Source organism: Rhodococcus sp. NPDC056506, assembly GCF_042794945.1.
GTDB lineage: Bacteria > Actinomycetota > Actinomycetes > Mycobacteriales > Mycobacteriaceae > Rhodococcus_F.
Map to the genome: position 1 here is coordinate 1 of NZ_JBHTSW010000041.1, position 54,748 is coordinate 54,748.

A 54,748-nucleotide genomic window follows, 5' to 3' on the forward strand; every position below is an offset into this window, starting at 1 on the left:
ATGCGATTCCGGCCCAGCCTTTTTCGTTGCTGCCTAGTGAGCCGCGCTGTCCCAGCTTCGACCAGTTCCCACCGAAACATCCAGCGGTACCGACAACTCGATGGCTGTGGCCATCTTTTCCCTGACCAATGCAGTGACCTCCTCCAACTCGGAGGCAACCACTTCGAGCACCAATTCGTCGTGAACCTGCAACAGCATGCGCGACTTCAATCCGGCGTCGGCGAGAGCCTTCTGCACGTTGATCATCGCGACCTTGATGATGTCGGCCGCCGTGCCCTGGATCGGCGCGTTCAAGGCAGCCCGTTCGGCCACCTCACGACGCTGACGGTTGTCACTGTTGAGATCGGGCAGATACCGACGACGGCCGTAGAGCGTCGAGGTGTAACCGTCCTTGCGCGCTTGCTCGACTACTGCGTGGAGGTAATCCCGCACACCGCCGAAACGAGCGAAGTACGCATCCATCTGCTGCTTCGCTTCTTCGGTCGAAATCTTCAGCTGCGAGGCCAATCCGTAAGCGCTCAGTCCGTAGGCCAGACCGTAGGACATCGCCTTGACCCGGCGACGCAGTTCAGGAGTGACTTCTTCGATCGGAACTCCGAATGCGCGCGAGCCGACAAAGCTGTGCAGATCCTCACCGGTGTTGAATGCCTCGATCAGTCCCTCGTCACCTGACACGTGCGCCATGATGCGCATTTCGATCTGGCTGTAATCGGCAGTGAGCAGAACGTCGAACCCCTGCCCGACCACAAATCCGTCGCGGATCTCGCGCCCCGCATCGTTGCGGACCGGGATGTTCTGCAGGTTGGGATCGGTCGACGACAGACGTCCGGTCGCGGCAACCGTCTGGTTGAACGTCGTGTGGATGCGACCGTCTTCGGCCACGGCCTTGAGAAGACCGTCCACGGTCACCTTCATACGCGTCGCATCACGGTGCGCGAGAAGGTGTTCGAGGAACGGGTGTCCCGTCTTGTCGAACAGACCCTGTAGCGCCTCGGCGTCGGTGGTGTAGCCCGTTTTCGTCTTCTTGGTCTTGGGCATGTCGAGTTCTTCGAACAAGACCACCTGCAGCTGCTTCGGCGAACCCAGGTTGATCTGCTTGTCGATCACCTCGTACGCGGAGTTTGCGGCGTCGGCGACCTGGGACGCGAAACGGCTCTGAAGATCGTGCAGATGCGCGCTGTCGACGGCGATGCCGGTGGCCTCGATCTGCGCGAGCTCGATCGTCAACGGCAGTTCCATGTCGGAGAGGAGCGCCTTGGACTCGATCGACTCCAACTCGGTGTCCAACGCAGCCGCCAGGTCGAGAACGGCCTGAGCGCTGAGCATCGCGGTCTCGGCAGCTTCGGCGTCAAGCTGTTCGGAATCGTCGAGAAGTGAAAGCTGTTCCTGGCCGGATGTTTCGGCACGCAGTTCACGCTTGAGGTAGCGGAGCGACAGATCATCGAGATTGAAGGTGCGCTGACCCGGCCGGACGAGATAGGCGGCCAGAGCGGTGTCGCTGGTCAGTCCGCCGAGCGTCCAACCGCGCCCACGCAGAGCGTGGATCGCCCACTTGGCTTCGTGCAGCGCCTTCGGCTGGGATGCATCCGCAAGCCAATCACCGAGAGCCGCTTCATCTTCCGGCGTTGCCGTCGATGCCGCGATGTATGCGCATTCGCCGTCGGAGGCCGCGATCGCGAGTGCAGTGACGTCACCGGCAAACGGAGTTCTGGTTCCGAGCACCGTCACGCCGTGACGCTCACCGGTTCGCGCGTGAGCGTCGAGCCACGCGGCAACCGCCCCCGGGGCGAGTGCGTCGCCGCTGACCTCGAAGCCCTCTTCGGCTTCGGGTTCGGACGAGGACAAGGTCGCGAACAGTCGATCGCGGAGAACCTTGAACTCGAGATCGTCGAACAACGCATGAATCTTCTCGCGGTCCCACGGAGCCAAAACCAGCTGCTCGGGCGTGTACGGCAACGGAACGTCGCGAACCATTTCGGTCAACTGGCGATTGAGCAGGACGTTTGCAAGGTTCTCGCGTAGTGAGTCGCCAACCTTGCCACGGACCTTGTCCACGTTGTCGACCAGACCCTGCAGGTCGCCGTACTCACGGATCCACTTGGTGGCGGTCTTCTCGCCGACGCCGGGGATACCGGGGAGGTTGTCACTCGGGTCGCCGCGCAGGGCAGCAAAATCCGGATACTGCGACGGGGTGAGGCTGTACTTCTCCTCGACGGCCGTCGGCGTGAATCGGGTGAGCTCCGAGACGCCCTTCTTCGGGTACAGCACAGTGACGTTGTCGGTCACCAACTGCAGCGAGTCGCGGTCGCCGGTCACGACGAGAACTCGGTATCCGAGGGCCTCCGCCTGCGTGGTCAACGTGGCAATCACGTCGTCGGCTTCGAAACCTTCCTCGGCCATGACCGGGATGCCCAGCGCGCCGAGAACGTCCTTGGTGATGTCGATCTGGCCCTTGAATTCGTCCGGAGCCTTCGCACGCTGCGCCTTGTATTCAGGGAACAGGTCGGCGCGAAACGTCTGACGCGACACGTCGAAGGCCGCAGCCAAGTGGGTCGGCTGTTCGTCGCGAAGAAGATTGATCAACATCGACGTGAAGCCGTACACCGCATTGGTGGCCTGCCCACTGTGTGTCTTGAAATTCTCTGCAGGCAGCGCGTAGAAGGCGCGAAACGCCAACGAATGCCCGTCGAGAAGCATCAGAAGAGGGCGATCGTCCGCCTTGCCGGTGGTGCCGGCTGAAGCGGTGGACGTGCTGGACCGAGTTGTGGTTGCGGGGCTCACGGTTCATCAGTCTAGGGATCGCGACCGACATCGACGCCTTCGCCGTTGTTTACGCAGGAACAGGCACAAGAATCGGACAATTGATGCAGCCATCGGCCTTCGATACGGAACCGAAACATCCCGGAAATCTCAGAACACCATCTGAAGCGAACAGAGCCGTTAGAGTCCGGAAATCGCAGCAACGGATCAAGCCCTCCGCTGCGTGGCACCTTTGTCCAGACGCGCTAGTCCCGACCCGCTCGGAGGACGTACGTGGCCCCACCCGTAGTGAAACGGCATACCCTCGCAACACTCAGCCGACTACTGGCCTTTGCGTTACTCACGTTCTTCGCATTACTCAGCCTGGCCGGAACGGCCGGGGCCCAGGAACCGACCAACTCCCCTGCACCGACCAACTCCCCTGCACCGCCGACCTCGTCAGGACCGGCAAAAACGGTTCCCGACAACGCCGTCCCCGTCAGCGGCAATCTCAACAACGGAGGCACCCGGCTCGAGGGCGTCACGGTGCGCGCGCTCGATTCCTCCGGCACCGAGGTCGCCACCGGCGAGTCGGCATCGAACGGTCGTTGGGAGTTGGCCGTGGCCCCGGGCACCTACACATTCGAGATCGTTGCGGACACCCTCCCCGACGGAGTGAGTGTGCAAGCCACTGTCGAACGCGAGGTGGTGGCCGGCCGCGCGAACACCGTGATCTTCTCGTTCGGCGAGGTTCGCACCGCCTCGAATGTCAGCTTCGGCGAGAAGCTCATCCGCACGACTGTCGACGGTCTACGGTTCGGTCTCGTGATCGCGATCGCCGGTGTGGGTCTGAGTTTGATCTACGGCACGACCGGTCTGACGAACTTCGCGCACGGCGAGATGGTCACTCTCGGTGCCGTCGCCGCCTGGGTGATCAACACCTCGTTCGGCATTCCGCTGATTCCCGCCACCGTTCTCGCGATCTTCGTCGGTATCGGGATCGGACTGTTGACCAACGGAATCGTCTGGAAGCCCCTACGTAAACGCAAGACCGGGTTGATCGCACAACTGGTGGTCTCCATCGGTCTCGCGATTTCCCTGCGCTACCTGATCCTCATCTTCTTCTCCGATCGAGCAGAACCCTTCGACGACTACCAGGGCCAGGTCGAGAAGAACTGGGGCCCCATCGCTTTGACCGACGCCAACGCCGTAGTCATGATCGTCAGTCTGGTCGTCCTCGTCGGCGTCGCACTTCTTCTCCAGCGGACTCGCATCGGAAAAGCCATGCGCGCCGTCTCCGACAACCGCGACCTCGCCGCTTCGTCGGGAATCAACGTCGAGCGCGTGATCATGTTCGTCTGGGGCCTCGGCGGCGGATTGGCTGCACTCGGCGGTGTGCTGTTCGGTATCTCCGAGCTCGGCGGACGCGTCCAGTGGGAGATGGGCTTCAAACTGTTGCTGCTGATGTTCGCCGGAATCACCCTCGGTGGTCTGGGAACGGCGTACGGGGCGCTACTCGGCTGCGTCATCGTCGGACTTCTGGTCCAACTCTCGACGCTCATCATCAACCCCGACCTCAAATACATCGGCGGACTTCTCGTCTTGATCGTGATCCTCGTGGTTCGCCCCCAGGGCATCCTCGGATCCAGACAAAGGATCGGGTGACGAACATGGACATCATGGGAGCTTTCCAGGTTTCCTTCGCCCAGTTGATCGGGCCGTCGGCAATCTTCTACGCGCTGCTGGCAATCGGGCTGAACCTGCACTTCGGCTACGCCGGACTGCTCAACTTCGGTCAGATCGGTTTTGCCCTTCTCGGCGGCTACGGCGTCGGAATCATGACCGTGACCTACGACCAGCCGCTCTGGCTCGGCATCCTCGTCGGACTCACCGCGGCCGGTCTTCTCGCGCTCGTGCTCGGTATTCCGACGCTGCGTCTGCGCGCCGACTATCTCGCCATCGTCACCATCGCGGCTTCGGAGATCCTGCGTCTGATCTTCCGCTCGACCGCGTCGGATTCGGTGACCGGTTCCACCAACGGCCTGTTCGGTTTCGCAGATCCGTTCACCGCGCTGAGCCCGTTCGACTCGGCCAAGCAGTACTCGTTTCTCGGCGTGAAGTTCTACGGAGACGATCTCTGGTCCATGGTCGTCGGCTGGACCCTGGTCCTGATCTTGTGCGGATTGGTCTATCTGTTGACGCACAGCCCGTGGGGTCGCGTCCTCAAGGCGGTTCGTGAAGACGAGGATGCGGCGCGATCGTTGGGCAAGAACGTCTTCGTGTACAAGATGCAGGCCCTGGTTCTCGGCGGCGTGATCGGTGGTCTGGCTGGTGTTTTCAACGCCCTCCAGACCAAGTCCATCAACCCGGACTTCTACTCTACCGCGCAGACGTTCTTTGCATTCGGCGCACTGATTCTGGGCGGGGCGGCAACGGTTTTCGGCCCGGTAGTGGGCGCAATGTTGTTCTGGTTCCTCCTCGCGATTCCCGACGCTTTGTTGCGTCAGGCGATCTCCGGCGAAAATCCGCTGCTCTCGCTGACCGAACAACAGGTCGGAGCCACCCGGTACGTCCTGCTCGGATTGATGATCGCTCTTCTGATGGTCTTCAGACCGCAGGGAATACTGGGTAACAAGCGGGAGGTGCAACTCAATGCTTGACGCCGATACCAGAGCACAGATCTTTGCCGACGTTCCTCATCTTCCGGGATCGGCAAAACCCGACCCGGTACTGATCGCGGACAACGTCTCGCGCACGTTCGGCGGCCTCAAAGCCGTCGATGTCGGCCACCTCGAAATTCAACGCGGGTGCATCACGGGTCTGATCGGCCCCAACGGCGCCGGGAAAACCACCCTCTTCAACCTCCTCACCGGTTTCGACCGGCCTGACACCGGTACGTGGTCGATGGACGGTCAATCGCTGGGCCGCATGTATCCCCACCAGGTAGCCAGGAAAGGAGTGGTACGGACGTTCCAGTTGACCAAGGCGCTGTCCAAACTCACGGTGCTGGACAACGTACGTCTGGGCGCCACCGGTCAACGAGGTGAACGCATCTTCGCCTCGCTTGTCCCGTGGATCTGGAAGGGTCAGGAACGCGAGATCACCGAGCGCGCCAACGAACTCCTCGCGCGTTTCAAACTCGACACGAAAGCTGACGACCTCGCCGGTTCCCTCTCCGGCGGACAGCGCAAACTGCTCGAAATGGCTCGCGCACTCATGACCTCGCCCTCGGTGGTGATGCTCGACGAACCCATGGCAGGCGTGAATCCCGCTCTGACGCAAAGCCTGCTCGGTCACATCAAGTCATTGCGCGACGACGGAATGACGGTCGTCTTCGTCGAGCACGACATGGACGTGATCCGAGACATCAGCGACTGGGTGGTGGTCATGGCACAGGGCAGCGTCATCGCCGAGTCCACTCCGGACGAACTCTCGTCCAACACAGCTGTCGTCGACGCGTATCTGGGCAGCCACCACGACCAGGCCCTCGAGTTCGACGACGACGGAAATCCGGTGGGCGAGACGGCCGTTCTGGCAGCCGCCCTGGCAGAAGCCGAGGTCGAAACCCTCGAGGCGGGCGGTGACCTCTCGGAACCCGACATCGACAATCTCCCGGCCGATCTCGCCGCGACGCTGGAATCGAGTCCCGAGGAACCGCGCGGAAGGCACGAGAAGCCATGAGCGAGAACCAAGCACGTTCACTCACGCCCGCAGAGTTCGCCGCGACAGCGCAAGAGCATCAGCGACTGTCGGCAGGTGCACTGCTCCGCGCCGACAGCCTCGTCGCCGGCTACATTCCCGGCGTCAACATCCTGCGTGAGTGCAACTTCTTCCTGAAGGAGGGAGAAATCGTCGGAATCATCGGACCGAACGGCGCAGGCAAGTCGACACTCCTGAAGTCACTGTTCGGTTTGATACCGGTTCGCGAAGGATCGGTCACTCTCCGTGAGGACGACATCACGTCCGCGCCCGCTCACGTCCTCGTGCAGAAGGGAGTCGGGTACGTCCCCCAGACACAGAACGTCTTTCAGACTCTGACTATCGAAGAAAACCTCGAGATGGGAATTTATCTGCGACCCAAGGCATTCGCAGAGCGATTCGCCTTCGTGAGTCAATTGTTCCCACTCCTGAGTGAACGACGAAAGGTGAAGGCCGGCGCACTCTCGGGCGGCGAACGTCAGATGGTCGCGATGGGCCGGGCTTTGATGATGGATCCGTCGGTCCTGCTCCTCGACGAACCGTCCGCGGGCCTGTCCCCGATGTTCCAGGACGAGGTGTTCATCCGTTGCAAGAAGATCAATGCTGCGGGTGTCTCGGTCATCATGGTCGAACAGAACGCGCGCCGCTGCCTTCAGATCTGCGATCGCGGCTACGTACTCGATCAGGGCAAGAACGCGTACACCGATACCGGCGCCAATCTGATGAACGATCCCAAGGTGATCGAGCTGTATCTGGGAACGCTCGCCGGGAGCAAAGAGAAGTAGGCACGACATGAGAATGGGCCAGGGTCTCGCGACCCTGGCCCATTCTCGTCGACTGCTTACTTGCCGACGACTTACTTGCCGACGACTTACTTGCCCACCACCACGAATCCTTCTGTGGTCAGCGTGTTCTCAGGGCCGAACTTGAGCTTTCCGTACGAACCGATGGACGGCTCGCCCGAATCGTTGAAGTCCAACTCACCGGTGATGCCGTCGTAGTCGATGTCGGTACCCGCCTTCACCAACGGCAAGCACTCCACGTAGGACGTGCACTTGGTGCCACCTTCGGTGACGCTGTTGATGTTCGCCGCGATGTCCGTGCCCGCCGTCGACTTCGCCTGCTCGGCAGCAAGTGCCGAGATCACCACCGCGTCGTACGACTCTCCGGCGTAGTTGAAGTCGATCAGAGAGGGGTTGACCGCCTTCAGACGATCTTGGAAGGCAGCTCCGACATCCGTCAGCGGCGTCGTTCCCTGCATCGTGTCTAGCAACGGCTTCGCCACGGATTCTCCGAGCGCATTTCCCATGTTGCCGTCGACGCCGTACATCGCCATTCCGTCCGACGGTCCGATGCCCACCTCGTGCATTCGCGTGATGATCTTCGCCGACTCCTCGAAGCCCACCAATGCAACAGCATCCGGATTGAAGTTCTTGACCTGATCGACTTCGGAGTTGAACGACTGCGCGTTCGGGTCGTAGATGATCTTCTCGATCTGATCTGAGGGGACACCCGAATCGATCAGATTCTTTTCGATGTTGTCGGCCAGACCCGTCCCGTACGGGTCGTTGAGTGCCATGATGGCTACGCGCTGACCACCGTCGTCCGAAATGAGCTGTGCGACGGCCTGAGCCTGCAGTACGTCCGTCGGAGCGGTGCGGAAGTACATGCCCTTGTCTGGATAGCAGACGAACTGGTCCGACGTGTTGGCAGGAGAGAACATCACGACGCCCGCGCTGGCGATCTTGTCGATCACCTTGAGCGAGACCGACGACGACGCGGCGCCGACGATCACCTGAGTGCCTGCCGCCAATTCGCGGTCGACGGTGGAATTGGCGGTGTCCGTCGTGGTGTCACCCGAATCGCCAGGGATCAGTTGGACGGGTTGGCCGAGAACGCCTCCAGCGGCATTGACATCGTTGACGCCGAGCTGGGTGCCTGCAACCATCGGCGGCCCGAGGAACGACAAGCTGCCGGTGTCGGGAAGAAGCGTGCCGATGCGCAGCGCTTCCGTGGACGGGGTGGCGCCGGCCTTGGCCTGCTCCGGGGTGCAATCGGTCGTGACGGATGTCGTCGCGGCGGAAGCGCCGGACGTAGAGCCGCTCGAAGACGAGTCATCCGACTTGTCCGAGCTACAGCCTGCAAGTGCCAGTGATGCCGCGCCGAGAACTGCAGCAGTACGCACAAGTGTTCGTCTAGCCATCCCACGCTCCTAAGATCAGCCGGTGCTCGCGCCACCCGAACTGGCGCTCGCTGTGGGATCAGACGCTAGACCTTGGAACCGTTTCGCGATCCTTCAAGAAAGCCCTGTGACCTGACTGTTATCTGATGGCGCACAGTGTTTACACGGCCGTAGCGCTGCGCGACGTTTCGACCGTCGACGCAGCAGCCGAAAACTCGGACACTTTGCTCAAGCGTCCGGTTCGCCGCCCAGAGTTTCGAGTACGACCTGTGCGACGGCCTTCATCGTGGAGCGCCGGTCCATCGCGGCGCGCTGAATCCACTTGAACGCCTCGGGTTCGGTGAGCGCTTGGCGAACCATCAGAACACTCTTGGCGCGCTCGATGAGCTTGCGCGCTTCCAGTCGGTCGGACAGATCGGCGACCTCACGCTCGAGCGCGGTCACCTCTCGGAAGCGACTGACCGCCAATTCGACGGCAGGCACCAAGTCGCTGATGGAGAACGGCTTGACCAAGTAGGCCATGGCGCCGGCATCGCGTGCGCGCTCGACCAACTCGCGCTGACTGAATGCTGTGAGAATGACAACAGGAGCGATGCGCTTGGCGGCAATCTCCGACGCCGCGTCGATGCCGTCCCTCCTGGGCATCTTCACGTCCATGATGATCAGATCAGGCTTGAGTGACTCGGCCAACTCGACCGCCACCTGTCCGTCACCGGCCTCGCCGACGACGTCGTAGCCCTCTTCGCGGAGCATCTCGACCAGATCCATGCGGATCAACGCCTCGTCTTCAGCGACGACAACACGACGGGGTGCGAGCTGATTGCCTTGCGGCTGCGGCGAATTCATGGCCACCATCCTCCTCCATCGAACCGCCCCGACACGAGACGCGAACGATTAGAGGGTACCGGTGTTTGACATTGAAATCGCATCTTCTAATGTAGTCATCGCAACAAGCCCTCGTATCCCAATTGGCAGAGGAAACGGATTCAAAACCCGTCCAGTGTGAGTTCGAGTCTCACCGAGGGCACCACTGCAGCAGCCGGCCGTACCGCAAGGTTTCGGCATTCGGCTGTACCCCGGATCAACCGCCGCTAGGTTCGATCCATGAACGGTCGCCGGTTGATTGCTCTGCTCGGAACCATGTCTTGTCTCTGCCTGCTCACCGGATGTCAGACAGACGACGAATCCGACACTGCTGGCGGATCTTCCACCCAGGTCGTCTCTTCCACCCAGGTCGTCTCTTCCACCCAGGTCGTCTCTTCCACCCAGGTCGTCCTCGACGCTGCAACACGGACCGGCACCCTTCAGGTCGGCTCTCGCCCGATCGAGGCCGCGTCCACCGAGATCTCCACGTTTCCTCATTGCCCAGCGACACAGCGATCGCTTCACCGAATCCACCCGTCGACGTGACCGCGATCGACGTGACCGATCACGATGGTTTCACCCGCATCACCTATCGCTTCGACGGCAACGGACCGGTGTTCTGGAAAACCGAATACGTCAGTGAAGCAATCCGAGCGGGAGACAGCACAGTCGTAGATGTCGGTAGTCGATCGATACTTCAGGTCGATCTGATGGGAGTCCGGTCGCATCCGAGTCTTGTCTCGGCTCCCCTCGACGTCACAAACATCACCCGCATGGAGAGTGCCGGTACGAACGATACGATCCTGCAGTCGTTTATCGGCACTCTCCAGACCCGACCGGCGTACACGGTGTCGACATCCGATTCCCCGTCCCAGCTGACTATCGACATCCCCGCAGCCGACAACTGACCCTCGATACCCAATTACGCGCTCAGCTCAGCCATTCCAGCGCAGCTGCGGTCAACGCGGCGATTCCGTTGTCGAGGGTCGGCTGGATCACCGGGGCGTACCGCGGTGAGTGGTTCGATGCAATGTCCTCCCCGACGGTTCCCGCTGTTACGGCCTTCAGGTAGGCCTCGGGATCCGCACCGCCGAGGAGCCAGTACACCAGCGGCGCTCCGGCCGCGTCGGCGAGGATTCCGACGTCTTCACTCCCGGTGACCGGTCCAGGATCGATGACGCCGTGTTCCCCGAATACGCCCCTGAATGCAGCGCTCACGCGATCGCAGGCCGCGCCGTCGTTGATCAACACCGGAAACGACTCTTGTGCAATCAGTTCGGGCTCACGGACGGCGCCGGATGCCTGCGCCTCTGCGCGGACGATTCGGTGCACCGCGTCCAATACCCGGGTTCGGACTTCCGGTTCGACGGTCCGAATGCTCAAACCGAACTCCGCATGATCGGCGATGATGTTGTTCTTCGTACCTGCGTGAAACTGGCCCACTGTCAGTACACCTGTATCACTGCCGGCAATCTCGCGGGAGACCACCGTCTGCAACCGCATCACTGCCGATGCCGCCATGACGATCGGATCGATCGTGGTCTCAGGCCGCGATCCGTGCCCGCCCCTCCCGAACATTCGCACCAGCATGCTGTCCGCCGCAGCGAATGCTGCCCCGGAATGCAATCCGACGATTCCCGCCGGTGCCGGCGCAACGTGTTGGCCGAGAACCACATCGGGTTTGGGAATGCGGTCGTACAACCCGTCGTCGACCATCGCCTGCGCGCCGGCACCGAGTTCCTCTGCAGGCTGGAACACGACCTCGAGCGTGCCCGACCATGAGTCGACGGTTTCACTGAGGATCCGAGCGGCGCCGAGCAACGCAACAACATGCATGTCGTGTCCGCACGCGTGCATGATCGGAACGTCGTTGCCCTCCTTGTCGGTTCCTCGTTCCGTGCTTGCATAATCGAGACCGGTGACTTCCTCGACCGGCAATGCGTCCATGTCCGCCCGAAGCAGAACGGTTGCGCTACTGCTCTTTCGGAGGCTACTGCTGTTTCGGAGAACGCCCACTACTCCGGTTCCGCCGACTCCGGAATGAACCTCGAAGCCGAGGTCTCGCAATCGATCCGCGACGATTCCGGCGGTACGATGCTCCGCGAACGACAACTCTGGGTGCGCATGCAGATCTTTGTACAGGTCTACGAGTGAAGTGCTGACATCACCGATTCGGTCCACCACGTTTGTCATGATTCTCACTGTATGCCCGAACCTCAGTCGCCCGAACTGCCGCGGCGAGAGTTTGTTCCAGCAGTACTGCAACCGTCATGGGGCCGACACCACCCGGCACCGGTGTGATTGCACCGGCGCGAGTAAGCGCGGCGCCGTACTCCACGTCGCCGACGTTGCCCGCGTTGTACCCCGCATCGATCACTACTGCCCTGGGCTTGATCCACGAACCCTTGACGAGTTCCGGCACGCCGACGGCAGCGATGACGACGTCCGCCGTACCGACGTGAGCGGCCAGGTCGACGGTTCGCGAATGGCAGTACGTCACGGTTGCGTCCCGACGCAGGAGGAGCATTCCCATCGGCAATCCGAGGATGGGGCTTCTGCCCACTACAACGGCATGCTTTCCGGCGAGTTCGACGCCTGTGGCGTCGAGGAGGCGCAGGATGCCACTCGGCGTACACGATTCGAATCCACCTCCGGACAACGCCATTGCCGCAAAAGATGCCGAAGTGACGCCGTCGACGTCCTTGTCGGCCGAGATGGCGTCGAACGCAGCCCGTTCGTCGATGTGGCCTGGCACCGGGTGTTGCAGCAGTATGCCGTCGATCGAAGGGTCCGCCGACAACGCTCTCAGCACGTCGACGAGTTCTTCAGTGGTTGTACTCACCGGGAGTTCGACCGTCCGCGACGTCATTCCGACGACGACAGACCGTTTGGCCTTCATCTGTACATACGCCTTCGAGGCCGGGTCCGCTCCCACGATAACCGCTGCCAGGCAAGGAACGTGCTCGGTCTCATCACGAAACCGCCTCGTGCGCAGTGACAAGTCCGCGAGCGCAGCATCGGCAATTGCGCGTCCGTCGATTATTCGAGCCACCACGTTCCGGTTGGGCAGATTTTCGGTAGACATGAATCCCCCTTCACACAAGATGTGTGAAGCACCCAGGCGGTCGATGCCTCGCGATGTGCACTCCCCGGTGGTAATTCCCACCCGCGCCAGTCGTGCGTGGCCAGCGTACCGCGCGGTTGTTTCACCGCCACGAAACGCATCGAGAACGCCGCTCTCAAAACGAGACAAATCGACATAACCTATCAATAGGTAACGATCTGACCTGCAGTTATTCCATCCTGTCCAATTAGATGGCACGATGGGGGCAACCGCACGGGCACCAAGCATTGGAGGCACCGATGGACAACGGCAAGATAAACCTGACTTATGACGGTCGGGTGTCATTGAGCTTCCAACTGGCGATTCCGCACGCACCGGACAAGGTCTGGAAAGTGATAACGGAACGCGAGTACCTCGATGCCTGGTTCCCGGCGGACGTCGATTTCGATCTCACTCCCGGCGCGGATCTGCTGTTCAAGGTCACGCCGGAACAGGTCGAGCGTTTCGGACTACCCGCAGATCACGTGACGCGCGGGACGGTCATCAGCGTCCACCCGCACCGAATTCTCGAATTCCTCTGGGACGCAGACACTCTGCATTGGGAGCTGGCTCCGGACGGCACCGGCGGCTGTTGGCTGACCCTCACCCACACGATGGAAGACGAAGAGTCCGCGTACGCCCACGCCGCGGGCTGGCACGCGGGCTTGGAAGTTGTTGCGGCCCAACTCGATGGACGCGAAGTCGACTGGTCTCCGTGGGACCGCGCCGACGAACTCTCACCGCAATATCGCAAGTCGGCCTGAACCTGGGCCCGAGCACAGTCTCGGGCCCGCTTCTCACTCCCCCTTGCGCGGGAAGTGCCTGATCATTCCTTCTTGAACCACTGTTGCCAACAGCAGTCCTTCCACCGAGAAATACCGTCCGGTCGCCAAACCACGCGAACCTGCGGCGACGGGCGATTCGGTCGCGTACAGGACCCAATCGCTGAATCGGAACGGACGGTGGAACCAGATCGAGTGGTTGACCGTCGCCGCGACGATACGATCATGGCCCCAGGACAATCCATGAGTGGTCAGAATCGAATCGAGCACAGTGGTGTCCGACGAATATGCAAGCGTCGCAGCGTGCACGAGTGAATCATCCGGAAGATCACCGTCGGGGCGCATCCACACCCGATTGTGGTTGAGTTTCTCACCGGTGCCTTTGAGTATCCACGCCGGATCGTTGGCGTACCTCATGTCGATCGGCTTGAGCGCCGCACTGAAATGCGGCAGTTTTTCCTCGTACCCCACCAGATGATCGCCGATCGGCGGCAGTGAATCCGGAAGCGGGACATCCGGGATCTCGACGGCGTGGTCGAGCCCCTTGCCGGAGTCCTGGAACGCCGCGAGCATCACGAACAATTCGTTCTCACCCTGATACGCCGTCACCTGACGGTTGGCGAAAGCCCGCCCGTCACGATGACGCTCCACCCGATACTCGATGGGCGCCTTGACATCTCCACCCCGAATGAAATGGGCGTTGACGGCATGGATGGGGCGCTCACCGTCGACGGTCCGTCCGGCGGCCATCAGTGCCTGAGACACCAACTGACCGCCGAACGTCCGCGAACCTACTTGCTCGGGGTGGTGTCCACGGAACGCGTCGTCACCGATCTGCTCCAGATCCAACAGACCGAGGAGAGTACCGAGGTCGGTGGACGCATTCGCGTGGGTCACTCAGTGGTCCTCTTCGCCGATGCGGTGGACGTGAATGAGGTTGGTGGAGCCGACGGTTCCCGGAGGGGACCCGGCAACGATGACCACGAGGTCGCCCTTGACGTACCGCCCGAGGGAGAGCAAAGCATTGTCGACCTGACGCACCATTTCGTCGGTGGTGGCCACCGCATCGACCAGGAACGTCTCGGTTCCCCACGTCAGCGTCAGCTGACTGCGTACTGCGGGCAACGGTGTGAAGGCGAGCAGCGGCAGCGGAGTGTGCAGGCGAGCCAGTCGTCGCACCGTGTCACCGGACTGTGTGAATGCAACCAATGCCTTGGCGTCCAGACGTTCGCCGATGTCACGCGCTGCGTACGAGATGACACCGCGCTTGGTGCGCGGGACGTGAGTCAGGGGTGGGACTCGGGTCGATTCGTTCTCGACGGCTTCGACGATGCGGGCCATGGTGCGAACGGTTTCCATGACGTACTTGCCCACCGAAGTCTCACCCGACAGCATGACAGCATCCGCACCGTCGAGGACGGCGTTGGCAACGTCGGATGCCTCTGCACGGGTCGGACGCGAGTTCTCGATCATCGACTCGAGCATCTGCGTGGCGACGATGACCGGCTTCGCGTTCTCACGAGCAATCTGGATTGCGCGCTTCTGGACGAGCGGGACCTGCTCGAGCGGCAACTCGACGCCGAGGTCACCGCGGGCGACCATGACGGCGTCGAATGCGAGCACGATGGCTTCGAGATTGTCGATGGCCTCGGGCTTCTCGAGCTTCGCTATGACGGGAACGCGGCGCCCGACTCGATCCATGATGGCGTGAACCAATTCGACGTCCGCGGGTGAGCGAACGAAGGAGAGTGCAATGAAGTCGACGCCCAGCTTGAGGGCGAACTCGAGATCGGCGATGTCCTTGCCCGACAGGGCAGGAACGGAGACGTTCATGCCGGGCAGCGAGAGGCCCTTGTTGTTGCTGACCGGACCGCCTTCGGTGACCCGACAGACGACGTCGTTACCGTCGATGGAAGTGACGACCAGGCCGACCTTTCCGTCGTCGACCAGCAGTCGGTCACCGGCCTTGGCGTCGCGCGCCAATTCCTTGTACGTGGTCCCGACGCGATCGTGTGTTCCCTCGACGTCGTCAACGGTGATTCGAACCTCTTCACCGTTGGCCCAGGTGGTCCGCTCGTCCTTGAATCGGCCGAGGCGAATCTTGGGCCCCTGGAGGTCGGCGAGAACACCGACGGCCTTTCCGGTGGCGTCCGACGCGGCGCGGACGCGAATGTAGTTTTCTTCGTGATCGGCATGCTCGCCGTGGCTGAAGTTGAGGCGAGCCACGTCCATGCCGCTCTCCACGAGCTCACGGATGCGGTCGCCAGAAGCTGTCGCAGGTCCAAGTGTGCATACAATTTTTGTCCGTCGGTTCACGGCTCGAGCCTAGTCGCTACCCCACCGCACTTCTATCCGGCATTTGTGACGTGCACTTTCTGTTCTTACTCGATTCAGAGGTTCACCTCACGAACAGCGGAAATGCCTTCGGATGTACCGGCGACGGAAGGTCGGACTTACCGGTGAGATACACGTCGACGGCACGTGCGGCCGACCGCCCCTCGGCAATCGCCCACACGACGAGCGACGCCCCGCGATGCGCGTCGCCGCAGACGAACACGCCGGGTGTCCGGGTCTGCCACCCGGCATCACACTCGATTCTGCCGAGCGGATCGGTGCCGACATCGAGGTCGGTTAGCAGCGGCGCGGATTCGACGCCGTCGAATCCGAGAGCGAGCAGCACCATCTCGCACACGAGATCCGTCGTGTCCCCGGTCTGCACCAGGGTCCGCTGTCCGTTCTCTCCACGCGACACGGCGACCGGAACCATCCGGATTGCACGAACCGCACCGTCTCCGTCGTCGAGAAATTCCTGAGCCGCCCATCGGAACCGTTTGTCACTGCCCTCTTCGTCTGCCGGGGACCTGCGTACGATCCGCGGCCACAACGGCCACGGGTCGCGGTCTCGATCGCGATGCCGTGGGCGCGGGACGTGGTAATCCAGTTCCGTCACCGAGCGCGCGCCCTGGCGATGCACCGTGCCGAGGCAGTCGGCCGCCGTGTCACCGCCACCGATGATCACGACGTTCTCACCTCGCGCCGAGATACTCGAGGCGCCGTCACCCTCGCATTCACGGTTGGCGGCACGCAGGTACTTCATCGCGGAATGGATTCCGCGAAGGCCACGCCCCGGCACGTCGGTGTCTCGGGCACGATCGGCCCCGACCGCCAGGACTGTCGCTTCGAAATTCGTCCTGAGGTCGTGTGCGCTCACGTCGACTCCGACGGCGCAGCCGGTGACGAATCGGGTCCCCTCGGCGGTCAACTGGGCCAGGCGCCGATTGATCAAGGCTTTGGGCAACTTGAATTCCGGGATTCCGTAGCGAAGCAGTCCCCCGATTCGATCACTCCGCTCGAACACCGTGACACGATGTCCGGCGCGTGTCAGTTGTTGAGCCGCAGCCAGTCCCGCCGGTCCCGAACCGACTACCGCAACACGGTTGCCGCTGTGAACTACGGGCACCCGTGGCCCCAACGAACCCGACTCCCAGGCGTTGTCGACGATCGCCTGTTCGATGCGTTTGATGGTGACACCTCCCGACGTGCGCTCGTCGTCGAGTGCGAGAACGCACGCCGTTTCGCACGGAGCGGGGCACAGATGTCCGGTGAACTCGGGGAAATTGTTGGTGGAATGCAGATTCTCCGAGGCTTCGGACCACCGACCTCGCCGAACCAGGTCGTTCCATTCCGGGATGAGATTGCCGAGCGGACATCCCACCCCGGCTGAATGGCAGTACGGCACAGCACAGTCCATGCATCGCGAGGCCTGTGCGGAAACGTCTCGATTGCGCACCACGGGATCCATCGACTCGTAAACCGATTCCCAGTCCCCGACACGCACATCGGTCGGCCTGGTCGGTGCGCCGGATCGTTTCACGCTGAGGAACCCACGTGGGTCAGGCATGAGCCGGCTCCGCCAGTTGGTTCTCTTCAACGACCTTCTGATAGTCGACGGGCAGAACCTTGGTGAATCTCGGACTGTGGCCGACCCAGTCGTCGAGAAGTTGTGCCGCGACCGACGAGCCGGTCGCGGCCAGATGATCACCGAGAATCTCGACCAGCCGACTACAGTCTTCCGCCGAAGGCCGCGCGAGAACCACCATGTCGCAGTTGACCTTCTCGGCGTTCAAGTCGAGTACGAAGGCGATTCCGCCGGACATTCCCGCAGCAAGGTTCCTACCAGTCGGGCCGAGAATGACGACGCGCCCCCCGGTCATGTACTCACACGCGTGATCTCCGACGCCCTCCACCACAGCGACCGCGCCCGAGTTGCGTACGGCGAATCGCTCCCCCACACGCCCCCGTGCATAGAGTGCGCCGCTCGTGGCGCCATACAGCACGGTATTGCCCGCAATCACCTGCTCCTCGGCCTTGAAGGGCGCGTCTTCGCTCGGGCGAAGTACGATCCGTCCACCCGAGAGACCCTTTCCCACATAATCGTTTGCATCGCCGACTACGACCAACGAGATGCCCGGTGGCAGGAACGCACCGAGCGACTGGCCTGCCGTTCCGCTGAGCACGATGTCGATGGTGCCTTCGGCTAGCCCGACGGCGCCGTAGCGTCTGGTCACCTCAGCGCCCAGCCTCGTTCCCACCGCCCGATCCGTATTGTGTATCGGCAGTTCGATATTCACGGGTCGAGCGTCCTCGAGTGAGGCCGCGGCACACTCGATCAGGGTGCGTTCGAGTTCGCTCGAAACAGGTACACACGGCTGGTAGGCCGCGCCGGCCGGCGCCGGCGGAACGTCGAAAAGTGGCGAGAGTTCCAACGTCCGGCTCTTCCAGTGCGCCGCCTCCGGAGTCATTTCCAATACGTCCGCGTGTCCCAGAGCGTCATCGATACTTCGAAACCCCAGTTCTGCCAACAACCGTCGTACGTCGTCGGCAATGAAGCGGAAGAAGTTCTCGACATACTCGGGCCGGCCGGTGAATCGCTCGCGCAATTCGGGATTCTGAGTTGCTACTCCGACGGGGCAGGTGTCGAGGTGACATACCCGCATCATGACGCAACCGGCCGCGATGAGTGGCGCCGTGGAAAACCCGTACTCCTGCGCCCCCAGCAACGCGGCAATGACGACGTCCCGCGCCGTACGCAAACCCCCGTCACACTGGACGACGATCCGATCGCGCAACCCGTTGAGCACCAACGTCTGCTGAGTTTCGGCCAGCCCGATCTCCCACGGCGTACCCGCGTGATGGATGGACGAGAGTGCCGCCGCGCCCGTCCCACCGTCGTGACCGGAAATCAGCACAACGTCGGCGTGCGCTTTGGCCACACCTGCCGCAACTGTCCCGACTCCGACCGCGCTGACCAGTTTCACGTGTATCCGTGCACGATCGTTTGCGCATCTGAGGTCGTAGATCAGTTGGGCGAGATCCTCGATCGAATAGATGTCATGGTGAGGGGGCGGAGATATGAGACCGACCCCTGGCGTCGAGTACCGGGTTTCCGCGATCCACGGGTACACCTTGGACCCCGGAAGCTGCCCTCCTTCACCCGGTTTGGCACCTTGGGCCATCTTGATCTGAATGTCGGTGGCGTTGACGAGGTAATCGCTGGTCACCCCGAAGCGACCACTCGCGACCTGCTTGACGGCGCTTCGACGCTTGTCGTCACGTAACCGCTCCGGCGACTCTCCGCCCTCACCGGTGTTGGAACGTCCGCCGAGAGCGTTCATCGCAACCGCCATCGTCTCGTGCGCCTCGGCGGAGAGGGAGCCGTAGCTCATCGCACCGGTGTTGAATCGAGCGAGAATCATCTCGACGGGTTCGACATGACGGAGCGGAACCGGCGGACGAATCCCGTGTCGGAATCGAAACAATCCCCGCAGGGTTCCGCCCTGCGCACTCAGTCGATCGACTTCGTCGCTGTAGCAACGAAACATGTCACTACGTCCTGACCGTGTCGCATGTTGAAGAAAAAACACGGACTCTGGCGTGAACAGATGCAATTCACCGCCGCGGCGATACCGGAACTCTCCACTGCTGCTCAACTGACGATGCCGCACCGCGGACACCGAGAACGCTGCCGCGTGACGCATCAGGACTTCGCGGGCGACTTCGGTGATACCGATGCCGCCGATCCGGCTTCGTGTGTCGCAGAAGTACTCGTCGACCAACTCTCCGCCCAAGCCCACGGCCTCGAAAACCTGAGCGCCCGTGTAGGAGTGAACCGTAGCGATTCCCATCTTCGACATCACCTTGAGCACGCCGGAATTTGTAGCTCTCAGATAGTTGTCCGTTGCCGTCTTCGGATCTATCCCGGGAAGTTCGTCTCGCTCGCTGAGTGCTTCTACCGATTCGAGAGCAAGATACGGGTGGACAGCCGCCGCACCGTAGCCGATCAGCAAGGCGATGTGATGAACTTCGCGGGCGTCACCCGACTCGACAACGAGTGAGACCTTGGTTCGCAGGCCATGACGAACAAGATCGTGGTGCACGCTCGACACTGCGAGTAACGACGGAATGGGAGCCTGCTCGCAGTCCGATCCACGGTCGGAGATCACAAGGATTTCGATACCAGTGGTGGCGGCAGTTCGGGCGGCCTCACGAAGCCTCTCGACACCCTCGGCGAGACCGCCCCGCGCATCGAAGATTCCTTGCAGAACAGTGCTTGTCGGAGTTCGAGGGCCGCGGAGTTCGGCGATCTTCTGCAATTCCACCGGACCGATTACCGGTTTCTGCAGAACGATCCTCCGGCACGACCGGACAGATGCTTCGAACAGGTTCTGCTCGGCACCGAGCGTGGTTGCGAGTGTCGTGACTACTTCCTCGCGAATCGCGTCCAACGGCGGGTTGGTCACCTGAGCAAAGAGCTGAACGAAGTAGTCGTACAAGAGCTTCGGTCGATCCGAGAGAACAGCGAGCGGCGTGTCGACGCCCATCGATCCCAAAGGCTCCGATCCTGAGCTTGCCATCGGGACAAGAATGTCCTGCAGGTCCTCGGCCTGGTATCCGTAGAGCAGCTGACGTTGCAACAGCGGAGCCGGATCGCCTCGGGCGGGCGCAGACTCGGGGATGTCCTCGAGATCGACCAACCCCCCGGCGAGCCAGTCCCGGTAGGGAGCTGTGCTCGCAAGTTCCGACTTGATCTCCGCATCGGGAACGATGCGACGGCGAGCAGTGTCGACGAGGAACATGCGCCCCGGCTCGAGGCGCCCCTTTTCCAGCACCTCGGATGTGGGGGCGTCGAACACACCGCTCTCACTGGCCAACACGATACGGCCGTTCTTCATCCGCCACCATCGCCCTGGTCGAAGTCCGTTGCGATCCAACACCGCCCCCACAACAGTGCCGTCGCTGAATGTCACCGACGCCGGACCGTCCCACGGTTCCATCAGGCAACCGTGAAATTGATAGAAGGCCCTTATCGCGTCAGGCATCGAAGAATCGTTCTCCCAGGCGCCGGGAACCATCATCGCGATGGCGTGTTGCACACTGCGGCCCTCGAGCGTCAAAAGCTCGAGAACTTCGTCGAACGACGAAGAGTCGGATCCTCCCGGGGTGCAGATCGGAAACAGGCGATCGATGTCCCCGTCCAAAAATGCGCTCCGCATCATCGGCTCGCGAGCACGCATCCAATTCCTGTTTCCCACAATCGTATTGATCTCGCCGTTGTGAGCGATGCAGCGATACGGCTGAGCGAGTGGCCACGACGGAAAAGTGTTCGTGGAGTATCGGCTGTGCACGACTGCCAAGGCGGTTCGCATTCTGCCATCGCGCAGGTCGGTGAAGTAACCGGGTAACTGCGCCGGGGTGAGCATGCCCTTGTACACCATGGTTCGCGCGGACAACGAGGGGAAATACACCGCAGTGCTGTCCGAATGAATCCGCTCGACTTGCCTCCTGAGCGCAAACACTCGTCGGTCCAAGGCAATTCCGCCCACACTGTGATCGCTGGACTGGGAGCACATCACAAAACACTGGCTGATGTGCGGAGCACACTGCGCGGCAACGGCTCCGACGCAGTCGCTGTCGACCGGTACCTCTCGCCACCCGATAACCTGCAGTCCTTCTGCCGCTGCGCATTGATCGATCCGAACAACCGCTTGACGACGTGCTTCCTCGTCCACCGGAAGAAAGCAGTTTCCGGCCGCGTAGGTGTTCTCACCCATCGAATTGGGTGGTGGAAGCTCGAACTCGGTCACCGCGTCGAAGAACTCCCTCGGCAGCTGAATCAGAATGCCCGCGCCGTCTCCGCTGTTGGATTCGCGCCCGACTGCGCCGCGATGGGAGAGATTGCCCAAGACCGCGAGCGCCTCGTCGACAATGGAATGCATGTGCCGTCCAGAGGTGTCTGCTACCACGGCTACACCACATGAATCGGTTTCCTGATCGGGGTCGTACAGGCCTCGAGGGTCAGGTATTCGAGAAAACGGCACTCGGCGACCTCCACACGGACATGCAGCCGACGAGCGCTAGTTTATCAGCCCATAACCGCAGGTCGCGAGAGTAAAACTGTGACCCCCTGATACCGAGGCATCAGGGGGTCACAGTTCCGAACGTCGTCTCGATCAGCTACGCAAAGGACGGTTGTACTGATCGCGCACGCTGCCGGTCAACATCATGATTCCGTCGATGAGCGGCCAGATTCCGCCGATGCCACACGTCAACCAAGTGACCGCGATCTGCGCTACAGCCATGCCGGGCTGGTTGAGATAGAACCGTCCCGCTCCGAATCCTCCGAGCAGAATACCCAGCAATCCGGCGGTCGTCTTCGATTTGTCCGAGTACGGTTCGCCGGTCATCGGGTCACGTCCGTACGGTGCGGACGGGTCAACCAGGCCGTAACCGGGTTGGACATAACCCTGTGCTTGTGGGTATCCCTGCGGCTGACCGTAACCCGGCTGTGAATATCCGGGCTGAGGGTAGCCCTGCGGCTGACCGTAATTCTGGCTTCCCTGCGGCGGAGCCGCGTAGGGATTCGGAGTCTGATCTGCCGGCGCACCGTAGACCGGACCGTCCGTCGGGGATTGGGTCGGGCTCGAGTAGTCAGGCGCCGGATAGTTTTGAGCGGCGTAGCTTTCCTGCGACGTGTACGGCGCTGTGGGCTGATTCGGTGTGGAATCAGCAGTGGGAAACGCTGTGGTCGATTCGGTTCCGGTCGGCGGCGGGTAGATGGGGTGGTTTCCCCAACCCGGACCGTTTCCGACTCCCGAATACGTGTCCCAGCCTGGACCGGTGCCGGTGGTCTCCGTCGACGGCGTCTTTTCCGTGGGCGCCGATGTCTCCGTCAACGACGCATCCGCCGTCGCGTCGTAGTCGAAGGGCGACCCGAACTGCGGTGGAACTGGCGGCTGCGATCCAGACGAGTCCCCCGACTCGGAAGGTTCCGGATTCTTGTTCAAGTTAGGCAACGTACTTTCCTTCGATTCGACGACGGTACGTAATAGCTTTTGTTATCGGGCCGCGAGGAAGGTTCGACCTTCTCATGGCCAGTCCCCCACACATCTGTCCTCAGTTCGTGCTCGCGACTCATCCTCGCAATGGCCGGCGAGCACCGTCCCGCGCATTGCCCGAAAGTATCACGATGCCGTCGATGAACGCCCAGATCCAAATTCCGATGGCAAATGGAATTCCAATGAGGAACGCCGACATGAACAGCGCGAAGAACATGCCGAGCAGTTGGCACAGTCCGATGCCGACACTTCCGATGTAGAGGCGCCCGACTCCACAGATTCCGAAGAAGCCCAGCAAAATCTGCAACAGGCCGGCAGTGGCCTTCGACTTGTCGGAATACGGTTCCCCGGTTACCGGGTGCCGACCATACGGCGCGTAGGGATCACCGAACCCGTACATCGACGGAGCCGGCAGTGGCTGCTGATAGCCGTACGGATTGGGCGCGCCGTACACCGGCCCCTGATCCTCGGGGAATCCTCCCTGCGAATAGGGACCTGTCACGGCTTGTCTTTCTTCGACAGCTTCACCGCGTCCGACGACTCGTCCGTCGCTGCCGTTGAGGCGCTTGCCTCACCGGAATCGGATTGAGGGGAATCAGATTCAGTGGCCTTTGCATCGGTTTTTGTATCCGCCTTTGCATCGGTCTTTGCTGAATCACTCTCGGTAACGGGCGTCGCGGCTCCTGCTTCACCGGCAGATACCGCAGCAACGTAGTTCTTCGACTTCAAATCAGCCGGATCCTCACGCCCCTTCTTCGCCAGGAAGAAGTAGGCAAGTGCGGCGAAGAACACGATCCCCGAAGTGAAGGTGTTGACTCGAATGCCGGCGATCTCGTAGGCAAAATCGTCGCGCATCAGCTCGACGACGAACCGGCCCAGGCAGTAGCCCGCGACGTACAGAGCAAACAGGCGTCCGTGGCCGATCTTGAATCGGCGGTCGACGAGGACAAGCAGGATCACGATCAGGACGTTCCACACAGCCTCGTAGAGGAACGTCGGGTGAACGACCCGGATGACTTCTCCGTTGGAAACACCCGCGAGTTGATCGAGTTGGCCGGAAGAGTTCACTCGCTCGAAGATCTCGAGGCCCCACGGCACGGTGGTCTCGCGACCGTACAACTCCTGGTTGAAGTAGTTGCCGATACGGCCGATGGCCTGCGCGAGCAGGATGCCGGGCGCAATCGCGTCACCGAGGGCAGATACGGGAATGCCGCGTCGCCGGCAGCCGATCCACGCACCGATACCGCCGAGGAAGACAGCTCCCCAGATTCCGAGGCCGCCCTGCCACACCTTGAGTGCGTCGAGAGGCGTACCGTTCTCGCCGAAATAGGCAGGCCAGTCGGTCAATACGTGGTAGAGCCTGCCACCGATCAGACCGAAGGGAACAGCCCAGATCGCGATGTCGAGAACGGTCCCCTTCTCGCCACCGCGGGCGACCCAACGACGATCTCCCCACACGATCGCGACGATGATGCCGAGGATGATGAAGAGCGCGTAGGCGCGCAGCGCCACCGGTCCGACGTACCAGACGCCTTGGGGCGGGCTGGGGATATAGGCCAGCAGGTCCACAGTTGAGGTCACGACGCCACGGTAGCCGAGCGGACGCCCTCGGCGAGTTCTTCGGTGAGCGAGCGAACCGCACCCAACCCGTTCTCGACCGCGGAGACCAGGGCCGAACCTACGATGACGGCATCGGCGTATGCCGCGATTTCGGCAGCTTGGGCGCCGGAGCGGACTCCCAGTCCGACGCCGACGGGGATGTCGGAGTGCGCGCGGATTCGTGCGGTCAGTTCCGGAGCCATGGACGAGACGGCGTCTCGCGCGCCGGTAACACCCATTGTCGAGGCCGCGTAGATGAATCCGCTGCTCGCGTCGAGCGTCATGGCGAGCCGTTCCTCGGTCGAGGATGGAGCGACAAGGAAGATCCGGTCGAGGTGGTGCTCCTCGGATGCTTCGATCCAGGCGCCTGCTTCTTCCGGAATGAGGTTGGGGGTGATCAGTCCGAGTCCACCGGCGGAGGCGAGGTCCCGTGCGAACTTGTCGACACCGTACTGCAGCACCGGGTTCCAGTACGTCATCACGACGGCCTTGCCGCCGACCGAGCTGATCTGCTCGATCACGGTGAAGATGTCGCGCAGACGGACACCGTTCGAGAGTGCAGTTTCGGCTGCGCGCTGGATGGTCGGACCGTCCATGACCGGATCGGAATACGCGACACCGACTTCGATGATGTCGCAGCCACCGTCGACCATCGCCTTGAACACGTCGATCGATTCGGGAACGGTCGGATAACCGGCAGGAAGGTATCCGACGAGGGCGGCGCGCTTGTCAGCCTTGCACGCAGCAAAAGTGGGTGCGAGGCGTGATGGTCGATCGCTCACTTGTCCGAGCCTTCCGTGTTGTCGTTCTGGTCTGCTGCGTTATCCCGAACTGCTGCGTGATCCGGAGCGGTTGTCTGATCCGAAGATCCGTCGAAAAGGCCGAACCAGCTTGCGGCGGTATCCATGTCCTTGTCACCGCGACCGGAGAGATTGACGACGATGATCGCGCCCTCGCCCAGTTCCTTGCCGAGTCGGAGCGCGCCGGCGACGGCATGGGCGGATTCGATGGCAGGGATGATGCCTTCGCGGCGCGAGAGCAGCAGTAGAGCATCCATCGCTTCACTGTCGGTGACGGGTTCGTAGGTGGCACGCCCGATATCGCTCAGGTAAGCGTGCTCGGGTCCGACGCCCGGGTAGTCCAAACCGGCAGAAATCGAGTGCGATTCGATGGTCTGACCGTCTTCGTCCTGAAGCAGGTAGGAGTAGGCGCCCTGGAAGGCACCCGGTGTACCACCGGCGAATGTTGCTGCATGCCTACCAGTTTCGACACCGTCACCGGCTGCTTCGTAGCCCACCAGCCGTACCGACAGATCGTCGATGAACGGGTGGAAGATTCCGATCGCATTCGAACCACCTCCGACGCAGGCTGTGACTGCGTCGGGCAGGCGACCGGTCAGTGCCTGAACCTGGACACGAGTTTCGAGGCCGACCACTCGCTGGAAGTCGCGAACGATGGTGGGGAACGGGTGCGGACCTGCCGCGGTACCGAAGCAGTAATAGGTGTTGTCCGCGTGGGAAACCCAGTCGCGCAAGGCTTCGTTGATCGCGTCCTTGAGCGTGCGCGAACCGGTCTCGACCGAGACGACCTCCGCGCCGAGTAGGCGCATGCGGGCGACGTTCAGTGCTTGACGTTCGGTGTCGACAGCACCCATGTAGATGACGCACTCGAGACCGAGCAGTGCACAGGCGGTGGCCGATGCCACACCGTGCTGGCCTGCTCCGGTCTCGGCGATGATGCGGGTCTTACCCATGCGCTTTGCCAGCAGAACCTGACCGAGAACGTTGTTGATCTTGTGAGAACCGGTGTGGTTCAAATCTTCACGCTTGAGAATGATGCGCGCACCACCGGCGAACTCGCTCATTCGCGTTGCCTCGAAAATCGGCGACGGACGTCCGGTGTAATCACGCTGCAAGCGATCGAGTTCGTTCAAGAACGTGTCGTCCGCGCGAGCCTTTTCGTACTCCGCGGTGACCTCTTCGATGACCGCCATGAGAGCTTCCGGCACATGCCGTCCGCCGTAGACGCCGAAATGGCCGCCGGCATCGGGATCATGTGAGCGCTCGGTGAGTCCCGCGCTGGCGGGCGGCAGATTGCCGCCCTTGAATGCTGCACCTGATACTGCACCGGAGCCTGGTTCCTGAGTACGTGAAGTCACCCCACCAGTCTGCCCCAAGGGCGCCGCTGGTCACCGCCCGGGTGCGTCAAAGCACGCCGGGCCGGTGATGCGCTTTATCGAGACGGTTTCGGGCAGGACGGGTGTGCGCCGGCGTTGACCAGATCGGCGACGGCCTTGCGAGGGTCACCGCTGGTCACGAGGCCTTCACCGACGAGCACCGCGTCGGCACCCGCACCGGCGTACGCCAAGAGATCGGCAGTTCCGCGAACACCCGACTCGGCGATCTTGATCGTCTCGGTCGGTAGACCGGGAGCAATGCGACCGAAGGTGTTCTTGTCCACCTCGAGAGTCTTGAGATTGCGGGCGTTCACACCGATCACCTTGGCGCCGGCTTCGAGCGCGCGGTTGGCTTCTTCTTCCGTGTGCACCTCGACGAGGGCAGTCATTCCGAGGGATTCGGTGCGATCGATCAGCGAGGCGAGCGCCTGCTGTTCGAGCGCGGCGACGATCAGCAAGATGACGTCGGCGCCGTGAGCGCGAGCCTCGTGAATCTGGTACGGCCCCACGATGAAGTCCTTGCGCAGCACCGGAATGGTGACAGCTTTGCGGACCGCGTCGAGATCGGCGAGCGAGCCGTGAAAACGGCGCTCTTCGGTGAGAACACTGATGATGCGTGCGCCACCGGCTTGGTAGGCCGCGGCAAGCTCTGCGGGATCGGCGATGTCGGCCAACGCACCCTTTGACGGGCTCGCGCGCTTGACCTCGGCGATGACGCCGATGCTCGATTCCAGAAGTGCTGCTGCAGCATCGAGTGCAGGCGGTGCAGCGGCCGCGGCAGCCTTGACTGCAGCGAAGTCGAGTACGGCTTCGCGGGCGGCGACATCAGCGCGCACCCCGTCGAGAATCGAGTCGAGTACGGTCATCGTGGCCCGAATCCTTTCTGGGCAAGAGCCCGATGTGAGATACGTCATCAGGGTGGTCTCAGCCTAGTGGGACGAAATTTTGCTACTCCGTCGGGGTACCCACGCAGGTGAGGGTTCAGTCTTACTCAGTGCGACGAACCCGGTTTCGCACCGTTGTCTCCCCCAGCTCCATCGTCCCCGTCGGCGACTGTCGGGTCCTCTCCGGCGTCGAGCGCGTCCCACAACATCCGTTGCGTCACAGGCTCGTCCGATGCGGCGGTGTCAGCCTTGCCCAGTTTTGCGGCCGCCTCCCGACGCGCAGCAGGGTTGTCGTACTTAGACGACAACCCGCCTCGCACTGGAGGTTTGCGCATCAGGAGCACTGCCGCACCGAGCGCCGCCACCGCTCCGACCAAAGCCAGCAGCGCAGGCAGTACCGAAACAGTCGTCGAGAGGTCTTCCGGATGACCGGACAACTCGGCCAACTCCACCGCTCGATCCGCAGAAGCTCCGGAAACCAACAACTGCACCGCCGGAACCGCAACCGCTATTGCGACGAGTGCCACCAACAGTCCGACTACCCGCAGGGCCCAACCTCGCACCGCAAACGAAGCCGCGATAGCCGCCAGCAGCGCAAGCGCGAGTGGAGTCATCGCCGCCGCCCACGTGCTGCCGTCGAGGTCCGTCGTCCGCTCCAGCGTCTTGCCGTCACTCGAGGTCAGATGAACCCACGTCATTCGTGAGCTGCCCCACAAAGCTGCCGCCGACAGCGCCAGCAGAAGCGTTCTCGGCACAGCGGTGCCACGAGAAGCGCTTGTAGGCTGCTCCGCTGCAATCGACTCGTTCTCACTCACAGGTCGTCACCTCCGATGGTGCGCAGGGTGTGCGCCGACGCGATGGCGCTCAGTACTGCCATCGCCTTGTTGCGTGCCTCGGTGTCCTCGTACACGGGATCCGAGTCGGCCACGACGCCGGCGCCCGCTTGGACGTATCCGACCCCGTCCTTGATCAATGCCGTTCGGATAGCGATCGCGGTGTCGGCGTCGCCGGCGAAGTCGAGGTAGCCGACGATGCCGCCGTAGATTCCCCGCCTGGTGGGCTCGAGTTCTTCGATCAACTGCATTGCCCGCACTTTGGGCGCGCCCGAGAGGGTTCCAGCGGGGAAGCATGCGGTCACCGCGTCGAGAGCGTGCTTCCCCTCGGCCAGATGACCGGTGACGGTCGAGACGAGATGCATGACATGGCTGTAACGCTCGATGTGCCGATAGTCGTGCACCTTCACCGTGCCCGGTCGGCAGACACGACCTAGATCGTTGCGCCCGAGATCGACGAGCATGAGGTGCTCGGAGTTCTCCTTCTCGTCGGCGAGGAGATCCTTCTCCAGCAGGATGTCGTCCTCCTCGGTGGCACCGCGCCATCTGGTTCCCGCGATCGGGTGCGTGGTCGCGACACCCTCGGCGACCGTGACCAGTGCCTCGGGGCTCGAACCGACGATCGAAAACGCGGTCTCACCATCACCGTTCGGCACATTGAGCAGATACATGTACGGGCTGGGGTTCGACGCGCGCAGCATCCGGTACACGTCGATCGGCGCTGCAGTGCAATCGATCTCGAATCGCTGCGAGAGCACTACCTGGAATGCCTCGCCCGCTTCGATGTCGCCGATCAGCTTCTTGACGTCGACACCGAAACTTTCGGTGGTGCGCTGACGGCGGTAGTTCGGAGTCGCTTTCGAGAAGGTCGAGACGGTCGATTTCGCCGGCGCCGCGAGAGCGCGAGTCATCGCGTCCAACCTCGCGACCGCGTCGTCGTACGCCGTGTCGACGCGCTCGTCCGTGCCGTCCCAGTTGACGGCATTGGCGATGAGGGTGATCGCCCCTTCGTGGTGATCGACTGCGGCGATGTCGGCAGCGAGCAGCATGACCATCTCGGGGATCTGCAGGTCGTCGACCGCGGAGTCACCCAATCTCTCGAGGCGCCGCACCGCGTCGTAGCCGAGGAATCCGACCATTCCGCCGGTCAGCGGGGGCAGCTCGGGTAGCCGCTCCGAACGAAGTAGTTCAAGGGTGGCACCGAGCGCGTCGATCGGGTCGCCGCCGGCCGGAGCGCCGGCCGGAACGTTGCCGTACCAGGCCGCCTCTCCGTCCACGACGGTCAGTGCAGCCGGACTCCCGACGCCGATGAACGACCACCGCGACCACGAACGACCGTTCTCGGCCGACTCGAGCAAGAAGGTGCCGGGACGATTGCCGGCCAACTTCTCGTACGCCGAGAGCGGAGTTTCGGAGTCCGCCAACACTTTCCGAGTGACCGGTACGACCCGGTGCTCGGCTGCGAGAGCACGGAACTGCTCCCGAGTGGTGGTGGAATCGGACGCGTCACCGACGATCGCGGTGTCGGACGACCGTGCGGACATGGAGGTGGGCTCGCCGTGCATGGCTCCATCATCCCAGGCTCCCCCACGCGGTCGTCGTGCGCGGGTAACCTCGGCCGAATGAAACCAGGCCAACTCGCTCCCGAATTCTCGCTGCCCGACCAGGACGGAACTCCGCGCTCGCTGACGAGCCTGCTCGAGAACGGACCCCTGGTCCTCTTCTTCTACCCGGCAGCCTCGACGCCGGTTTGCACCGCCGAGGCGTGCCACTTCCGTGACCTCGGCGGCGAATTCGCGGCGGTGGGTGCTTCGCGGGCCGGCATCAGCACCGACACGGTCGAAGCCCAGTCAACCTTTGCAACCGCACAGTCGTTCGACTACCCCTTGCTTGCCGACACCGACGGCGCGGTAGCCGAACAGTTCGGCGTCAAGCGCGGGCTTCTGGGCAAGCTGGCTCCGGTCAAACGCTCGACCTTCGTGATCGACACCGACCGCACCGTTCTCAAAGTCATCTCGAGCGAGCTGCGCGCCAACACACACGGCGACCAGGCACTCGAGTTCCTTCGCAATCGGAGCTGACTTCCCTGGGCAACCCGATTCTCCGGGCTACCCGAATCTCTAGGCGACCTGAATCGAGCGCTTCGCAAGTCCCATCCAGAATCCGTCGATCACCTGGGTGGGCACCTGTTCCGGATCGGACGACGCACCGAGCGTGACGAACAACGGGGCGAAGTGCTCGATGGTCGGATGCGCGTACGGCATCCCGGGAGCTTGGGCGCGGAAGTCGATCAACGAATCGACGTCACCGGCAGCGAACCTCTCCCCTGCCCACGCATCGAATTCCGCCGACCATCCCGGGGCCTGCGCTTCCGGCGACGGATCGCGCAGGAACGGTAGCCCGTGCGTGGTGAATCCGGATCCCACGATCAGCACACCTTGCTCGCGGAGGGGCCGTAGGCGCTCACCGAGATGGAGCAAACGCTCGGGGTCGAGAGTGGGCAGCGAAATCTGAAGGACCGGGATGTCCGCATCCGGGTACATCACCGTGAGCGGCACGTAGGCACCGTGATCGAGGCCCCGATTCGGCTGCTGAACCACCCGTTCGTTGTCCGGCATCAATGCGGCGACCTGTGCGGCGAGGTCCGGAGCGCCGGGAGAGTTGTACTTCGCGCGGTAGAACCTCTCGGGAAAACCGCCGAAGTCGTAGATGAGCGGGGTCCCCGTTGTCGTCGATCCGATCGTCAGCGGTGCTGATTCCCAGTGCGCCGAGACGACGAGAATTGCCGTCGGTCTCGGAAGATCGCCGGCCCACGCCCCCAACTGCTCGACCCACAACGCACTGTCCACCAGGGGTGGAGCACCGTGGCTGAGATACAGCGCAGGCATTGTCGTGGTGGACATACGGACTCCTCGGGATAGACATTCGTCGTTAAGTTGAAGGTTCAACCTAATATAGAACTCAACACTTGCGTCCCGCAACTATTCCCCGCAAGATTCTTCTGGACATGCGTCTGAGACGCTGTACACCAGCACGCTCTGTGCAAGAAGAATGCTCGACCCGAAGGAGAAGTCACCGATGAGTGAACCGACCGCGCAGACCGACGCGCAGTCTCAGACGAAGTGGCTCACAGCCGAGCAGCAGGAAGCCTGGCTGACACTGATCGCTCTCGTGACTCGGTTGCCGGCCGCACTCGACACTCAACTGCAACGAGATTCGGCACTCACACACTTCGAGTACTTCGTGCTGGCCGCACTCTCGGACGCCCCCGACCACAAACTCCAGTTGTCGGTACTGGCGCAGCGCGCGAACGCGTCCCTGTCCCGTCTCTCTCACGTCATCACGAAGATGGAGAAGGCCGGCTGGGTGAAACGGGAAGTCATCCGCGGGAGCCGTGGGTCCAACGCGGTACTCACCGACGAAGGCATGGCAAAGGTTGTCGCGGCCGCGCCACCGCACGTCGCGTCTGTCCAAGGCCTGCTCTTCGAGGGCCTCGACGATCGCCAGGTTGCCCAGCTTTCGTCCCTGGGTACGGCAATGCTCACCCAACTGGACAAGGGAATCGCCGCCGGACTCGGCAAGGCCTGATCAGCCAGTCCCGAAACGGGCGACTGCTGCCTACGACGGCTGCTTGGTCAGGTCCAGCGCAGCCAGGTGACTGAACAGCATGCTCGCACCGATCGGGTTTCCACCGCCCGGATACACCGTCCCGCTGGCCGCAGCCATCGTGTTTCCGGCCGCATACAACCCCGCGATAACCGTCCCGTCAGACTTCAGCACACGCCCGGTCGCGTCGGTACGTAGACCACCTTTCGTCCCGAGATCGGAGATACCGAAAGCAGCGGCGTGGAACGGTCCCTGATCTATCGGGACGAGCGGCGACGCGCCCTCCGAGAAGGCTCGGTCGTACGCGGTGCCTCCTCGGCCGAAGTCCGTGTCGACTCCGGTTGCCGCCGATGCGTTGAACCGCTTCACGGCTTCCACCAGATTCGCCGCGGGGACATTGATCTGGGAGGCAAGGTCTTCGAGCGTCTCGGCACTCTTCCACAATCCGGCATCCACGTACTGCTCCGACGGAGCCAACGGGACGTTGGGTGCCTTCACCGGTGGCACTGAACCTTCACGGTTGTCGTAGATCATCCAATACGGCGTGGTTACTTTCCCAGCCCGCATGTGTTCGATGACGGCGCGGCCCAAGCGGTCGTACGGCGCAGATTCGTTGACGAACCGACAACCGTTGTCGTCCACGAAAATTCCGCCCGTGAACCACAGCGCAAACGCGGAGCGCCCATCTGGATGGGTGAGTCCCGGCGACCACCAGGCCTCGCCCATCAGGTCGGTGTCGGCGCCCGCGGCGACCGCCGCCTGGTGCGCCTTCCCGAGGTTGCCGGGGCAGCCCATCGTGTCGAGAGCGGATCCGGGGACACCGAATTCGGCACGCATGGTCTCGTTCTGCTCGAATCCACCGGCGGCGAGGATCACTCCTCTGCGTGCCTGAATGGTTCGACGCCGACCATCTCGGTCGACGACGGCTCCGACCACCACTCCGTCCTCGACGACCAGTTCCTCGAGGGTGGTCTTCAGGTGCATGGTGACGTTCGGGAGTTCCGCAAGAGCCAACAGGAATCGACCGATCAACGACTGGCCGCCGACGAGGTACTTCGGCAACTCCTCCCCCAGCCGTTCCGTCGCCAACGGCGGACGAAGCGAATCACGAAGCGCACCCAGCTTGTTCGCGTTCATCGGCTTGGGAACAATGTGCCGTCCGCTCGCCCGCGCCTTGGGCTCTTCACCGAAGTAGTCAGGCCACGGCAGTATCTGAAATTCGAAGTTCGAGTCCTCCTCGAGGTAGTCGATCAACCCGGCGCCACCTCGAACGTAGGCTTCCTGAACGTCGGCGGGCGTACGGTCACCCACCACTGATCGGTAGTACTCCAGCGCATCCTCGATGGTGTCGTCGTCGCCACCGCGGCGGAGAACAGCGTTGCACGGGAACCACATTCCGCCGCCGCCCGAGTACGCCGTTGTTCCGCCGTACTTGTCGGTTGCTTCGATCGCAATGACGTCGAGGCCTTCGCGGGCTGCCGTGTACGCGCCGGTGAGTCCACCGCCTGATCCCACAGCGAGTACGTCGCACGTCTCGTCCCACTTCGTCATCGTCAGCCTCTCTGATTCTGGGCACAATTTCCGAACATGTTCTAGAAATCGTTCTAACACACGGACTTAGCGATCGCGGGGGTTCGAAATTCTCTCCCACCGAGCGGGAGCGAGACATGACACCGAGCGGGAGCGAGACATGACACCGAGCGGGAGCGAGACATGACACGGAGCGGGAGCGAGACATGCGGAGATAGCGCACACTTTGCTCGCATGGGTCTGATCCCGTAGTGTCTGGACACATGTCTGGTAAGACCAAGTTCGAGTCCACTCGCCGCCGACTGACCCAGCAGCAAGCCGAAACCGTCGATCGATTGACCGCGGCAGCGATCACGGTCCTGCGCGACAAAGGGTTTGCCGATCTGACCGTGCGGATGGTGGCAGCAGAGGCCGGTGTCGCCGCGGCTACGGCATACACCTATTTCTCGTCCAAGAGTCACCTTGTGGCAGAACTGTTCTGGCGTCGCCTCGACGCGGTACCCCACGAGCCCTCCCCCGAGGCGGAACGGGAAGCGCAGGTCTGTTCGGTTCTACGCAGCGTCGCACTGCTCGTCTCCGACGAACCGGAGCTGGCCGCGGCAGTGACCACGGCGATGATGGGCAACGATCCCGACGTCGAACACCTCCGCGGACGTATCGGCAGGAACATCCGCGAGCGGCTCATCGAGGCACTGGGTCCGTCGTACGATCCCGACGTGCTCGAAGCACTCGAAATCTCCTGGTCCGGAGCGCTAGTCCGAGCAGGCATGGGGTACGAGTCGTATTCGCAGATCGCAGATCGTCTCGAAGTCACCGCCAGGCTGATCATGGCCGGTCGCGACAACCTCCACTAGACCGGAGTCATGGCACTCACCAACCATGTTCCCTCGACTCGATCGAGCGTCACCTCGACTCGGCTCGACGTCGACGCAGGTGCCGGTTGCACGGTACTCGTCGTGATCTGATCGACGAACACGAGCACTTCTGCGCGGTCCGCGGCAACGGAGAGCACACCGACATCGACGACTCGGGCTTTCGTGCTGATTCCCTGCTCCTTCGACTGTGGGGCAACTGTTTTCGATCCGAATTCGGTGAAACTGTCCTGAAACGATCCGCCGGCGCCTTCGGCCGCTCGTGCGAGATCGTCGTCGACGGTATCGCTGTTGTAGCTCAGGAGCTTCTCGACGAGCGTGGGCGCCACACCGATCACCTCGACACGTGCGGTTTCAGCGTCCCCCGAACGGTGGTGACTCCAGATCGCAGTGCCGCCGACTCCCATCAAGACCAACGCTGCAAGCGCCATGACCATGCGCTTCACGGCACGAACTCCACACTCGACATCAGTACCCGCCCGTCGACGTCCTCGACACCGACGCGCAGACGGTAGGTGCGCGCCGAAGACTCTCCCGCTGAATTGCCGACCTGAGCAGATGCCGCGATCAGCACCACCCCCGAGTTACCGGATTCCGATGCCAAGGCTGCGGTGTCGACACGCCCGTCGGATTCGACGGCAAAATCACGGATGGACGCGACGAACGCAGATTCGCCGGACTTCAGTTCGTCGGCAAAGGTTCCCGTACTCAGCGACTGCAGCGTCTCGAGATCCTCGTCGACTGTGGCGGAGTGAACGTCGATCAGGGCGAGGGCTCCTGCGACCGCACCGTCGACGTACTCTTGACGCTGGGTCTCTCGCGCCCGGTCGGATCGAACTGCCAGAGCACCGAAGACGACAACTGCGCTCAGAGCCGCGAGTGCGATCCATGCCAGGGCAGTGAGAACACCGCGTTTCCCTCTGACCGGCTTCAGCACCTCGCCCCTCAGCGATTCGTCGGCGTCAGCAACTGTTGCCACGGCTCACCCTCCCCCGAATCGGAAGCAGCAGGAGCCACTTCCGTGTGTTGATAGTCGACTCCGTCTGGCCCCGTGTACAACTCGCCGGGAGCATTGGTTCCCGAGGGGATGTACGGATCTGGGCTCCGACAGATCTCCGGGCTCGGTGCTCGTTTGCCCGGCACCTCCATACAGGGAATGTTCCGGGATCCACGAACTGCGAAGACCGAGTTCTGCGGAACTTTGCAGTACAAGTCGGCCGGGGTGTCCGGGACACTCATCTGGGTCGGGTCTCGTCGCTGATCGGCCGGAAGGTAGCCGGTCGAGCAGGCCGCAGGGTCCTGCGCCTGGAGGTGGAAGTTGACGTTCGCGGCGCCGTCCACCTGCCCGCGTTGGACAACGGTTTCCTGAGCGGCGACCAGTGGCGGCAGGATGACCAGTACCTGCTCCAACCCCGAGTTGTAGGTCAGGGCCACCTGAGCGGTGCTGGTGAAATTGGCAAGCAACACAGGCAAAGTGGGTTTCAGGCCTTGAAAGAGCAAGTCGGCCTCGGTCGCAAGGCCCGGTCCGGTTTCGAGGATGTTGCGCACGGAGCCGTCCGCGACCTCCAACTGCCCACTGAGCTGAGCGACACTGGACGCCCACTGGCGGATCTGGTCGCCCGTCACCACCTGGGTCTGAAGGAGCGGATCCAACTGCTGTACGAGCGTCGTGGCCGGGGTTGTGGCAGCAGACATCTGATCGACGAACGCGGTGGTCGAATCCAGCAGCCGAGCCAGGTCCTCTCCCCTGCCACCGAACGCTGCCGCGGACTCGTCGATCACCGATCGCAACTTGTCCTGCGGTACCGATGCGAGCATCGCCTGTGCCTGATCGAGGACCGGTCCGATCTCGGTCGGGATCGTGACAGCGTCGGGGCCGATCACGTCTCCGTCGGCCAGAAAGGGTCCGTCAGCGGTACTCGGTTGCATGTCGACGTATTGCTCGCCGATGGCCGACACACTTCGCACCGCTACCGTCAGCTCGCGGGCGGGAACGGGAATCGCACTCTCCAAGGATAATTCGGCGCGCACAACTCCCGGAAAGAGACGCACCGACCTGACCTGACCTATCGTGTCGCCGCGGTACGTCACGTTCGCGTTGCGATAGAGTCCGCCGGCGTCGGGCAGTTCGACTGTCACCGTATAGCGCCCGATTCCGAGCATCGTCGGAACTCTCAGATACGAGATCGCGGCCGCGCTCATGCCTATCACGGCGAGGATCGCGAAGATCGTCAACTGCCTTCGCACCAACTTCGTGAGAATCATCGTCCACCGCCCTGGGCGGTCTGCCCTGTACCGAGGGGGGCGGGCTGCCAAGTGCCCAGTGGGGCGGTCAAGGGATCTACCAGGATTCCGTTCTCCACGGGGGTTTGCGGCGCCCCGAACGGAGTGCCGAAGCCGAGCCCCGACTGGAGACGATTACTCGTGAGGTCGATCAGCGCCCACAGATTGGTGTAATCGCCGCGCATTCCGTCGTCGATGGTCGTCTGAGGGAAGGGAAAGGTACTCAGGTTGCCCAAATTGTTGATCAGGTCCGGCCCCGTTTCGACCACCTTCTGCAGCGTCGATTCCAAGGAGCTCAAATTGGCTTTCAGATCGTCGCGGGTCCGATCGACCAGATCGGTCCCGACGTCCCCGAACCTACCTACCGCATCGAGCGCGGTGGTCAGGCTCACGCGCTGGGCGCTCAGTTCCGCCAAGGCAGGATCGAGCGTCTCCAATGCCTGACCGAGAACATCTCTCTGGGCCGTGATTTCACCGGCGAAGACGTCGAGATTCTCCATGGTCGTGACCATCGCATCACGTTGGCGGTCGAGTGTTTCGGTCACGGTATCCATCTGACTCAGCAGGTCGCGAGCCGCGTCGGTCCGTCCGCCGAGCGCCGTGTTCAGCTCCGTGGTGATGCTGTGAATCTGAGCGAGCCCGCCGCCGTTGAGGACCAATGACAGTGCCGTCAACGCTTCCTCGGTGGTGGGATAGACGCCGGCCGACGCGAGGGGGATCACCGATCCCTCCGACAACCGCCCTTCCGGCGCAACATCGGTAGGCGGCGCAAGCGCAACGTGTTTGGACCCGAGCAGGCTGGTTTGGCCGATCTTGGCGGTCGCATTGGCGGGCAGGGACACCGAACCGTCGAGTGCGACCGTCACCCGTGCGTGCCAGTTGTCGGTCTCGATCGCACTGATACTTCCGACCGTCACGTCGTTGACCATGACCGGAGAGTTGGGACTTATCGACGTGACGTCCGGCATCTCGATCACGACTGCGAAACTCCCCTCACCGCGCCCAGCCGCGCCTGGCAGCGAAACCGAATTCAGCCCGCTCCATTGGCAACCCGCCAGAACCAGCACGGTGCTCGCCCCCAGACACACTGTTACCCACCTCCGGGTAGTCATCGGGGTTCCGTCGACGGCATGAGCAGTCCGGCCAGGTCAGGCGCCGGGGGCATGGTCGGAAAGCCCAACGCAGCAGTCGGTTTCAGATCAGGCTCGCTGTACATCAACTGATCCGGTAACGCGCCGAGTGCCCTGGTCGGATTGAGGCTCAGATCCGGGTAGTTCGCCTTGATCGTGTTGAGCAACGGGCCGAGGTATTCGATGCACAAATCCGCACCCTTCTTCGAGGTGTCGTTGGCCAGACCGGCGATTCCGCCGCAGATCAAGTCGATCGGATTACCCACGTTCTGAAATGCGGGCACACCCACCATTGCTCCCTGCGCCGGCCGGTACACGTTGTAATAGTTGGACAACGCCGTCGGAGCCAGATGCAGCACCTTTTCCAAGCCCGCGCGCTTGTCGACCAGCACCTGCGACACGTCCGCCAGCTTCGCGACCTGCTCCGTCAGTCCAACTCGGTTCTGTTCGACAAATCGCCGCACGTCGCCGACGGCGGCGTCCAGATCGGCAAGAGCAGGTGCCAATTGCGTCCGGCTCTCGGCGAGCACGCTCGTGACATTCGCCAGCCGACCTTGGAACTGGACGATCTGTTCATCGCTTGCCGCGAGTGCGGTGGTGAAAGTCTGCAGGCCGCGGATCGTGCCGAACAGGTCGGCGCCGCCTTCGTCGAGCGTGCTCATCGCCTCCGAGAGTTCGGTCACCGAGCGTCCCAGAGCTTCACCATTGCCCGCCAGTGCAGATCCGGCACCGTCCAGGAAGTTGGCGGCAGGCCCCCGATCGTCTCCGTTCGGGCCCAATGCATCCGCGGCCCGGCCCAACTGTTCCTTGATCTGGTCCCATTCCACCGGGACGGCCGTGCGGTCGAGCCCGATCTCCGCCCCGTCGACCAGCGCGTCGCCGCCGTCCGTCACCGCCGGCGTCAACTGCACGAAGCGAGCCGAGACCAGAGACTGCGCGACGATCACCGCCTTTGCGTCTCTGGCCACCGGAACCTCGCGTGCCAGTGTCAGTTCGACGCGCATCCGGTCTCCTTGCGGGGTGATGCCGGTGACGTGACCGACGTCGACTCCCACGACACGAACGTCGTCGCCGACGTACAGTCCGGTCGTCGAGGTGAAGTACGCCGTCACGTTGTAGTAGCGCACGTGTTGCATCACAACGTATCCCGATACGACGATGATCGCGGCGCCGATGATCCCTGCGCCGACGGCGGCGATTCGGCGCCACTTCGACGACAGACGAACGTGTGCTGCACCCATCACTTGACCTCCGGAATCGGTAGCGGCGCAGGCGGAAGCCCGAACATTGCGTTGATCAAGGGTTGGGTGTATTGAGCCGGCACCAGGTTCTGGACGTACGCGTAGTAGAAGGGCCCACTGGCCACGGTGTCACCGAGCGTGCCCACGTACGTGCCGAGACCGTCGATTCCTTGGGAGAGGTTGTCCTTGTTGTTCTGCAGAATGCCGACAACCGTGTCGAGTTTGACGAGGACCGGTTGCAATTGCGCCTCGTTGTCGTGAACGAGTCCGCTCAGCTCGGTCGACAATGCCGAGATGTTCGTGATCACTTCCCCCAGCGCCGCCTGTCGCCGATCCAGTTCACCCAACAGGGCGTTGCCGTCGACGAGTAGTGCATTGACCTGTGGTCCACGTTCGGCCAGCGTCCCGGCGACGTCGTTTGCATCGGACAACAAGCCGCGCAACATCTCGTCCCGTCGATTGACGCTGTCGGAGATCCGCGCGACACCGTCGAGTGCCGGCCGCAGATTCGGCGCACTGGCCCCCATCACCTGCCCCACCGCGTCGAGCGATTCGGAGAGCTGGTCGAGATCGATGTCCTCCACGGTCGTGGTGAGATCGCCGAGTACGTCGGGCAGCGAATACGCCGATCTCGTTCGCTCGACCGGGATCTCGCCGCCGACCGCGATCCTTCCCGCACCGTCCACATCGAGTGACACAGCCCGCTTGCCCAGGAGCGACATCGTGGTGATCGCCGCAGACGTGCTTTCCCCCAGAGCGATCGACCCGTCCAGTGTGAAGTCCACGCGCGCGAGTCCGTTCTCGACCTCGATCCGGTCCACCGTCCCGATCTTCACGCCTGCGGCATTGACCTCGTCTCCCTGCGCCAGGCCGCCGGCGTCGGCGAACACCGCGCTGTATCCGACGCCTGATTTCAAGAACTGGAGGTTCTGATACTGCAACGACGCCAGTACGACGGCTGCCGTGACGACCAATCCCACGACGCCCACTCGTACTGCCTGGTTCTGTGCCATCTCTCTCATCGGGGCGCACACCTTCCGGTCGTCTGGTCCACCAAATCGACAGTGAGCGGTGTGCCGTCTGCCCCGTCGACTTTCAGCGCGATACCGCAGAGATAGAAATTGAAGAACGATCCGTACGAACCCACTCGGATCAACTGCCTGTAGTTCGACGGCATCGATGCGAGAATCCGATCGAGCTCACTCTGCTGGTCGATCAGCGGAGTCAGGCTTGCATCCAGTTTCGACAGGTTCCCGGCGATGTCCGGGCGAACTCCGGCAAGGAGATCGGCGAAGGTACCCGATGCGGTGTTCACGCTGTCGACGGCGCTCCCGATCATCTCCCGATCCGCCGCGAGCCCACTGACCAGCTGCTGTAGGTGATCGAGAGTGTCACTGAACTGACCACCGCGGCTGCGCAATTCGCTGAGCACACCGTCGAGGTTGCCGATCACTCGACCGATCAGTTGGTCGCGGTCTGCGAGAGTGTTCGTAATCGATCCGGTGTGCGCCAGCACCGATGCCACAGTTCCGGACTGGCCTTGAAACACCTCGAGCAAGGACATCGACAACGCGTTGACCTGCTCCGGGTCCAGGGCTTGAAACAGCGGCTTGAAACCGCCGAGTAGCGCATCGAGGTCCAGTGCCGGCGCGGTGCGATCGACGGGGATGCTCTGGCCCTCGGGTTGCGGTTCCGCGATTCCCGGGTCGTCGAGCAGTTCGAGGTACCGATTGCCCACCAGATCCTGATATCGAACAGCGGCCCTCGTCGACGTGGTCACGGTCTCACCCGCATCCACGCTGAAGCTCACGTGGGCACGATGATTCCCACCGAATTCGACCGAGCTGACGGAACCGACCGGTACACCGGCGATACGTACCTTGTCGCCCGCTCTGAGCCCGGAGGCGTTGACGAACTCCGCCGAGTACGACTTGGCGTCGCCGCCCCGCATCTGGCCGAACACGAGGATCAGCCCGGCGTTGACGAGGATCATCACAAGTACGAAGAGCCCGAACTTGACGGTGTACCCACGAACTTTCATCGGATCTCCGTCCCGAACAGATAGCTCATCAGGTCCGGGACCGTGTTCATCGGCTGCCCACCATTCGGTTGACGCTCGGGCGCAAACGGATTCACCCCGGTGTCGGTCACCAGGTACGGCGCGTTGACGTTCGGATCACGCAAAGGGAGACCCATACACTGCGGACCGCCGGTAGCCGCCACCTTGGGCAGGTCGTCGGGATAGCGGTACGGTTCGGTTCCGGCAATCAGACCTATCGACATCTTGATGCCCGGTTGACCGTTGTAGGCGCCGTCGCCGATCCGCTTGCTCTCCTGCAGACCGTGGAACATACAGGGAATCACCGGGGAGTATTCCTCGAGCAGAGCGGTCGTCGGACGTAGCAGGGAAAGAACGGTGTCGACGCCGTCGGCGTTGGCTCCCAGTACGTCCTCGCCGGTGCGGGCCAGCCCGATCACATTGAGCAGGAGTAGGTCGAGATTCTCCTGCTCGTCGAGAACAGTGGTGCCCGTGGTCGTGAGCGAGTCGAGGGTGTCCAAGAGGTCGAGAACGGCGTCGCGGTAGGTCTGCGTGACGGTCGGCAGGTCGGTCAGCACGTGATCGAGCGCCTCACGTGCAGTGTTGAATTCGGCCAATGACGTATCAGCTTGTTCGAGTGCGACACCGACGCGCTCGCCACGTCCTTGCAGGGCGGTCGAAAGTGCGCCCAATGTCGAATCGAGCTTGCCCGGATCCACCGTCCTGAGCACGGTGGTCAGTTTCTCGAACACGGTGTTCAACTCGACGGTCACCCGGGAAGCGTCGATCGTCGCCCCGGAGGCAAGGCGCGTGCTCGCGGGCCGTTCCGGCGAGGACAGACTGACGAACTTCGCGCCGAAGGCTGTATTCGACGTGATCGCCACCTCTACGTTGGCCGGAATCGACTCGAGCACTGCGGGATCGATCGACAACGACAGTCGCGCAGTGGCGTCGTCGCTCGTCGTGATGGACTCCACCGAGCCGACCGTCACCCCGGCCATCTTCACCCGTGCGCCGGGATCCATCACGAGTCCCGCGCGCTCCGCAATCACCGTGATCGGCACGCGCGGGACAAACGTCTGGTTGAAAGACGCGACCGCCAGGGCGATGACCCCGATGATCGCCGCGGCCAGGCCGAGCGCAGCCAACTTGTAGCCGTATCTGTGCACGCAGTCCCCCTAACCGGACAGATTGAAGTTGCCGGAACCGCCGTAGAGTGCGAGTGAGACGAGCAGGGTCACCGCAACGACGCAGATAAGCGAGAGCCGAACCCCGCGGCCCACTGCGGTTCCCACACCCGACGGCCCGCCGGACGCGTTGTATCCGTAGTACGTGTGGATCAACATCACCAGTAGTGCCATCACGAGCACCTGAACGAACGACCACGCGACGTCCACAGGATCGAGGAACGTCGTGAAGTAGTGGTCGTAGAGGCCGGACGACTGACCGAACAGGACGACCGTGGTGAACCTTCCGGCCAGAAAAGACCCTACGAGCGCCAGGGAGTACAACGGCAGAATCGCCAGCATCCCCGCAGTGACGCGTGTGCTGACGACGTACGGCACCGAACTGATCGCCATCGATTCGAGGGCGTCGATCTCCTCGCTGATGCGCATGGCACCGATCTGTGCGGTCGAACCTGCGCCGATCGTGGCGGACAAACCGATTCCCGCGATGACCGGCGCGGCGATACGCACGTTGATGAATGCCGAGAAGAAACCGGTCAGCGCTTCGACTCCGATGTTGCCCAACGAGCTGAAACCCTGAATCGCTATAGTGCCGCCCGAGGCGAGAGTCAAGAATCCCACGACTGCGACGGTGCCGCCGATCACCGCCAAAGCGCCTGTGCCCATGCTGATCTCGGCGACTAGTCGCAGTACTTCTTTCGGGTGCTTGCGAACGGCCCACGGGATGTGAGCGATGGCGCGCGCGAAGAAGACAGCTTGTCGCCCGACGTCGTCGATCGAGCGCGACGTCCGGGCCACCCGCGCGCGCGTGCGTCCGAACTTGCCGATCTGTGCGAGCGACTCCGACAAGGTCACCGGGGTCACCCCGCCGTCAATCGGATGCCGACCGCGGTGACGATGGTGTTGACGACGAACAACGCCATGAACGCATACACCACCGTTTCGTTCACGGCCTCCCCCACACCTTTCGGCCCACCACGCACCGACAGTCCGCGATAACAGGCCACCAATCCCGCGAGCATCCCGAACAATGCGGCTTTGACCATCGACAACGCCACCTCGGGCAGACCTGTCAGCAACGTGATTCCCTCGACGAACGCGCCGGGGTTGACGCCCTGGAGAAACACCGAGAAGGCGTAGCCCCCGGCAATACCGATGACGCAGACAAGTCCGTTGAGCAACAAAGCCACCACGGTCGACGCGACCACCCGCGGAATCACCAGCCGATTGATCGGATCGATCCCGAGCACCTCCATGGCGTCGATCTCTTCGCGAATTGTTCTCGATCCCAGATCGGCGGCGATGGCTGTCGCGCCGGCGCCTGCCACGATCAGCACTGTCACCACCGGACCGACCTGGGTCACGGCGCCTAGTGCGGCCCCGGCGCCGCTGAGGTCGGCGGCGCCGATCTCGCGGAGCAGGATGTTGAGCGTGAAACTCACCAGAACCGTGAACGGCACGGCCACCAACACCGTCGGCACGATCGACACCCTGGCGATCATCCAACTCTGCTCGAGAAACTCCTGCACCTGAAAGCGGGTGCGGAACAAGCCCACTGCAACATCGGCGCCCATCCGGTAGAACTGGCCGAGTTCGCGCATCGGGCCGGCAAGTGAAACTTTTCCGCTGTACATGTCAATGCCCCGAAGGACACGACGTGGAGTTGCCGTAATCGACCTTGAATTCCTTGATTCCGTTGAGCCATCCGGACGACAACCGGCTCGGATCGCCGAGTTTGCTGATGTCGGGCATGTGATCGGCGATCTTGCCGAAGATCAGGTCGACCTCCATTCTGGCCAGGTTGGCGCCCACGCAGTAGTGGGGCCCGGTTCCCCCGAATGCGAGGTGCGGGTTCGGATCTCGGGTGATGTCGAAGACGTCGGGGTTCTCGAACACGGTCTCGTCGAAGTTGGCCGAGCCGTAGAGCAGTACGACGCGCTGCCCCTTCGCGATCGCAGTGCCGGAGATCTGTGTGTCCACCACTGCTGTCCGCTGCATCGACGTGAGCGGCGAAGCCCAGCGGATGATCTCGTCCGCAGCGGTGCGCGGACGTTCACGCTTGTACAGCTCCCACTGATCCGGATGTTCGAGAAACGCCATCATGCCGAGCGTCGTGGCGTTGCGCGTAGTCTCGTTGCCGGCGACAGCCAACATGATGACGAAGAAACCGAACTGTTCCGGGGTGAGTTTCTGTCCGTCGATGTCGGCATGCACCAAACGGGAGATGATGTCGTCAAGCGGTTCCTCCCGTCTCGCCTCGGCCAGTTGATAGGCGTAGCCCAAGATCTGCGCCGACGCCATCCGGGACTCGCCGGCGAGTGACTCGTCGTCGTAGCCCGTCATCTGATTCGACCATTCGTAGAGCTGACGACGCCCGTCCTGCGGTACACCGATCAACTCCGAGATCGCCTGCATGGGTAGCTCACTGGCGACCTGGCTGACAAAATCACCGCTGCCTTCCGCTACGGCGGCCGACGTGATGGCCTCGGCGCGCGCTTCGAGGCCTGCTCGCATCGCTTCCACCGACCGCGGAGTGAACAAGCGCGCCACCAACTTGCGCAACTGCGTGTGCTCGGGGGCGTCCTTGTTGATCAGGACGTGTTTGGTTGCCTCCAACTCCTCAGCGGAGATGTTGTCCTCGTGGCGCGGAATACAACCGTTGACGTTGCTGGAGAACTCCTCGCTGCGCAACGAGACGTCACGAACGTCTGCGTGACGGGAGACCACCCAACAACCACCGTCGTGGAATCCGCCGGTGCCCGGTTCCTGCGCGTTCCACCAGACCGGAGCGCACCGTCGTAGTTCGGCGAATTCGGCAAGCGGGACGCGCTCGCCGTACAGATGGGGGTCGGTCACGTCGAACCCGTCGGGAAGGTCGATCTCAGGCATTGCAGATGCTCCTTTACGGATTGGGCCGGGTTTGGCGTGCGAGCGCTAGTCGATCCGGTGGGCAGGGTCTCGGCTGTGCGAGTACTCCTTTGCCCACCGGTAATCCGGTTTACCGCTCGGCGCTCGAACAACGTCGTCGGCGATCCAGAAGGAACGCGGGATCTTGTAGCCGGCGAGATGACTGCGAGAGTGCTTCTCGATGGATTCGAAATCCGGTTCCACACCGTCGCGGATGCGAAGCACAGCCGCCACCCGATTGCCCCACCGCTCGTCGGCAACACCGATCACCGTCGCGTCGTAGATGTCGGGATGGGCCTTCACCACTGCTTCGACTTCTTCCACGAAGACCTTCTCGCCGCCGGTGTTGACCACCATGTTTCCCCGTCCGAGGAGGGTGACCGAGCCGTCGTCCTCGATCCGTGCCCGGTCTCCGGTCACCACTGCCCGTGCGCCGTTCACCTCGCGGAATATCTCGGCCGACTTCACCGGATCCTTGTAGTAGCCGAGAGGAACGTTACCGAGTTTCGCCAGCCATCCTTCGCCGCCCGAGCCCGGCTCCAACACTCGGTTGTCGTCGTCGACGACGACAGTGAATCTGTTGGCTCCCACCTTGGGGCCACCGCGCTGCTCGAGGCCCTTGGTTGCGAATCCGATTCCGCCGAAGCCTGTTTCGGAGGAACCGACCGAATCGGAGATCATCAGATTCGGAAATACGTCGAAGAACGCGTCTTTGACCGAACCGGAGAAGAGTGCAGCGCCGGACGCGAGTACAGCCAGGCTCGACGCATCAGGTTGCAATTCGCGATGGGCTTCGACCAGTGGACGACCCATGGCATCACCGGTGATGACCATGACCTGCGGCCGATATTCGGCGACGACCCGCCAGACGTGTGCGGCATCGAATTTGGGTTCGAAGATGACGGTGTTGCCCGAGAACAGCGCGTTGAACGTCGGCATCAACGCGGACGTGTGGATAAGCGGTGGAAGCATGCACCACCGCATGGGTTCGGCTGCCGCTGCGCCACCACGCGACTGTTGGTACTCGTCGGCGATCGGCTCTCCCGAATAGAAGTCGTAGCCGCCGGCCAACACCCGCCAGATGTCTTCCTGACGCCAGACGACGCCTTTCGGTCGTCCGGTGGTTCCGCCCGTGTAGAGAACGTAGACGTCGTCGCCGGAACGCTCTGGAAACGCGTGTTCACCTGTACGAAGTGGGGATTGGTCACCGAGGGCATCGCCGTACGCCACTGCCCTCGGAACCGACGGTTCATTCCCGAGCGCGAGTTCGTCGGGCACCTCGACGACGTGCTTCACCCGCGCTGTGGACAGCAAGGCTTCGGCGACTCGTTCGGCGAAACCACGATGGAAAACCAACGCCTCGAGATCCGCGTTCTCGTACAGATAGACCAATTCGTCGCTCGTGTAGCGGTAGTTCACCGTAATGGGAACCCCGCGGATCTTGAAGGCCGCGAGGACTGCGACCATCGCCTCGATCGAGTTGTGCAGGTGAATGCCGATGTGCGAACCGACACCCAACCCGACGGACTGGAAGTAGTGCGCCAATTGGTTCGCCCGCTCGTCGAGCTCACGGTAAGTCACCTCCTCACCGGACACGATCAGCGCGAGGCGATCGGGCATCGCGTCGACAGAATGCTCGAACAGGTCTGCGAACGTGTAAGCCATTGGATGAGTCCTTCGGGTTCGGTCACTCAGACGACGAAGAGAGGCAAGGGAATTCCGCGATCTTCGAATACGAAGGCCGCGCCGGTACTGACCTTCGTGATGGCTACTTCGACGCATTCCGGAGCCGGCGCTTCGGTGATGTCCACGGTTAGAAGGAGTCCCGCGGCATCTTCGGCCACCACTCTCACGGTGAAGTGCGGATTCACTCCGCGAACCAACGCCTGGAGGGCATCGAGATGCCCGCTGCCGAGCAAGGTCGGCCAACCGCCGTCGCGGTCGACAAGACCTTCTCGCGAGATCCACAGCTCCAGAGCATCGCCGTCGGGTCGAATCTCACTCTCCACGTATTGCTTCGGACTGAGCAAGGGGTGCACGGACAGGACCAACGCCAGCGATTCCAGAGTCGAAGGAAGGTCGAGCGCATCTCGGATGCGCTGTGCAGCCACTCCTGCGATTCCCGTGAGTTGCTTGCGAGTGATCTCGCGCGCCTTGTCCTCACTGGCACGACGGCGAACCGCGGCCAGAAAACCCAACGCCAACAAGTGATGCTGCACGCAGATCTCCTCTGCGATACGAACCAAGGCCGAACGTGAGAAGTCGGAGAACCTCAGGTCCGACAACAACGGCCCCGAATAGTCCGACCTACCTTCCCCGCCGTGATCGATCGGGCTCAGCACGACCGTCACCGCTTCACTGCGTCCGATCTGCTCGGTGTGTGCAGTCATCACGGGAGGAGTGTGTGACGGGTCGATGACAACGGTCCAGGCGCAGTGCGGATGTCGGTCTGCGGGTCTGCGCGGTGGTCGGTGAATCGGGCGGATCTGGGCGTGCGGGTTGGTCGCGATGGCAGTCGCATCAAAGGTCGGGTCCTCGATGTCGTGGCACATCGAAGTGACGAACTCGTCTCCCAACGGTTCGACGTCCATGAGCGCTCCGCAATGATCGAGCCAGAATTCACCGTGCAGCGGATCGTCGACCCGGTATCGAAAGTCCATGAACTGGGGCGGCGCGCCGATGTCGAGTTGTAGCCCTTTGAAAATGGTCACGACGTCGTCGCCCTCGTATCCGAGGGCCTTCTGCATGCGGCGGGTGTACCAGGGACTGGCCGATTCCCATTCCTCGACGGCCACCTGCGCCATTCCTTCGCGGCCGAACTCGACGATCAGATGTGCCATGCCCGAGCGGTCGATGAGTTGCCCGCACAAGAGCAACTCGGGCACCAGCACGGCAAGGTCGCGCTGCGAGAGTGCCTCGAAGGAATCGCGCACCGACATCGGACTCACCACAGCGGAACCGGCGCGGTTCCCACGCGATACCAACCCGGTAGGGGGTCGCCCGAGATCGATCGCTGGATCCGCCCCTGCATCCCCTTCGAGAGTGCGTTATTGCCGATCATCTCCATGAACAGTGCCGACACGTTCCCGAAGTCGAAGAAGTCACGCTGCCAGGACCATTGGAAATCTCCGCCGTAGCGGAACCAACTTCCGCCGATACCGTAGACGGAGTAATTGCTCCCGTCCTCACGCTTGGCGTCGGAAATCTGCTTCCACAAACCGATGACGTTGCCGCTTCGATCGTCGATGACGAAGTCTTGATACGGGTACTCCCAGCCTTCGAGGCCCTTCATCTCGAGACCGAGCGCGACTTCGCGAATTTCCTCGCGCCCCACCGCCATGAAATCCTGCTTGGGGCCGTAATTCCAACCGTACGTGGCGTCCTCGGTGTACATGTCCGCCAGCGGCTTCCAATCGCCGGCGGCTTCGGCCTTCTTGTTCGCCTCGATCCAGCGTTGGACCATCTCGTCGAGCTCTGCGCGGTCGAAACCGGTCATCTGAACTTCCTCCCTCGAGTACGTGAATTCGCTGCAATCAGTCGACAATCCGCTGCAATCAGTCGACAATTCTCAGTGCGCCGGTCGGGCAATACCTGACTGCCATCTCGGCTTCACCGCGGAGCGACTCAGGTGGGTCGGAGTCCAGAAGACTGACCTTCCCTCGCTTCGGAACGACGAAGATCTCCGGTGCTTCCAGTTCGCATGCCGCATGGCCTTGACACAGGTCGAGGTCGACTTCGACGTGCATGATCACCCCTCGCTCCCGGGACTCGTTCGGCGCCGGTACCTCACCGCGCACGGCTGCTGCAGCTGGACGACCATCTTGCTGTGATCGTTTCGGTAGGACTGCGACGGTTGCGCCATCTCGAACTCGTAGTCCCGCAGCAAGATCGAGAAGATCGCCTTGAGCTGCATCTGGGCGAACGCGGCGCCGACGCAGCGATGCCGGCCGGCTCCGAACGGAATCCACGTCCAGCGGTTGACGATGTCCTCTTGATTCGGGTCGATGTACCTGCCGGGATCGAAAGTGTCCGGACGCGGGAAGTCCTCGGCGATTCGATTGGAGATCGCGGGTGTCGCGGCGACAAGGTGGCCTTCTCTGATCTCGAAGCCGCTCACTTCGAAATCTCCACGCGCCACTCGTAACAGGATGATCAACGGCGGATGCAGTCGAAGGGTTTCCTTGACCACTGCCTCGAGAACCGGAATCTGTCGCAAAGCATGGAAACTGATGTCAGCGCCGTCGGAGTACAGATTGTCGAGTTCCTCGACCACGTCCGACATGGTGTCCGGATGCCGCAACATCTCGATCAGCGACCACGCTGCCGTGCCGGAAGTCGTGTGGTGGCCTGCAAACATCATCGAGATGAAGATTCCGGTGATCTCGTCGGCACTGAACCGGAGGGCGCCGTTCTCGTCCTTGACCGAAACCAACACGTCCAACATGTCGCGGTCCTCCTTGCCCTGTGGAGGATTCGCGATCCGGCCGTTCATGATCTCCTGCACCAGAGCGACCAACGCCAACCGGGCCTCGTCGCGTCGGCGGAAGCTCTCGATCGGCGCGTACGGATCCACGAAAGCCAAAGCATCCGTGCCTTGTTCGAGCTCGTGATACAGCTTGGCGAAGCTATCGTCGAGTTCGTCGCGGAACTTCTTGCCGATCAGGCACGCCGACGAGGTGTAGATGGTCAGCTCGGCGAAGAAGTCCAGCAGATCGATCTCACCTTCGTCTCCCCACTGCGCGACCATCGCCTCGACCTCGCGGCCGATCGTGGCGGCGTGCCCACGCATCTGTTCACCGCGCAGTGCCGAGTTGTGCAGCATCTCCTTACGCCGCTCCGGGCTGGCATCGAAGACCACGCCCTCACCGAAGATCGGCTTCATGAACGGGTACGCAGCTTGCTGGTCGAGATCTTCGTCAGTGGAACGGAAGAAGAACTCGTTTGCCTCCGCTCCCGACAACAAGATCACGGTGCGGTCGGCAAGTTGAAAGGCACCGACGTCACCGCACTCTTCGCGCACCCTGCGCATCAGCGCAATCGGGTCGGTTCTCAGTTCCTCGAGATGCCCGTGCGGGAGGTCCCCACCGGACACCCGCGGTGGCTCGGGCAGTGTTCGCGACGTCTCCTGCACTCCGTGCGTCATGTCGTCTCCTGTGAGTTCGCAGTGGGAAGTTTGTCCAGTGGTGCCTCGGGCTGAACTTCGACGAGCACGATGTGAGCCCCGCGCGGCGCCGACACGACGGCGACGATGGCATTGGCGATGTCCGAGGCACGCAGAAAGTAGCCGTGGCGGGCAAACCCCCACTTACTCCACGATTCCCCGACCGGCCCGATGATCTCCGGCGTCGTGTCCATCCCCATGCCGGTCAGTGTCGGCCCTGGTCGCACGATCGACGCGCGAATACCTGTTCCCTCCAGTTCCATTCGCATCTGACGTCCCATGGCTTCGAGTCCGGCTTTGGCTGCGTCGTACGCACCCATGAGCGGCCGCTGGCGTTCAGCGCAGTCCGAGCCGATCAGGACGAAGTCACCACGCTGACGTTGACGCATACCGGGGAGAACGCGGTGCGCCAATCGCTGCGCACCAACGAGGTGGACTTGAATCTGCCGGAGAAACGCCTCCGGATCCATCTCGTCCGCAGCGCCGAATTCGAGGTCACCGGCACCGGAGACGACGATCTCGGTGGGACCGTGCACCGCCTCCGCTGCCGCGACGAATCCGTCGACCGAATCACCGTCGGTGACGTCGAGGAAGTGTGCGTAGGCCTCGCCACCGTTACTGCGGATCTTCTCGGCAATGGCCTCGCACTCTGCAAGTCGACGCGCACCGAGGGCAACGGGGTGGCCGAGTTCGGCCAGGGCATACGCGGTAGCGGTACCGATTCCCGACGACGCACCACTGATCAGTGCGGGCCGGCGAGCCGGGTTGGGTTCGAAACGAGGCATCAGCGCACCTGCACTTTCACGGGTAGGGCCGCAAAGCCCCGAACATTGGTCGAATGGACACGTTCGATTCCGGACTCGTCGACCTCGTAGCTGCTGACCCGACGGCCGAATTCTGCGAGGGCGATCTTGGCTTCGAGCTTTGCGAGGTGGGCGCCGAGGCAAAAGTGAACGCCGCCACCGAAACTGGCAAGCTTGCCGGAGGAGCTTCGACCGATCTGGAAGCTGTCCGCGTCTTCGAACACGTCCGCATCACGATTGGCCGAACCGATCAGGAGCAATACCTTCTCGCCCGCGGGAATGGTGCGCCCGTGATATTCGAGGTCGACAACACTCGTTCTCGCCACGATCTGGCTCGACGTGTCGTAGCGGAGGGTCTCTTCCACCCACTCCGAGGCTCGTTCGGGATCGTCGAGCACGGGTGTGATCTGTGCGCGGTGGTGCGAGCCCCAGTACAGCGCGTTTCCGAGAAGCTTGGTCGTGGTTTCGTTTCCCGCCACCACCATCAAGAACATGAACCCGAGGATCTCCTGATCCGAGAGCTTGTCTCCGTCGGCCTCGGCGTCGAGCAACGCCGAGGTCAGATCGTCCGTCCGCGCGCGCCGACGCTGCGCGATCATGTCCTTGTAATAGCCCATCAGGCTGATCGAGGCGTCCACCGCTGGCTGCGGGACGTCGAGGACACCCGCCTCCCGATGTACCACCAGGTCCGCCTTACGCCGCAGTTCGGCTCGATCGGGTTCGGGGACTCCCATGAGCTCGGAGATGACGTCCATCGGCAGCTTTCCCGCCACCTCCGTGATCCAGTCGAACTCCCCTGTGCCCAGCGCAGGTATCAGGTGTTGCTTCGTCAGTTCGAGTATCCGTCCGTCGAGTTCCGCAACCCGCCGCGGTGTGAATCCGCGAGAGACCAACTGGCGCAACCGCATATGGCGAGGGTCGTCCATCGCGAGAAACGACATCACATAGTGTGCGTGTGGCCCGTATGCGGCGGGATCGAGAGACACTCCGTTTGCGCTCGACAGGCGCTTGTTGTCCTTGAACCCCTCGACCACGTCCGCATACCGCGACAACGCCCAGAAGCCCACGTCCGGATTGTGATAGAGCGGGGATTCCTCGCGTAGACGCTTGTACGTCGGATACGGGTCGTCGTGAAAATGGTAGTCGTACGGATTGAAGACCACCGGATCGATCAAAGCTTCTGTCATGATTTCTCCAGGATCAGTAGTGCGGATGCCTCGAGGCGTCCGGCAATTTGCGCGTAGGTTCCGTACCCGATTCCTCCGCGCAGAAGCGCTCCTGCATAAAGCATTTCGAGCGCTTCCAGCACTTCGGGCTCACCATTCGGATCCAACGCCGAGGCGAGCCTGCGGTGGATCTCGAACCCGATCCGGCCGCGGAGATGTTCCACTTCCGGATCGGTACCGAGCAGGGCGTTGGTCACGGCCGCAGATACCTCCGGTTCGTCCGCGAGAAGCAGAGCGATGTTGCGAAGCACAGACAGCACGTGCGCGGTGCGATCCAGTCCGGCACCGTCGGGCGCCGACGACCCCTGCAGTCTTCGCCAGAAGACCTCGGCGACCAGATGCTCCTTGGACGCGAAATACGTGTAGGCGGTGGCAGTTCCCACGCCGGCCTCGGCCGCAACCGAACGGATACTCAGACCGGAAAACTCTTGTTCGCGTAAAACTTTCACGGTCGCCTCAGCAAGTCTGGCTACCGTCTCCGCCTGTTTGCCCGTGAGGCGCCGACGGGTGGATTCGTAGACAACCGATCCCCCGCCACTTCGCTCGCCCCGTTTGCTGGACACGTGTCTGGACGTTACTACAGCGTCGTGTCCAGGGCAACGAAATGGCGAAACTCCGAAAATTCACCGCCGACAGGCAGCAGCAAGGCGAAAAGTTTTACTACAGACCGATCTTCATCCCGGCACCGGCGTCGACGCGCAGTTGCTGGCCAGTCACGAAACGCGATTCGTCGGAGGACAGGTACACGACTGCATGCGAGATGTCCGCGGGCTCGACCCACGGAGTCGGCATAGCCTGCATGAACGGGAACGTCACTGCCGCATCCTCGGCGGTCGGATTCTCGAGATCAGGACGGAACGTCCGGTACATCGGCATGCTCTGCAACATGTCGGTGTTCACGTTGGTCGGGTGAATCGCGTTGACTCGAATGGAGCTCGGCCCGAGGGTCAGCGCCAACGAACTGGTGTAGGCCTGAATCAGCTTCTTGGCCAGGCCGTATCCGTCTCCTCCCGGACCCTGGAGCGCCTGCTGACCGTTGAATCCGGTCTGCGGCACCAGGCCGGCGACAGATCCGATCGCGATGATCGAACCCCCTTCGCCGAGATACTCCATCGATGCGTGCACTGTGTTGACGACACCGAGAAAGTTCACGTCGAACGCGTCGACAAAACCTGCGGTGGACACATGCTTGCCGAGCGGACAGATACCGGCATTCGCCACGACGACATGCAGTCCGCCCAACTGGCTCACCGCCTCCGCCAGGGCCGTTTCGAGTCCGGTGCGATCGCGGACGTCGACCCGGGCCGCCACCACCTGCTGCCCGGTCTCTTTCACCAGTCGAGCCGTCTCCTCGAGATCGGCAGGACTGGCGAGTGGATACTCGTTGCTGGCGATGTCGGCACACAGGTCGAAGGCGATGACATGCGCGCCCTCGCGTGCCAGGTGAACGGCATGACTGCGCCCCTGACCTCGCGCAGCGCCGGTCACCAGCACCACTTTTCCGTCAACTCTGTTCATTCGATTACTCCTCTGCGGGTATGGACGGTGTGGTGAACCGTAGCGGCGCCTCACCGGACGTGAGGCGCTTTTCGTCGAGGCCGATCCACCGACTTTCGAACAACTTGGCTCGAAATCTCTTATGCCCCAAAACCCATTGCCTCAATCCGAAGTGTGAACTAGAGTCCAGACACATGTCCAGAAAGAGAGGGCTCGCGCTATGACGCTTCGACCCGCAGACAGTTCTGCACTTCTCGTCGACGGAAAGCTGATTCCCGGATCGGGCGGAACTTTCGAAGTTTTCAATCCGGCAACAGAGGAACTGATCGGCCGCGCTGCCGAAGGCACCGCCGCGGACATGGATGCGGCCATCGCCGCCGCACGCCGTGCATTCGACGGCACCGAGTGGGCGCGCGATCACGAATTTCGCGCTCGCTGCCTGCGCCAACTGTGCGAGGCACTCCAGTCCCACATCGAAGAACTACGTGAGATCACTGTTGCCGAGGTGGGCGCGCCCGTCATGCTGACGAGCGGCCCACAACTCGAGGGCCCGATCGAAGATCTTCGCTACTGGGCCGACCTGATCGAATCCTATGCGTGGGAACAAGATCTCGGCCACGCGTCACCCATGGGCATACCCACCCATCGCCGATTGCTCAAGGAAGCAGTTGGCGTCGTAGGTGCGATCACACCGTGGAACTTCCCGCACCAGATCAATTTCGCCAAGCTCGGTCCCGCCCTCGCAGCCGGCAACACCATCGTTCTCAAACCCGCGCCGGACACGCCCTGGTGCGCCGCGCTGGTCGCCAAGGTGATTGCAGAGGAAACCGAGATCCCGGCCGGCGTAGTCAACGTCGTGACGTCGACGGATCACTCCCTAGGCGCGCAGCTGTGCAGCGATCCGCGCGTCGATCTCGTGTCCTTCACCGGTTCCACCGCCACCGGACGCACAGTGATGGCCACGGCCGCGCAAACTCTCAAGAAGGTCTTCCTCGAACTCGGGGGTAAGTC

The 54,748-nt window shown here is 62.4% G+C and carries 49 protein-coding genes and 1 tRNA gene; 11 read left to right on the forward strand and 39 right to left on the reverse strand.

What is annotated here, in order from left to right; all coding sequences use genetic code 11:
• Positions 1–33: 33 nt before the first annotated feature.
• Positions 34–2,781, reverse strand: coding sequence for a DNA polymerase I (gene polA / locus ACFQ6H_RS24300; RefSeq protein WP_378649085.1), 2,748 nt, complete (start codon positions 2,779–2,781; stop codon positions 34–36).
• Between the two features lie 303 nt (positions 2,782–3,084).
• Here polA and ACFQ6H_RS24305 point away from each other — a divergent pair, with 303 nt between their 5' ends.
• From ACFQ6H_RS24305 to ACFQ6H_RS24320, 4 genes are read left to right on the forward strand one after another with little or no spacing between them, the layout of a single operon-like run.
• On the forward strand, positions 3,085–4,404 hold the full coding sequence (locus tag ACFQ6H_RS24305) for a branched-chain amino acid ABC transporter permease (protein WP_378649135.1): 1,320 nt from the start codon (positions 3,085–3,087) through the stop codon (positions 4,402–4,404).
• Between the two features lie 5 nt (positions 4,405–4,409).
• Positions 4,410–5,399 carry a branched-chain amino acid ABC transporter permease gene (locus tag ACFQ6H_RS24310; RefSeq protein WP_378649137.1) on the forward strand — a complete coding sequence of 330 codons (990 nt, stop codon included), beginning with the start codon at positions 4,410–4,412 and terminating at the stop codon, positions 5,397–5,399.
• Positions 5,392–6,420 (forward strand): ABC transporter ATP-binding protein, encoded by a 1,029-nt coding sequence (locus ACFQ6H_RS24315; protein WP_378548075.1) that lies wholly within the window; start codon positions 5,392–5,394, stop codon positions 6,418–6,420. The genes ACFQ6H_RS24310 and ACFQ6H_RS24315 overlap by 8 nt, the downstream gene beginning before the upstream one ends.
• Positions 6,417–7,223, forward strand: a complete 807-nt coding sequence (locus ACFQ6H_RS24320) for an ABC transporter ATP-binding protein (protein WP_378539713.1) — start codon at positions 6,417–6,419, stop codon at positions 7,221–7,223. The genes ACFQ6H_RS24315 and ACFQ6H_RS24320 overlap by 4 nt, the downstream gene beginning before the upstream one ends.
• Positions 7,224–7,309: 86 nt before the next feature.
• Here the strand turns inward: ACFQ6H_RS24320 and ACFQ6H_RS24325 are convergent, their stop codons facing one another.
• Complete coding sequence (locus ACFQ6H_RS24325; protein WP_317828956.1) at positions 7,310–8,641, reverse strand: ABC transporter substrate-binding protein; 1,332 nt, start codon at positions 8,639–8,641, stop codon at positions 7,310–7,312.
• Between the two features lie 207 nt (positions 8,642–8,848).
• Entirely contained in the window at positions 8,849–9,466 is a 618-nt protein-coding gene (locus ACFQ6H_RS24330) for an ANTAR domain-containing response regulator (protein WP_378649087.1), read from the reverse strand.
• Positions 9,467–9,573: 107 nt separating this feature from the next.
• Between ACFQ6H_RS24330 and ACFQ6H_RS24335 the strand changes: the two genes are divergently transcribed.
• Positions 9,574–9,650: transfer RNA gene (locus ACFQ6H_RS24335), tRNA-Leu, on the forward strand.
• Positions 9,651–9,981: 331 nt separating this feature from the next.
• Positions 9,982–10,392, forward strand: a complete 411-nt coding sequence (locus tag ACFQ6H_RS24340) for a hypothetical protein (RefSeq protein WP_378649089.1) — start codon at positions 9,982–9,984, stop codon at positions 10,390–10,392.
• A gap of 22 nt (positions 10,393–10,414) precedes the next feature.
• On the opposite strand, the gene ACFQ6H_RS24345 is transcribed toward ACFQ6H_RS24340, so the two are convergent.
• Both ACFQ6H_RS24345 and ACFQ6H_RS24350 read right to left on the reverse strand, forming a co-directional pair.
• Positions 10,415–11,677, reverse strand: coding sequence for an amidohydrolase (locus tag ACFQ6H_RS24345; RefSeq protein ID WP_378649091.1), 1,263 nt, complete (start codon positions 11,675–11,677; stop codon positions 10,415–10,417).
• Positions 11,649–12,569 carry a bifunctional 5,10-methylenetetrahydrofolate dehydrogenase/5,10-methenyltetrahydrofolate cyclohydrolase gene (locus tag ACFQ6H_RS24350; protein ID WP_378649093.1) on the reverse strand — a complete coding sequence of 307 codons (921 nt, stop codon included), beginning with the start codon at positions 12,567–12,569 and terminating at the stop codon, positions 11,649–11,651. Before ACFQ6H_RS24350 ends, ACFQ6H_RS24345 begins: the two co-directional genes overlap by 29 nt.
• A 278-nt stretch (positions 12,570–12,847) precedes the next feature.
• On the opposite strand from ACFQ6H_RS24350, the gene ACFQ6H_RS24355 reads away from it, so the two are divergent.
• Entirely contained in the window at positions 12,848–13,351 is a 504-nt protein-coding gene (locus ACFQ6H_RS24355) for an SRPBCC domain-containing protein (protein ID WP_042923025.1), read from the forward strand.
• A gap of 33 nt (positions 13,352–13,384) precedes the next feature.
• Here the strand turns inward: ACFQ6H_RS24355 and ACFQ6H_RS24360 are convergent, their stop codons facing one another.
• From ACFQ6H_RS24360 to ACFQ6H_RS24415, 12 genes are all read right to left on the reverse strand, one after another.
• Positions 13,385–14,266 (reverse strand): acyl-CoA thioesterase, encoded by an 882-nt coding sequence (locus ACFQ6H_RS24360; RefSeq protein ID WP_378640320.1) that lies wholly within the window; start codon positions 14,264–14,266, stop codon positions 13,385–13,387.
• Positions 14,267–15,685, reverse strand: coding sequence for a pyruvate kinase (gene pyk, locus ACFQ6H_RS24365; RefSeq protein WP_214890328.1), 1,419 nt, complete (start codon positions 15,683–15,685; stop codon positions 14,267–14,269).
• 82 nt (positions 15,686–15,767) lie between these two features.
• Positions 15,768–17,270, reverse strand: a complete 1,503-nt coding sequence (locus ACFQ6H_RS24370) for a glutamate synthase subunit beta (RefSeq protein WP_378649095.1) — start codon at positions 17,268–17,270, stop codon at positions 15,768–15,770.
• The gene (gene gltB / locus ACFQ6H_RS24375; protein WP_378649097.1) at positions 17,263–21,747 is read right to left on the reverse strand and encodes a glutamate synthase large subunit; all 4,485 of its coding nucleotides are present in this window, start codon (positions 21,745–21,747) and stop codon (positions 17,263–17,265) included. Before gltB ends, ACFQ6H_RS24370 begins: the two co-directional genes overlap by 8 nt.
• Positions 21,748–21,879: 132 nt before the next feature.
• Positions 21,880–22,713 (reverse strand): NINE protein, encoded by an 834-nt coding sequence (locus ACFQ6H_RS24380; protein ID WP_378548172.1) that lies wholly within the window; start codon positions 22,711–22,713, stop codon positions 21,880–21,882.
• A 127-nt stretch (positions 22,714–22,840) separates the two neighbouring features.
• Positions 22,841–23,266 carry a TM2 domain-containing protein gene (locus tag ACFQ6H_RS24385; protein ID WP_378548060.1) on the reverse strand — a complete coding sequence of 142 codons (426 nt, stop codon included), beginning with the start codon at positions 23,264–23,266 and terminating at the stop codon, positions 22,841–22,843.
• Positions 23,263–24,345, reverse strand: coding sequence for a prolipoprotein diacylglyceryl transferase (gene lgt / locus ACFQ6H_RS24390; RefSeq protein WP_378548057.1), 1,083 nt, complete (start codon positions 24,343–24,345; stop codon positions 23,263–23,265). Before lgt ends, ACFQ6H_RS24385 begins: the two co-directional genes overlap by 4 nt.
• Positions 24,342–25,145 (reverse strand): tryptophan synthase subunit alpha, encoded by an 804-nt coding sequence (gene trpA, locus ACFQ6H_RS24395; RefSeq protein WP_378548053.1) that lies wholly within the window; start codon positions 25,143–25,145, stop codon positions 24,342–24,344. Before trpA ends, lgt begins: the two co-directional genes overlap by 4 nt.
• Entirely contained in the window at positions 25,142–26,521 is a 1,380-nt protein-coding gene (gene trpB, locus ACFQ6H_RS24400) for a tryptophan synthase subunit beta (RefSeq protein ID WP_378548048.1), read from the reverse strand. The genes trpA and trpB overlap by 4 nt, the downstream gene beginning before the upstream one ends.
• Before the next feature lie 74 nt (positions 26,522–26,595).
• Positions 26,596–27,405 carry an indole-3-glycerol phosphate synthase TrpC gene (trpC, locus tag ACFQ6H_RS24405; protein ID WP_003944016.1) on the reverse strand — a complete coding sequence of 270 codons (810 nt, stop codon included), beginning with the start codon at positions 27,403–27,405 and terminating at the stop codon, positions 26,596–26,598.
• A 125-nt stretch (positions 27,406–27,530) separates the two neighbouring features.
• The gene (locus ACFQ6H_RS24410) at positions 27,531–28,238 is read right to left on the reverse strand and encodes a TIGR02234 family membrane protein (RefSeq protein ID WP_214890297.1); all 708 of its coding nucleotides are present in this window, start codon (positions 28,236–28,238) and stop codon (positions 27,531–27,533) included.
• Positions 28,235–29,821, reverse strand: a complete 1,587-nt coding sequence (locus tag ACFQ6H_RS24415; protein ID WP_378649099.1) for an anthranilate synthase component I — start codon at positions 29,819–29,821, stop codon at positions 28,235–28,237. Before ACFQ6H_RS24415 ends, ACFQ6H_RS24410 begins: the two co-directional genes overlap by 4 nt.
• Positions 29,822–29,878: 57 nt before the next feature.
• Between ACFQ6H_RS24415 and ACFQ6H_RS24420 the strand changes: the two genes are divergently transcribed.
• Positions 29,879–30,337 carry a peroxiredoxin gene (locus tag ACFQ6H_RS24420; RefSeq protein ID WP_378539725.1) on the forward strand — a complete coding sequence of 153 codons (459 nt, stop codon included), beginning with the start codon at positions 29,879–29,881 and terminating at the stop codon, positions 30,335–30,337.
• 39 nt (positions 30,338–30,376) lie between these two features.
• On the opposite strand, the gene ACFQ6H_RS24425 is transcribed toward ACFQ6H_RS24420, so the two are convergent.
• The gene (locus tag ACFQ6H_RS24425) at positions 30,377–31,159 is read right to left on the reverse strand and encodes a dioxygenase (RefSeq protein WP_283306787.1); all 783 of its coding nucleotides are present in this window, start codon (positions 31,157–31,159) and stop codon (positions 30,377–30,379) included.
• Positions 31,160–31,334: 175 nt separating this feature from the next.
• Between ACFQ6H_RS24425 and ACFQ6H_RS24430 the strand changes: the two genes are divergently transcribed.
• Positions 31,335–31,844 carry a MarR family transcriptional regulator gene (locus tag ACFQ6H_RS24430; RefSeq protein WP_347872870.1) on the forward strand — a complete coding sequence of 170 codons (510 nt, stop codon included), beginning with the start codon at positions 31,335–31,337 and terminating at the stop codon, positions 31,842–31,844.
• 30 nt (positions 31,845–31,874) lie between these two features.
• Here ACFQ6H_RS24430 and ACFQ6H_RS24435 read toward each other — a convergent pair whose 3' ends face one another.
• Positions 31,875–33,413, reverse strand: coding sequence for an FAD-binding protein (locus ACFQ6H_RS24435; RefSeq protein WP_378649101.1), 1,539 nt, complete (start codon positions 33,411–33,413; stop codon positions 31,875–31,877).
• 242 nt (positions 33,414–33,655) lie between these two features.
• On the opposite strand from ACFQ6H_RS24435, the gene ACFQ6H_RS24440 reads away from it, so the two are divergent.
• Positions 33,656–34,246, forward strand: a complete 591-nt coding sequence (locus tag ACFQ6H_RS24440; RefSeq protein WP_378649103.1) for a TetR/AcrR family transcriptional regulator — start codon at positions 33,656–33,658, stop codon at positions 34,244–34,246.
• On the opposite strand, the gene ACFQ6H_RS24445 is transcribed toward ACFQ6H_RS24440, so the two are convergent.
• The 20 genes from ACFQ6H_RS24445 to ACFQ6H_RS24540 form a co-directional block, all read right to left on the reverse strand.
• Positions 34,243–34,701, reverse strand: coding sequence for a hypothetical protein (locus ACFQ6H_RS24445; RefSeq protein WP_378539753.1), 459 nt, complete (start codon positions 34,699–34,701; stop codon positions 34,243–34,245). The genes ACFQ6H_RS24440 and ACFQ6H_RS24445 overlap by 4 nt on opposite strands.
• A gap of 5 nt (positions 34,702–34,706) precedes the next feature.
• On the reverse strand, positions 34,707–35,243 hold the full coding sequence (locus ACFQ6H_RS24450; RefSeq protein ID WP_378649105.1) for a hypothetical protein: 537 nt from the start codon (positions 35,241–35,243) through the stop codon (positions 34,707–34,709).
• Positions 35,210–36,529, reverse strand: a complete 1,320-nt coding sequence (locus tag ACFQ6H_RS24455) for an MCE family protein (protein WP_378649107.1) — start codon at positions 36,527–36,529, stop codon at positions 35,210–35,212. The genes ACFQ6H_RS24450 and ACFQ6H_RS24455 overlap by 34 nt, the downstream gene beginning before the upstream one ends.
• Positions 36,526–37,659: an MCE family protein gene (locus ACFQ6H_RS24460; RefSeq protein WP_378649109.1), complete on the reverse strand. Its 1,134-nt coding sequence runs from the start codon at positions 37,657–37,659 to the stop codon at positions 36,526–36,528. Before ACFQ6H_RS24460 ends, ACFQ6H_RS24455 begins: the two co-directional genes overlap by 4 nt.
• Positions 37,656–38,918 carry an MCE family protein gene (locus tag ACFQ6H_RS24465; protein WP_378649111.1) on the reverse strand — a complete coding sequence of 421 codons (1,263 nt, stop codon included), beginning with the start codon at positions 38,916–38,918 and terminating at the stop codon, positions 37,656–37,658. Before ACFQ6H_RS24465 ends, ACFQ6H_RS24460 begins: the two co-directional genes overlap by 4 nt.
• A complete protein-coding gene (locus tag ACFQ6H_RS24470) occupies positions 38,918–39,940 on the reverse strand; it encodes an MCE family protein (protein WP_378449783.1) in 1,023 nt (340 codons plus the stop codon). The genes ACFQ6H_RS24465 and ACFQ6H_RS24470 overlap by 1 nt, the downstream gene beginning before the upstream one ends.
• The gene (locus tag ACFQ6H_RS24475) at positions 39,937–40,959 is read right to left on the reverse strand and encodes an MCE family protein (RefSeq protein ID WP_378649113.1); all 1,023 of its coding nucleotides are present in this window, start codon (positions 40,957–40,959) and stop codon (positions 39,937–39,939) included. The genes ACFQ6H_RS24470 and ACFQ6H_RS24475 overlap by 4 nt, the downstream gene beginning before the upstream one ends.
• On the reverse strand, positions 40,956–42,125 hold the full coding sequence (locus ACFQ6H_RS24480; protein ID WP_378649115.1) for an MCE family protein: 1,170 nt from the start codon (positions 42,123–42,125) through the stop codon (positions 40,956–40,958). The genes ACFQ6H_RS24475 and ACFQ6H_RS24480 overlap by 4 nt, the downstream gene beginning before the upstream one ends.
• A 9-nt stretch (positions 42,126–42,134) precedes the next feature.
• A complete protein-coding gene (locus ACFQ6H_RS24485) occupies positions 42,135–43,007 on the reverse strand; it encodes an MlaE family ABC transporter permease (protein ID WP_378649117.1) in 873 nt (290 codons plus the stop codon).
• On the reverse strand, positions 43,004–43,777 hold the full coding sequence (locus ACFQ6H_RS24490; protein WP_283306798.1) for an ABC transporter permease: 774 nt from the start codon (positions 43,775–43,777) through the stop codon (positions 43,004–43,006). Before ACFQ6H_RS24490 ends, ACFQ6H_RS24485 begins: the two co-directional genes overlap by 4 nt.
• 1 nt (position 43,778) lies before the next feature.
• On the reverse strand, positions 43,779–45,032 hold the full coding sequence (locus ACFQ6H_RS24495; RefSeq protein ID WP_378649119.1) for a cytochrome P450: 1,254 nt from the start codon (positions 45,030–45,032) through the stop codon (positions 43,779–43,781).
• Between the two features lie 45 nt (positions 45,033–45,077).
• Complete coding sequence (locus tag ACFQ6H_RS24500) at positions 45,078–46,715, reverse strand: acyl-CoA synthetase (RefSeq protein WP_378649121.1); 1,638 nt, start codon at positions 46,713–46,715, stop codon at positions 45,078–45,080.
• Between the two features lie 26 nt (positions 46,716–46,741).
• Positions 46,742–47,989, reverse strand: coding sequence for a hypothetical protein (locus ACFQ6H_RS24505; RefSeq protein WP_378649123.1), 1,248 nt, complete (start codon positions 47,987–47,989; stop codon positions 46,742–46,744).
• Between the two features lie 5 nt (positions 47,990–47,994).
• On the reverse strand, positions 47,995–48,546 hold the full coding sequence (locus tag ACFQ6H_RS24510) for a nuclear transport factor 2 family protein (RefSeq protein WP_378449790.1): 552 nt from the start codon (positions 48,544–48,546) through the stop codon (positions 47,995–47,997).
• Between the two features lie 58 nt (positions 48,547–48,604).
• Positions 48,605–48,796, reverse strand: a complete 192-nt coding sequence (locus ACFQ6H_RS24515) for a ferredoxin (RefSeq protein ID WP_020907945.1) — start codon at positions 48,794–48,796, stop codon at positions 48,605–48,607.
• 2 nt (positions 48,797–48,798) lie between these two features.
• Positions 48,799–50,193 carry a cytochrome P450 gene (locus ACFQ6H_RS24520; RefSeq protein WP_378649125.1) on the reverse strand — a complete coding sequence of 465 codons (1,395 nt, stop codon included), beginning with the start codon at positions 50,191–50,193 and terminating at the stop codon, positions 48,799–48,801.
• Entirely contained in the window at positions 50,190–50,996 is an 807-nt protein-coding gene (locus ACFQ6H_RS24525) for an SDR family oxidoreductase (RefSeq protein WP_378539739.1), read from the reverse strand. The genes ACFQ6H_RS24520 and ACFQ6H_RS24525 overlap by 4 nt, the downstream gene beginning before the upstream one ends.
• On the reverse strand, positions 50,996–52,201 hold the full coding sequence (locus ACFQ6H_RS24530) for a cytochrome P450 (RefSeq protein ID WP_378649127.1): 1,206 nt from the start codon (positions 52,199–52,201) through the stop codon (positions 50,996–50,998). Before ACFQ6H_RS24530 ends, ACFQ6H_RS24525 begins: the two co-directional genes overlap by 1 nt.
• A complete protein-coding gene (locus ACFQ6H_RS24535; protein ID WP_378649129.1) occupies positions 52,198–52,803 on the reverse strand; it encodes a TetR/AcrR family transcriptional regulator in 606 nt (201 codons plus the stop codon). The genes ACFQ6H_RS24530 and ACFQ6H_RS24535 overlap by 4 nt, the downstream gene beginning before the upstream one ends.
• 97 nt (positions 52,804–52,900) lie before the next feature.
• The gene (locus ACFQ6H_RS24540; RefSeq protein ID WP_378649131.1) at positions 52,901–53,758 is read right to left on the reverse strand and encodes a mycofactocin-coupled SDR family oxidoreductase; all 858 of its coding nucleotides are present in this window, start codon (positions 53,756–53,758) and stop codon (positions 52,901–52,903) included.
• Between the two features lie 199 nt (positions 53,759–53,957).
• Between ACFQ6H_RS24540 and ACFQ6H_RS24545 the strand changes: the two genes are divergently transcribed.
• A partial coding sequence (locus ACFQ6H_RS24545; RefSeq protein WP_378649133.1) for an aldehyde dehydrogenase family protein occupies positions 53,958–54,748 on the forward strand: 791 nt, incomplete at its 3' end.

Excerpts from the sequence above, each read along its gene's own strand:
- ACFQ6H_RS24435 (WP_378649101.1), bottom strand. The coding sequence starts at position 33,413 with ATGACGAAGTGGGACGAGACGTGCGACGTACTCGCTGTGGGATCAGGC.
- ACFQ6H_RS24455 (WP_378649107.1), bottom strand. The coding sequence starts at position 36,529 with ATGATTCTCACGAAGTTGGTGCGAAGGCAGTTGACGATCTTCGCGATC.
- ACFQ6H_RS24520 (WP_378649125.1), bottom strand. The coding sequence starts at position 50,193 with ATGACGCACGGAGTGCAGGAGACGTCGCGAACACTGCCCGAGCCACCG.
- ACFQ6H_RS24445 (WP_378539753.1), bottom strand. The coding sequence starts at position 34,701 with ATGGTCATGGCGCTTGCAGCGTTGGTCTTGATGGGAGTCGGCGGCACT.
- ACFQ6H_RS24345 (WP_378649091.1), bottom strand. The coding sequence starts at position 11,677 with ATGACAAACGTGGTGGACCGAATCGGTGATGTCAGCACTTCACTCGTA.
- trpC (WP_003944016.1), bottom strand. The coding sequence starts at position 27,405 with ATGACCGTACTCGACTCGATTCTCGACGGGGTGCGCGCTGATGTCGCC.
- ACFQ6H_RS24355 (WP_042923025.1), top strand. The coding sequence starts at position 12,848 with ATGGACAACGGCAAGATAAACCTGACTTATGACGGTCGGGTGTCATTG.
- ACFQ6H_RS24315 (WP_378548075.1), top strand. The coding sequence starts at position 5,392 with ATGCTTGACGCCGATACCAGAGCACAGATCTTTGCCGACGTTCCTCAT.
- ACFQ6H_RS24530 (WP_378649127.1), bottom strand. The coding sequence starts at position 52,201 with ATGACAGAAGCTTTGATCGATCCGGTGGTCTTCAATCCGTACGACTAC.
- ACFQ6H_RS24325 (WP_317828956.1), bottom strand. The coding sequence starts at position 8,641 with ATGGCTAGACGAACACTTGTGCGTACTGCTGCAGTTCTCGGCGCGGCA.
- ACFQ6H_RS24465 (WP_378649111.1), bottom strand. The coding sequence starts at position 38,918 with ATGGGTGCAGCACACGTTCGTCTGTCGTCGAAGTGGCGCCGAATCGCC.
- ACFQ6H_RS24420 (WP_378539725.1), top strand. The coding sequence starts at position 29,879 with ATGAAACCAGGCCAACTCGCTCCCGAATTCTCGCTGCCCGACCAGGAC.
- ACFQ6H_RS24440 (WP_378649103.1), top strand. The coding sequence starts at position 33,656 with ATGTCTGGTAAGACCAAGTTCGAGTCCACTCGCCGCCGACTGACCCAG.
- ACFQ6H_RS24425 (WP_283306787.1), bottom strand. The coding sequence starts at position 31,159 with ATGTCCACCACGACAATGCCTGCGCTGTATCTCAGCCACGGTGCTCCA.
- ACFQ6H_RS24415 (WP_378649099.1), bottom strand. The coding sequence starts at position 29,821 with ATGCACGGCGAGCCCACCTCCATGTCCGCACGGTCGTCCGACACCGCG.
- ACFQ6H_RS24460 (WP_378649109.1), bottom strand. The coding sequence starts at position 37,659 with ATGACTACCCGGAGGTGGGTAACAGTGTGTCTGGGGGCGAGCACCGTG.
- ACFQ6H_RS24430 (WP_347872870.1), top strand. The coding sequence starts at position 31,335 with ATGAGTGAACCGACCGCGCAGACCGACGCGCAGTCTCAGACGAAGTGG.
- ACFQ6H_RS24310 (WP_378649137.1), top strand. The coding sequence starts at position 4,410 with ATGGACATCATGGGAGCTTTCCAGGTTTCCTTCGCCCAGTTGATCGGG.
- ACFQ6H_RS24320 (WP_378539713.1), top strand. The coding sequence starts at position 6,417 with ATGAGCGAGAACCAAGCACGTTCACTCACGCCCGCAGAGTTCGCCGCG.
- ACFQ6H_RS24370 (WP_378649095.1), bottom strand. The coding sequence starts at position 17,270 with ATGCCTGACCCACGTGGGTTCCTCAGCGTGAAACGATCCGGCGCACCG.
- ACFQ6H_RS24500 (WP_378649121.1), bottom strand. The coding sequence starts at position 46,715 with ATGGCTTACACGTTCGCAGACCTGTTCGAGCATTCTGTCGACGCGATG.
- ACFQ6H_RS24525 (WP_378539739.1), bottom strand. The coding sequence starts at position 50,996 with ATGCCTCGTTTCGAACCCAACCCGGCTCGCCGGCCCGCACTGATCAGT.
- ACFQ6H_RS24490 (WP_283306798.1), bottom strand. The coding sequence starts at position 43,777 with ATGTACAGCGGAAAAGTTTCACTTGCCGGCCCGATGCGCGAACTCGGC.
- ACFQ6H_RS24330 (WP_378649087.1), bottom strand. The coding sequence starts at position 9,466 with ATGAATTCGCCGCAGCCGCAAGGCAATCAGCTCGCACCCCGTCGTGTT.
- ACFQ6H_RS24350 (WP_378649093.1), bottom strand. The coding sequence starts at position 12,569 with ATGTCTACCGAAAATCTGCCCAACCGGAACGTGGTGGCTCGAATAATC.
- ACFQ6H_RS24495 (WP_378649119.1), bottom strand. The coding sequence starts at position 45,032 with ATGCCTGAGATCGACCTTCCCGACGGGTTCGACGTGACCGACCCCCAT.
- ACFQ6H_RS24540 (WP_378649131.1), bottom strand. The coding sequence starts at position 53,758 with ATGAACAGAGTTGACGGAAAAGTGGTGCTGGTGACCGGCGCTGCGCGA.
- ACFQ6H_RS24505 (WP_378649123.1), bottom strand. The coding sequence starts at position 47,989 with ATGTCGGTGCGCGATTCCTTCGAGGCACTCTCGCAGCGCGACCTTGCC.
- ACFQ6H_RS24475 (WP_378649113.1), bottom strand. The coding sequence starts at position 40,959 with ATGAAAGTTCGTGGGTACACCGTCAAGTTCGGGCTCTTCGTACTTGTG.
- ACFQ6H_RS24470 (WP_378449783.1), bottom strand. The coding sequence starts at position 39,940 with ATGAGAGAGATGGCACAGAACCAGGCAGTACGAGTGGGCGTCGTGGGA.
- ACFQ6H_RS24510 (WP_378449790.1), bottom strand. The coding sequence starts at position 48,546 with ATGACCGGTTTCGACCGCGCAGAGCTCGACGAGATGGTCCAACGCTGG.
- ACFQ6H_RS24515 (WP_020907945.1), bottom strand. The coding sequence starts at position 48,796 with ATGCACGTCGAAGTCGACCTCGACCTGTGTCAAGGCCATGCGGCATGC.